Annotated in this window: 61 protein-coding genes, 1 tRNA gene and 1 riboswitch (1 of these 63 only partly in view); of the genes, 42 read left to right on the forward strand and 20 right to left on the reverse strand. The window is 77.5% G+C overall.

The window, feature by feature from the left end; translation table 11 throughout:
- The first annotated feature begins 190 nt into the window (after positions 1-190).
- Entirely contained in the window at positions 191-748 is a 558-nt protein-coding gene (locus tag Q0789_RS11765) for a GNAT family protein (RefSeq protein ID WP_298805369.1), read from the forward strand.
- Between the two features lie 67 nt (positions 749-815).
- Positions 816-2009 carry a hypothetical protein gene (locus tag Q0789_RS11770; RefSeq protein WP_298805371.1) on the forward strand — a complete coding sequence of 398 codons (1194 nt, stop codon included), beginning with the start codon at positions 816-818 and terminating at the stop codon, positions 2007-2009.
- Between the two features lie 85 nt (positions 2010-2094).
- Here Q0789_RS11770 and Q0789_RS11775 read toward each other — a convergent pair whose 3' ends face one another.
- The 3 genes from Q0789_RS11775 to Q0789_RS11780 form a co-directional block, all read right to left on the reverse strand.
- Positions 2095-2424: a DUF5615 family PIN-like protein gene (locus Q0789_RS11775; protein WP_298805373.1), complete on the reverse strand. Its 330-nt coding sequence runs from the start codon at positions 2422-2424 to the stop codon at positions 2095-2097.
- Between the two features lie 62 nt (positions 2425-2486).
- A complete protein-coding gene (locus Q0789_RS16745; RefSeq protein WP_366917728.1) occupies positions 2487-2588 on the reverse strand; it encodes a DUF433 domain-containing protein in 102 nt (33 codons plus the stop codon).
- Between the two features lie 28 nt (positions 2589-2616).
- Positions 2617-3009 carry a hypothetical protein gene (locus tag Q0789_RS11780; RefSeq protein WP_298805375.1) on the reverse strand — a complete coding sequence of 131 codons (393 nt, stop codon included), beginning with the start codon at positions 3007-3009 and terminating at the stop codon, positions 2617-2619.
- Positions 3010-3280: 271 nt separating this feature from the next.
- Here Q0789_RS11780 and Q0789_RS11785 point away from each other — a divergent pair, with 271 nt between their 5' ends.
- The 3 genes from Q0789_RS11785 (at position 3281) to Q0789_RS11795 (ending at position 5869) form a co-directional block, all read left to right on the forward strand.
- Positions 3281-4123: a hypothetical protein gene (locus tag Q0789_RS11785; RefSeq protein WP_298805377.1), complete on the forward strand. Its 843-nt coding sequence runs from the start codon at positions 3281-3283 to the stop codon at positions 4121-4123.
- A gap of 374 nt (positions 4124-4497) precedes the next feature.
- Complete coding sequence (locus Q0789_RS11790; RefSeq protein ID WP_298805379.1) at positions 4498-5007, forward strand: hypothetical protein; 510 nt, start codon at positions 4498-4500, stop codon at positions 5005-5007.
- A 208-nt stretch (positions 5008-5215) separates the two neighbouring features.
- Complete coding sequence (locus tag Q0789_RS11795) at positions 5216-5869, forward strand: hypothetical protein (protein ID WP_298805381.1); 654 nt, start codon at positions 5216-5218, stop codon at positions 5867-5869.
- 28 nt (positions 5870-5897) lie between these two features.
- Here the strand turns inward: Q0789_RS11795 and Q0789_RS11800 are convergent, their stop codons facing one another.
- Positions 5898-6122 (reverse strand): hypothetical protein, encoded by a 225-nt coding sequence (locus Q0789_RS11800; RefSeq protein ID WP_298805382.1) that lies wholly within the window; start codon positions 6120-6122, stop codon positions 5898-5900.
- 160 nt (positions 6123-6282) lie between these two features.
- Positions 6283-7278, reverse strand: a complete 996-nt coding sequence (locus tag Q0789_RS11805) for a hypothetical protein (protein WP_298805384.1) — start codon at positions 7276-7278, stop codon at positions 6283-6285.
- Positions 7279-7407: 129 nt separating this feature from the next.
- Here Q0789_RS11805 and Q0789_RS11810 point away from each other — a divergent pair, with 129 nt between their 5' ends.
- Entirely contained in the window at positions 7408-8061 is a 654-nt protein-coding gene (locus Q0789_RS11810) for a helix-turn-helix domain-containing protein (protein ID WP_298805386.1), read from the forward strand.
- Positions 8058-9293: an MFS transporter gene (locus Q0789_RS11815; RefSeq protein WP_298805388.1), complete on the forward strand. Its 1236-nt coding sequence runs from the start codon at positions 8058-8060 to the stop codon at positions 9291-9293. The genes Q0789_RS11810 and Q0789_RS11815 overlap by 4 nt, the downstream gene beginning before the upstream one ends.
- A gap of 208 nt (positions 9294-9501) precedes the next feature.
- On the opposite strand, the gene Q0789_RS11820 is transcribed toward Q0789_RS11815, so the two are convergent.
- Together Q0789_RS11820 and Q0789_RS11825 are read right to left on the reverse strand one after the other, a co-directional pair.
- Complete coding sequence (locus Q0789_RS11820; RefSeq protein WP_298805390.1) at positions 9502-9750, reverse strand: hypothetical protein; 249 nt, start codon at positions 9748-9750, stop codon at positions 9502-9504.
- 262 nt (positions 9751-10012) lie between these two features.
- Complete coding sequence (locus Q0789_RS11825; protein ID WP_298805392.1) at positions 10013-10195, reverse strand: hypothetical protein; 183 nt, start codon at positions 10193-10195, stop codon at positions 10013-10015.
- A 1-nt stretch (position 10196) separates the two neighbouring features.
- Here Q0789_RS11825 and Q0789_RS11830 point away from each other — a divergent pair, with 1 nt between their 5' ends.
- The 3 genes from Q0789_RS11830 to Q0789_RS11840 all read left to right on the forward strand — a co-directional run bounded on the left by Q0789_RS11830 (position 10197) and on the right by Q0789_RS11840 (position 11780).
- On the forward strand, positions 10197-10598 hold the full coding sequence (locus tag Q0789_RS11830) for a VOC family protein (protein WP_298805394.1): 402 nt from the start codon (positions 10197-10199) through the stop codon (positions 10596-10598).
- A gap of 37 nt (positions 10599-10635) precedes the next feature.
- Positions 10636-11274, forward strand: coding sequence for a hypothetical protein (locus Q0789_RS11835; protein WP_298805396.1), 639 nt, complete (start codon positions 10636-10638; stop codon positions 11272-11274).
- 137 nt (positions 11275-11411) lie between these two features.
- Positions 11412-11780 carry a VOC family protein gene (locus tag Q0789_RS11840; protein ID WP_298805398.1) on the forward strand — a complete coding sequence of 123 codons (369 nt, stop codon included), beginning with the start codon at positions 11412-11414 and terminating at the stop codon, positions 11778-11780.
- Between the two features lie 93 nt (positions 11781-11873).
- Here Q0789_RS11840 and Q0789_RS11845 read toward each other — a convergent pair whose 3' ends face one another.
- Entirely contained in the window at positions 11874-12884 is a 1011-nt protein-coding gene (locus Q0789_RS11845; RefSeq protein ID WP_298805400.1) for an HD domain-containing protein, read from the reverse strand.
- 82 nt (positions 12885-12966) lie between these two features.
- Here Q0789_RS11845 and Q0789_RS11850 point away from each other — a divergent pair, with 82 nt between their 5' ends.
- Positions 12967-13590: an alpha/beta fold hydrolase gene (locus Q0789_RS11850; RefSeq protein WP_298805402.1), complete on the forward strand. Its 624-nt coding sequence runs from the start codon at positions 12967-12969 to the stop codon at positions 13588-13590.
- Positions 13591-13795: 205 nt separating this feature from the next.
- Positions 13796-14206 carry an ester cyclase gene (locus Q0789_RS11855; protein ID WP_298805404.1) on the forward strand — a complete coding sequence of 137 codons (411 nt, stop codon included), beginning with the start codon at positions 13796-13798 and terminating at the stop codon, positions 14204-14206.
- A 7-nt stretch (positions 14207-14213) separates the two neighbouring features.
- On the opposite strand, the gene Q0789_RS11860 is transcribed toward Q0789_RS11855, so the two are convergent.
- A complete protein-coding gene (locus Q0789_RS11860) occupies positions 14214-14510 on the reverse strand; it encodes an antibiotic biosynthesis monooxygenase (protein WP_298805406.1) in 297 nt (98 codons plus the stop codon).
- A gap of 519 nt (positions 14511-15029) precedes the next feature.
- Here Q0789_RS11860 and Q0789_RS11865 point away from each other — a divergent pair.
- From Q0789_RS11865 to Q0789_RS11875, 3 genes are read left to right on the forward strand one after another with little or no spacing between them, the layout of a single operon-like run.
- Complete coding sequence (locus Q0789_RS11865) at positions 15030-15500, forward strand: DUF2975 domain-containing protein (protein WP_298805408.1); 471 nt, start codon at positions 15030-15032, stop codon at positions 15498-15500.
- Positions 15500-15763, forward strand: coding sequence for a helix-turn-helix transcriptional regulator (locus tag Q0789_RS11870; RefSeq protein ID WP_298805410.1), 264 nt, complete (start codon positions 15500-15502; stop codon positions 15761-15763). Before Q0789_RS11865 ends, Q0789_RS11870 begins: the two co-directional genes overlap by 1 nt.
- A complete protein-coding gene (locus Q0789_RS11875) occupies positions 15763-16233 on the forward strand; it encodes a DUF2975 domain-containing protein (RefSeq protein WP_298805413.1) in 471 nt (156 codons plus the stop codon). Before Q0789_RS11870 ends, Q0789_RS11875 begins: the two co-directional genes overlap by 1 nt.
- Before the next feature lie 54 nt (positions 16234-16287).
- Here Q0789_RS11875 and Q0789_RS11880 read toward each other — a convergent pair whose 3' ends face one another.
- The gene (locus Q0789_RS11880) at positions 16288-16815 is read right to left on the reverse strand and encodes a GNAT family N-acetyltransferase (protein ID WP_298805415.1); all 528 of its coding nucleotides are present in this window, start codon (positions 16813-16815) and stop codon (positions 16288-16290) included.
- 23 nt (positions 16816-16838) lie between these two features.
- Between Q0789_RS11880 and Q0789_RS11885 the strand changes: the two genes are divergently transcribed.
- On the forward strand, positions 16839-17237 hold the full coding sequence (locus Q0789_RS11885) for a VOC family protein (RefSeq protein ID WP_298805417.1): 399 nt from the start codon (positions 16839-16841) through the stop codon (positions 17235-17237).
- Positions 17238-17382: 145 nt separating this feature from the next.
- Here Q0789_RS11885 and Q0789_RS11890 read toward each other — a convergent pair whose 3' ends face one another.
- The 5 genes from Q0789_RS11890 to fabG all read right to left on the reverse strand — a co-directional run bounded on the left by Q0789_RS11890 (position 17383) and on the right by fabG (position 21113).
- A complete protein-coding gene (locus Q0789_RS11890) occupies positions 17383-18336 on the reverse strand; it encodes a hypothetical protein (protein WP_298805419.1) in 954 nt (317 codons plus the stop codon).
- Positions 18333-18878, reverse strand: a complete 546-nt coding sequence (locus Q0789_RS11895; protein ID WP_298805421.1) for a hypothetical protein — start codon at positions 18876-18878, stop codon at positions 18333-18335. Before Q0789_RS11895 ends, Q0789_RS11890 begins: the two co-directional genes overlap by 4 nt.
- A 182-nt stretch (positions 18879-19060) precedes the next feature.
- Positions 19061-19612 (reverse strand): GNAT family N-acetyltransferase, encoded by a 552-nt coding sequence (locus Q0789_RS11900; RefSeq protein ID WP_298805423.1) that lies wholly within the window; start codon positions 19610-19612, stop codon positions 19061-19063.
- Entirely contained in the window at positions 19609-20355 is a 747-nt protein-coding gene (locus Q0789_RS11905; RefSeq protein ID WP_298805425.1) for a TIGR03086 family metal-binding protein, read from the reverse strand. Before Q0789_RS11905 ends, Q0789_RS11900 begins: the two co-directional genes overlap by 4 nt.
- Entirely contained in the window at positions 20352-21113 is a 762-nt protein-coding gene (gene fabG, locus Q0789_RS11910; RefSeq protein ID WP_298805427.1) for a 3-oxoacyl-ACP reductase FabG, read from the reverse strand. The genes Q0789_RS11905 and fabG overlap by 4 nt, the downstream gene beginning before the upstream one ends.
- Positions 21114-21474: 361 nt before the next feature.
- On the opposite strand from fabG, the gene Q0789_RS11915 reads away from it, so the two are divergent.
- The gene (locus tag Q0789_RS11915; protein ID WP_298805429.1) at positions 21475-22569 is read left to right on the forward strand and encodes an NAD-dependent epimerase/dehydratase family protein; all 1095 of its coding nucleotides are present in this window, start codon (positions 21475-21477) and stop codon (positions 22567-22569) included.
- A 75-nt stretch (positions 22570-22644) separates the two neighbouring features.
- Here Q0789_RS11915 and Q0789_RS11920 read toward each other — a convergent pair whose 3' ends face one another.
- Positions 22645-24819: a DEAD/DEAH box helicase gene (locus tag Q0789_RS11920; protein ID WP_298805431.1), complete on the reverse strand. Its 2175-nt coding sequence runs from the start codon at positions 24817-24819 to the stop codon at positions 22645-22647.
- A gap of 106 nt (positions 24820-24925) precedes the next feature.
- Between Q0789_RS11920 and Q0789_RS11925 the strand changes: the two genes are divergently transcribed.
- Positions 24926-26050, forward strand: a complete 1125-nt coding sequence (locus Q0789_RS11925; protein WP_298805433.1) for an alcohol dehydrogenase catalytic domain-containing protein — start codon at positions 24926-24928, stop codon at positions 26048-26050.
- Positions 26051-26107: 57 nt separating this feature from the next.
- Here the strand turns inward: Q0789_RS11925 and Q0789_RS11930 are convergent, their stop codons facing one another.
- Positions 26108-27007 carry a spermidine synthase gene (locus tag Q0789_RS11930; protein WP_298805434.1) on the reverse strand — a complete coding sequence of 300 codons (900 nt, stop codon included), beginning with the start codon at positions 27005-27007 and terminating at the stop codon, positions 26108-26110.
- A gap of 140 nt (positions 27008-27147) precedes the next feature.
- Between Q0789_RS11930 and Q0789_RS11935 the strand changes: the two genes are divergently transcribed.
- Positions 27148-28719: an ATP-binding protein gene (locus Q0789_RS11935; RefSeq protein WP_298805435.1), complete on the forward strand. Its 1572-nt coding sequence runs from the start codon at positions 27148-27150 to the stop codon at positions 28717-28719.
- Positions 28720-28753: 34 nt separating this feature from the next.
- Here Q0789_RS11935 and arfB read toward each other — a convergent pair whose 3' ends face one another.
- On the reverse strand, positions 28754-29230 hold the full coding sequence (arfB, locus tag Q0789_RS11940; protein WP_298805436.1) for an alternative ribosome rescue aminoacyl-tRNA hydrolase ArfB: 477 nt from the start codon (positions 29228-29230) through the stop codon (positions 28754-28756).
- Between the two features lie 210 nt (positions 29231-29440).
- Between arfB and Q0789_RS11945 the strand changes: the two genes are divergently transcribed.
- The 21 genes from Q0789_RS11945 (at position 29441) to gcvP (ending at position 49258) form a co-directional block, all read left to right on the forward strand.
- On the forward strand, positions 29441-30472 hold the full coding sequence (locus tag Q0789_RS11945) for a site-specific tyrosine recombinase XerD (RefSeq protein ID WP_366917729.1): 1032 nt from the start codon (positions 29441-29443) through the stop codon (positions 30470-30472).
- Positions 30473-30744: 272 nt separating this feature from the next.
- A complete protein-coding gene (locus tag Q0789_RS11950) occupies positions 30745-31560 on the forward strand; it encodes an AAA family ATPase (protein WP_363325994.1) in 816 nt (271 codons plus the stop codon).
- A gap of 77 nt (positions 31561-31637) precedes the next feature.
- Complete coding sequence (locus Q0789_RS11955) at positions 31638-32591, forward strand: ScpA family protein (RefSeq protein WP_298805442.1); 954 nt, start codon at positions 31638-31640, stop codon at positions 32589-32591.
- Positions 32588-33232: an SMC-Scp complex subunit ScpB gene (scpB, locus tag Q0789_RS11960; RefSeq protein WP_298805444.1), complete on the forward strand. Its 645-nt coding sequence runs from the start codon at positions 32588-32590 to the stop codon at positions 33230-33232. The genes Q0789_RS11955 and scpB overlap by 4 nt, the downstream gene beginning before the upstream one ends.
- A gap of 641 nt (positions 33233-33873) precedes the next feature.
- A complete protein-coding gene (locus Q0789_RS11965; RefSeq protein WP_298805446.1) occupies positions 33874-34629 on the forward strand; it encodes a pseudouridine synthase in 756 nt (251 codons plus the stop codon).
- A gap of 198 nt (positions 34630-34827) precedes the next feature.
- Complete coding sequence (gene aroH / locus Q0789_RS11970; RefSeq protein ID WP_298805448.1) at positions 34828-35190, forward strand: chorismate mutase; 363 nt, start codon at positions 34828-34830, stop codon at positions 35188-35190.
- 5 nt (positions 35191-35195) lie between these two features.
- The gene (locus Q0789_RS11975; protein ID WP_298805577.1) at positions 35196-36416 is read left to right on the forward strand and encodes a prephenate dehydrogenase; all 1221 of its coding nucleotides are present in this window, start codon (positions 35196-35198) and stop codon (positions 36414-36416) included.
- A 152-nt stretch (positions 36417-36568) separates the two neighbouring features.
- The gene (gene cmk / locus Q0789_RS11980; RefSeq protein WP_298805450.1) at positions 36569-37336 is read left to right on the forward strand and encodes a (d)CMP kinase; all 768 of its coding nucleotides are present in this window, start codon (positions 36569-36571) and stop codon (positions 37334-37336) included.
- Positions 37333-38085, forward strand: coding sequence for a 1-acyl-sn-glycerol-3-phosphate acyltransferase (locus Q0789_RS11985; RefSeq protein WP_298805452.1), 753 nt, complete (start codon positions 37333-37335; stop codon positions 38083-38085). Before cmk ends, Q0789_RS11985 begins: the two co-directional genes overlap by 4 nt.
- A 55-nt stretch (positions 38086-38140) precedes the next feature.
- Positions 38141-39643: a ribosome biogenesis GTPase Der gene (gene der, locus Q0789_RS11990; RefSeq protein WP_363325992.1), complete on the forward strand. Its 1503-nt coding sequence runs from the start codon at positions 38141-38143 to the stop codon at positions 39641-39643.
- 105 nt (positions 39644-39748) lie between these two features.
- A tRNA-Pro gene (locus Q0789_RS11995) sits at positions 39749-39822 on the forward strand.
- A 175-nt stretch (positions 39823-39997) separates the two neighbouring features.
- Entirely contained in the window at positions 39998-40678 is a 681-nt protein-coding gene (locus tag Q0789_RS12000) for a CDP-alcohol phosphatidyltransferase family protein (RefSeq protein ID WP_298805478.1), read from the forward strand.
- Positions 40675-41550, forward strand: coding sequence for a DUF881 domain-containing protein (locus tag Q0789_RS12005; RefSeq protein ID WP_298805480.1), 876 nt, complete (start codon positions 40675-40677; stop codon positions 41548-41550). Before Q0789_RS12000 ends, Q0789_RS12005 begins: the two co-directional genes overlap by 4 nt.
- Positions 41547-41879, forward strand: coding sequence for a small basic family protein (locus Q0789_RS12010; RefSeq protein ID WP_298805482.1), 333 nt, complete (start codon positions 41547-41549; stop codon positions 41877-41879). Before Q0789_RS12005 ends, Q0789_RS12010 begins: the two co-directional genes overlap by 4 nt.
- The gene (locus Q0789_RS12015) at positions 41876-42769 is read left to right on the forward strand and encodes a DUF881 domain-containing protein (RefSeq protein ID WP_298805484.1); all 894 of its coding nucleotides are present in this window, start codon (positions 41876-41878) and stop codon (positions 42767-42769) included. The genes Q0789_RS12010 and Q0789_RS12015 overlap by 4 nt, the downstream gene beginning before the upstream one ends.
- A 101-nt stretch (positions 42770-42870) precedes the next feature.
- Positions 42871-43272 (forward strand): glycine cleavage system protein GcvH, encoded by a 402-nt coding sequence (gene gcvH, locus Q0789_RS12020; protein ID WP_298805486.1) that lies wholly within the window; start codon positions 42871-42873, stop codon positions 43270-43272.
- Positions 43273-43412: 140 nt separating this feature from the next.
- Positions 43413-43946 carry an FHA domain-containing protein gene (locus Q0789_RS12025; protein ID WP_298805488.1) on the forward strand — a complete coding sequence of 178 codons (534 nt, stop codon included), beginning with the start codon at positions 43413-43415 and terminating at the stop codon, positions 43944-43946.
- A 74-nt stretch (positions 43947-44020) separates the two neighbouring features.
- Positions 44021-44704, forward strand: a complete 684-nt coding sequence (locus Q0789_RS12030; protein ID WP_171202405.1) for a MerR family transcriptional regulator — start codon at positions 44021-44023, stop codon at positions 44702-44704.
- Positions 44705-44835: 131 nt separating this feature from the next.
- Positions 44836-45357, forward strand: a complete 522-nt coding sequence (locus Q0789_RS12035) for a bifunctional nuclease family protein (protein WP_298805492.1) — start codon at positions 44836-44838, stop codon at positions 45355-45357.
- Between the two features lie 121 nt (positions 45358-45478).
- Positions 45479-46078 (forward strand): MerR family transcriptional regulator, encoded by a 600-nt coding sequence (locus Q0789_RS12040; RefSeq protein ID WP_298805495.1) that lies wholly within the window; start codon positions 45479-45481, stop codon positions 46076-46078.
- A gap of 27 nt (positions 46079-46105) precedes the next feature.
- A riboswitch (glycine riboswitch) is annotated at positions 46106-46227 on the forward strand.
- A gap of 88 nt (positions 46228-46315) precedes the next feature.
- Positions 46316-49258 (forward strand): aminomethyl-transferring glycine dehydrogenase, encoded by a 2943-nt coding sequence (gene gcvP, locus Q0789_RS12045; RefSeq protein ID WP_298805497.1) that lies wholly within the window; start codon positions 46316-46318, stop codon positions 49256-49258.
- A gap of 103 nt (positions 49259-49361) precedes the next feature.
- On the opposite strand, the gene Q0789_RS12050 is transcribed toward gcvP, so the two are convergent.
- Together Q0789_RS12050 and sigK are read right to left on the reverse strand one after the other, a co-directional pair.
- The gene (locus tag Q0789_RS12050) at positions 49362-50069 is read right to left on the reverse strand and encodes an anti-sigma factor (protein ID WP_298805499.1); all 708 of its coding nucleotides are present in this window, start codon (positions 50067-50069) and stop codon (positions 49362-49364) included.
- Positions 50069-50680 (reverse strand): ECF RNA polymerase sigma factor SigK, encoded by a 612-nt coding sequence (gene sigK / locus Q0789_RS12055; RefSeq protein WP_298805501.1) that lies wholly within the window; start codon positions 50678-50680, stop codon positions 50069-50071. The genes Q0789_RS12050 and sigK overlap by 1 nt, the downstream gene beginning before the upstream one ends.
- A gap of 359 nt (positions 50681-51039) precedes the next feature.
- Between sigK and Q0789_RS12060 the strand changes: the two genes are divergently transcribed.
- Together Q0789_RS12060 and Q0789_RS12065 are read left to right on the forward strand one after the other, a co-directional pair.
- A complete protein-coding gene (locus tag Q0789_RS12060; RefSeq protein WP_298805503.1) occupies positions 51040-52236 on the forward strand; it encodes a DNA repair exonuclease in 1197 nt (398 codons plus the stop codon).
- Positions 52233-54444: the 5' portion of an AAA family ATPase gene (locus tag Q0789_RS12065; RefSeq protein WP_298805505.1), read on the forward strand. The gene runs 446 nt beyond the window's last position; only the first 2212 of its 2658 coding nucleotides appear in the window; its start codon is at positions 52233-52235; its stop codon lies off the right edge, out of view. The genes Q0789_RS12060 and Q0789_RS12065 overlap by 4 nt, the downstream gene beginning before the upstream one ends.

Genomic DNA, 54444 nt, shown 5'->3' on the forward strand with positions numbered 1-54444 from the left:
CCGGGGAGGCCTGCTGCAGCTGCTCGTCGAGGAAGCGGGCAGGGTCCATCATGGGCAGGGCGGTCATCGCGTCGAGCAGCCCCCACCCTTCCCAGCGTCACGCTCGGCCGGACGGTCATCGGCCAGCGCTTCCGCCTGCGAGGTCGTCGGTCGTTCGTCCGGCGGCCGCGTGCGGCGGGACCCTGGCGAGGTGAGCCCCGCGCCGCTGGACATGCCTCGCCTCGTGCACCCGCCCGTGCTGCTCCGCGCGTTCACCGCTGCGGACGCGCCCCTGGTGGTCGAGGCCAGCCGGGACCCGTACATCCTGGCCACCACCACCGTCCCCCGGGTGCCGAGCCCGGACGCCGTGAAGGCCTTCCTCGAGCGCCAGCACGAACGCGCCCGCAGCGGGACGGGGTGGTCGCTGGCCGTCTGCGGAGCCCGCACCGGAGCTGGGCGAGGGCAGATCGGGTTGTGGCCCCTGGGGCAGGGCCGCGCCAGCGTGGGCTACTGGGTTACGCCGTCGTCGCGACGCCGCGGCGTCGCCACGGCTGCCCTGGAGTGCCTGTCCCGCTGGGCGCTCGATAACCTCGGCCTGGCCCGCCTCGAGCTCTACGTCGAGCCCTGGAACACCGGATCGCTGCGCGCAGCCGTCACGGCCGGCTACGAGCGGGAGGGGCTGATGCGCAGCTTCCGAGAGGTCGACGGCGGGCGCCGGGACATGCTCCTGCTCGCACGCCTGCGTGCCCCCGGCGTGCCGGCCGGGTAGGGCGGACCAGGGGGAGCGGCCCGCCGAGACGGAGCCGTGCAGGGCGCCTGGCTCCTAGCGTGGGCGGGTGCCTGGTGACGAGGTCGTCGTGGACGAGCTGCTGGCTGGTCCGCGTGGTCGTCGGTTCCTGGCCGAGCTCGCCGAGTGGCGGCTCGCGCCGGAGGAGAGGTGGTCCCTGCAGGCGTGGGCGGGGCCGGCGATGGGTCGTCACAGCGGTGACGACCTGCCGTGCGACCTGCGCAGGGCCTGCCTGGAGCAGCTGCAGCAGCTCGTCGACCGGGTCGACCTCCACGCCCTGGTCGGCGTGCGCTGGCCCGAGGAGCTGCTCGAGCCGCTGGCAGCCTCGGTCGACTCCGCGCGCTACTGGCAGGACGTGGACGCGATCGACGGCGTCCTGGCCGATCCGCGCGCGGTCGAGGTCCTGCGGCCCCTGGTGGCCCCGGTCCTGGCCGCACCGGCCACGACCTGGTGGCGCGACGACGTCGACCGCAGTCTCCAGCAGCACGTCGACTGGCTGTGGGGCTCGCGAGCCGGGCGGCAGGCTCCGGTGCTGACCGGTGGCCGGAGGGCGCTGCGGGATCAGCGTGAGGAGGAGACCGTCCGGGAGGCGCAGGAGCGCCGGGAGCACCCCGGTCTGGCGCGGGCGCCGTGGTCGGGCGCGTGGTGGTCCTCGCCGTCCCACGTCGACGGGGTGGTCGCCACGAGCCCGGTGCTCGAGCCTCCCAGGAGCAGGGAGGTGCTGCCGATCGGGCTGGCGCTGGTCGAGGACGCCTCCGACGACGGTCGTGCGGTCCTCCGCCCGTTGCGGGCTCGGCCTGACGCGCGGGTCCTGGAGATCCACAGCGCTCGGGCCTGGTGCGACCTCGTCGAGGCCCACCCGCGGGAGGTGACCTGGTCTCGCGGACTCGACTGGCAGCTGTCCACCGGCTGGGCCGGCTCCTGGGCGCTGCCGGACTGGGCGACGGTGGCCCGCGAGTGGGACGGCGTGCACCTGTCCGTCCTGGGCCACCTCGCGGTCTCCGGACGCCTGCTCACCACGACGGTCACCGGCGAGCAGCACGACGCCCTCACGCCGGGACCCTCGAGGACCCTCGTCGCGGGATGGAGCCCCGGACAGACGTTCTGGTTGAACGACGCCCTCGAGGCCGCGGGCGACGCCCAGCGCTGGAGGAGGGACGAGCAGTGGCGAGGCGACCTCGGTTGGTCCCTCGCCGAGGAGGGCGGTCCAGCTGAGGGACACCGCCCACGCCTCTCCCAGTAGGCGATCGGCTGTGGGACCGACGGCGCCGTCACCGACGCGCCGTCGCCCTCGGGAGGCTGTCGGGAGCGCGGTGGCAGCGCCCGGCTCAAGGCCGCGGGTGGTGCACCAGCGCCTCGGGACCGACCTCGACGAAGTCCGACACCTCCGACGCTGCTCCCATGGCAGTCGCGCTGGTCTCGAACAGCGCAAGGAGGGTGGCGTTCGACGTGCCGCCCGTCACCACGAGCAGCAGCCGCTTCGGCGTCCCTCGCAGCAGGTGGCCGTCGCGGACGTCGCGGTCCTCGGTGACCACGACGCGGTCCTGCTGATCGGCGGCCTCGCGGACCTCACGATCGGTGTTGGCGTCGCCGCGAGGCAGATCGCTGGTGCGCACCACGTCAGGCCCGGCGCTGGTCAGCGCCCGCGCCAGGCGCACCGGCAGCTGGGTCCAGCAGCAGCCTCACGCCGCGCCGAGGGTGACGCGCTGCCCTCCTACGGTCAGCGCGGCGAGCTCGAGCACCGCGGGCAGTCCTCCCGCTCGAGATCCGGGTAGTCGGCGAGGACGTCCTCGCAGGTCATCCCCGAAGCGAGCAGCTCCAGCGCGAGTCGACTGCCGGGCGCACCGACGTCAGTAGCTGGCCGAGGCGGCGACGGTGACGAGCACCGTCCACGCGAGGGAGACCGGCAGGCCCACCACGCCGGCGTGCAGGACGAGCAGCCTCCGCGACGGTCGTCGGACGGCGACGACCGAGGCGACGACTGCGGCCACGACGAGCGCTCCCTGTCCCACGGGCCCGGCCCTCAGCCACCGCTCAGCAGGCAGGCAGTAGGCGTCGACGTCGGGCACGGGCTCGCTCGTGCACCCCGTCATGACGCCGAAGGCGGGGAACCAGTACCCGATGGTGCTCATGATCAGCGCCACCAGGACCAGCGTCGTCAGGACCAGCAGCGGCGGCCACCACGACATCGAGGTCGTCCGGCGGTCTCGAGCGGCAGCCACCGGCTCGGTCGGTGACGTCATCGTGGTCTCCCCCGTCCAGAGCTGGCCTGTGGGGATGCTGCCGCACGCCCGGGCTCAGCGGGTGCAGGACCGGCCGGACGGTCGCGGTCCTGCCGAGGTCCAGGCGCACGCCGGGGGTGGAGCTCCGGACGCCGTCGGACTCACGGGCGCCCTCGACCCGCTCCGTCCGGGCGACGAGCCAGCACGGCCCGTCGCGGACGCTCGGGGCGTGCGTCGCCCCCATCCCTCGAATGGCGAGGAACCTGGGGCGCATGAGCGGCGTCGGAGTGCCATGACTGCGCGTGCCCGTGCCGTGGTGGCGGCCCTCGTCGTGGTGGTCGGCCTGGGCGGGTGCGGGGCGCTGCCCGGCGGCGGTCCGCCGTCGGTCGTCGTGCGTGGCGAGGGGGACGCGGTGGCGCTGGCGCCGTGGACGTGGTGCTGGACCAGCGGTTGCGCCGACGGGCTCCCACCGCAGGACCCGACCGACCTCGGGAGCGCCGAGGAGCTGCTGGTGGGCTTCCCGGCGGACGGGTGGGACTTCGAGGCGGTCCTCCGTCCGGCCGGGCAGCCGTGCGGTCCGGCGCAGACGGTGCCGCTCGAGCGGACCGCAGCGGGGGAGCACCGCGTCCTGCCGGCGGGCCCGGCTGGGACCTACGACGTGGACCTCCTCGGCCGCGGCCCGCAGGGCGACGTGGTCGTCACCGTGCGGTGGACGACGGAGGCCGACGGACCTCTCCCGAGCCCGGTCGCGTCACTGGGCGTCCTGTCCCAGGACGACGGGACCGTGGACAGCTACGGCGTGGAGCTCCTCCTCGACGACCTCGCTGCCACACCTGGGCGTGCAGAGGTGGACATCACCGTGACCTCCTCGGAAGGGCGGTCGACCACCCTCGAACCGACCAGGCTCGAGGGCGAGTGCCAGGAGGAGGGCAGGGTGGACTTCACCGGGCCGGCGGAGCAGGGGCAGCGGGCCGCCGCACTGGGCACGGCTCCCTTCACCTACGACGTCGCGCTGCTCCTGGACGGTCAGCGGCACACGGCCACGGCGACCTGGCCGGACGACGCCCGTGATGAGGACGGCCCGGTCGCGCTGGTCTTCACGCCGGCGCTGCCGGCGCTGACCTACGACCCCTGACCGTCGGCAGCGCACCGGGCCGACCGGACCGAGGAGCGCGCCGTCCAGCGGTCCCGGCGCGACGACCGTCGTCGGTCCTCGACGTACCCCGTGCGGCCCCTGACCGGAGTGGACGTCATCGGGCGACCGGCGCGGCGCCGGCGGATCGGCTCGGGAACCGGCAGTGCGCCGCTCGAAGGAGGAGGAGGTCCACGCGACCGAGCAGGCTGGCGGTCGGCTGCTGCGGAGGCTGGCAGATCGCCGAGGGCCGGCCCGTCCCGCTCCGCCCCCGCGGTCTCCACCTCTGCGGCGCCGACCGTCTCGAGGTGGTCCGACGACGACCCGCCGTCGGGGGGCTCTTGGCCTGGCCCGGACTCTCCGCGCATGCTCGGGTGATGAGCCACTCGACCGAGCCCGTCAGGACATCTGCACGGCGGCAGCGGGGACTGCTGGCCCTCGTGGCCCTGCCCGCCGTCGCCGTGCTGGTCGTCCTCGGCTGGTCGAGCGGGTGGGGCGGCGGTGGCGACGCCACGGGCCTCGTCTTCCTCCTCGCCTTCGCGGTCGCCAACCTCGTGCCCTTCGTCCTCATGGCCGTCGTGGTCGTCGTCGGCGGCCGCGCACACCCGCTGGGCATGCCAGCGGCCGCGGCGGGCGTCGTGGGGGTGGCAGCTCTCACGGCCGTGCTCCTGACCTCCTTCGTCAGGAGCGAGTCCTCGACGGCGCCTCTGCTCTTCCTCTTCATGCCGTTCTACCTGGGGCTCGCTGTCGGAGTCGTCGCCCTGCTCACCGGCGGTCTGCACTCGATCCGTCAGCGGCGCGGACATCCCGGCGGCGCAGTCGACGCCGGCGTCGACCGCACGGCACGATCGACGACTCCGCACCGTCGGCCGGAACGGCGCGGCTGACCGGCACGGTGACCGGCGACCGATCGGCGCACCGGGCGCGCACGGGCGGACGTCGGACTCTGGCGTCGTCCCGAGGACACGGCTCCCGCCCGGCCAGCCGCGAGTGAACGGGCGGAGACGCGAGGGACGAGCGCGTCGAGCGACATCTCCCTCGGCTGCCCCGCCGGTCGCGTGCGGGCACCCTGCGCTGGGGTCGTCCGCTGTGGCGATGCGAGCCGCTACCCCGTCGACCTCCGCGGCGTTGCTGACGGCGACGCTCGGCGGTCTCCCCGATGATCAGTCGATGCGCTCGAAGAGCACCGAGATGCCGGCACCTGCGAGTCAGGGGCACATGGCGGCCACGATCGCCGTCGGTCTGGCCCTCTTCCTCGGCGGCAGCCGCGTGGTGGACCTGGCGGGCGCCACGGACGAGGACCGGTACCTGCTGGCGGTCGCGGCCAGCCTGGTCAGCCGCTACGCCGGGGCCTTCGCGGTCGCGCTCTGCTCCTTCGCGCTCGTGCGTCGCGTCCTGGCGCGCCGGAGTGCTCGCGAGGACGCGGAGACGAGCCCGCCCTCGGAGCCTCGGCGGCGCGACGTGGCCCTCGTCCTGCTCGTCGTCGGCCTGGTCCTCATGGCGGTCTGGGAGGTCCGGGTGCCCGTCCTCCTGTACCAGGTCCGTGCCGGCAGCTACTCCGGCTCCGTCGTCGACGGGACCTCGGACGTCGTGCTCCAGGTCCTCCTGATCGTGAGCGGTTACCTCGGCCCCGTGATGACGGCGGTGGGGGCCTACCTCCTGCTGCGGCGGCTGGAGGTCGGAGCCGCGGGCGAGCCGCTGGGCACGGCTCCGGCCTCAGGAGAGGTGGTGACGGATCTCGACGACTGACGGGTGCGCCGCTGCGGGTCGACGCGCCTCAGCGCCGGCCGGGCGTGCGGCGTCGGCCGTGCGCACGGCCGACGGCGACGCCGGCAGTGACGCCCAGGGCCAGCGGCAGGACGGCGACGACGCCGTCGAGCGGCACCAGGGCGTCGAGGACGTAGGTCGCGACCGTGGCGACGACAGCCGCCGTCGCCACGGCGATCGCGGCGCTCGTCGCGCCCCAGCCGGAGGGCTGGTCGTCGTCCCGCCTCGTGCTCATGTCGTGACGGTAGGCGGCGTGTGACCGGTTCGTCCTCAGGGGACCGCGGCGGCGGGCCCGTCGCGGTGGGTGTCGACGAGACTCGCGTGCCGTCGCCGAAGGGCACGAGATGGTCTGCAGCGCAGCGACGCAGCGCTGGCGGATGTCGCCGGGCGGACTCTCAGAGCTCGGCGGGTATGCCGGGGTGGCCACGAGGGGCGACCCACAGCAGCGAGGACGTCGTCGTGCGCCCGATGGAGAGGGCGTTGCGCAGGGACGGTCGGTTGCCGGGGTGGACGGTGCCCCAGAGCACGTCGCCGGGGCGCGCGGGCAGCTCGTCGACCAGGCGCTGCAGGACGCCGCCGGCGAGCCGGCGCCCGCGGTGCCGGGCGTCCAGGCACAGCTCCCTGATGGTGGACCCGACGAGGCCGTGGTCGTCGTCACGGGCGGCGGCGACGACTCCCGCCACCAGCCCGTCGACGACGACCTCGAAGAGCAGTCCTTCCTCGGCGCACTCCGACAGCGATGCGACGCTCTCGGCGGCGGCCCACGCCCGGCTCTGCGGTCGTGCGACGGCCAGCTCGGCGTAGGCGGTCTCTGCTCGCTCCGCGGCCTCTCCGGGGTCAGCCGGGCGCAGGCGGACGGAGGGGTAGGAGCTGGCTCGCGGGCGACGGAGGAGGTCCTCGACGCGGCCGGCCACCACGTGGAGGGCCGGGCCGCAGCGGCCGAACCGCTCGTCCGAGCCGAGAGCGGCGAGCAGGCCCGCCCCGTCGGGCACCTCGAGCCGCAGCGACACCGGCCCGAAGGGCGCGTAGGCGGGCAGGACGGTGTCGGTGACCAGCGCGAGGCCGTCCGGGGTCGGTGGGGCCGTGGCCGCGACGACGTCGACGAAGGGTCGGGTGACGTCGCCGAGACGGAAGCGCAGGTGCGTCACGGCCCACCCGCCGCCTGGCAGCTCGACGACGCGGTTCGCCCGGTCCAGCGGGTCAGGGACGTCCAGAAGAGCGACGGCGTCGCGGAAGTCGCGACCGAAGTCGGCGTCACCCACCCGCCGTGCCTCGTCCGCCAGCGCCACGCGGAGGTGCCGGCGCAGGTCCTGCTCGGAGTACCAGCCCCGCACCGTGCTCGACGTCCACGCCCATCGTGCCCTCACCATCGCGTCGAGCAGGTCTCCCACGGGCGGACCCTCGCAGGTCTGTCGAGGAGCAGAGCGGCCTCCCGACCGAGCGGTGGTCGGCGGGCGGCCTCCGATGACCACCAAAGAACCGCTTGACGGTCGCGGAGGGAGGTCGCAGACTCCGCCCTCGTGGACGAGGGAGAGGCCAGACCGGCGCCCGAGGAGCTCTCGGGCCTGCGGGTGGTCGCGCACCCGCTGCGCCTGCAGCTGCTGTCGCTGCTGACCGGGTCGGCGATGAGCGCGGCGGAGGCGGCCCGGCACCTCGACCAGTCCCAGGCCAACGTGAGCTACCACCTGCGGCGGCTGCACGCGGCGGGGCTGCTGGAGGTGGCCGGCCACGAGGTGGTGCGCGGCGGTCGTGCGGTGCGCTACCGGCACGTGCCCTCCAGCGGGCAGCGGCTGTCGCGGCGAGACCCGTCCGACGAGCGGGCGCTGGTCGCGGCCCTGGGTGCGGAGCTGTCGCGGCGCACCGCCCAGCGGGACCCCGACGGCGAGGGCGCCTTCTCCGACGCCGAGGTCTGGGTCGAGGAGGCGACGTGGACCGAGGTGCTCGAGCTGGTGCGGCGCGCGGGGGCGCTGCTGCACGAGGGCGCCCGGGCTCCGCACGCGGACGGCGCCCGCCGCGTCAGCGCCCTGCTCTACGTCTTCGAGATGCTCGCCGAGCCGGATCCGGCCGACGACGGTGATCCGGCCGACGACGGTGATCCGGCCGACGACGGCGAGGGCGGTCCAGGTGCCGTCGGGGGCCGCCCGGCGGCCGAGACCCCGCAGGCCCCGGCGTGAGCACCACGGCCGCCGGGTGGCGCGCCGACGCCGCCGTGCTGGGCGTGCAGCCCTTCCGACGGCTGTTCGCCTCCCGGCTGGCGGCGGTGCTCGGCAACGCGATGGTCGCCGTCGCGCTCGCCTTCGGGCTGTTGGACGCCGACGGGTCCGGCGCCGGGCGGGTGGGCCTCGTCCTGGGCGCCCGGGTGGTCGCGCAGATGGTCTTCCTGCTCGCCGGGGGAGTGCTCGCCGACCGCTGGCCCCGCCGGTCGCTCATGGCGGCCGCCGAGCTCGTGGCGGGGCTGTCCCTCGCCGGTGTGGCCGTGCAACTGCTGGTCGGGGACCCGCCCCTGGGGTGGGTCCTGGCGCTGATGGCCGTCAACGGTGCCGCGTCGGCGCTCTACATGCCCGCCGCGGCCGGCATCGTCCCGACCCTGGTGCGCGCCGGCCAGCTGCACGGGGCCAACTCGCTGCTGCGGCTGTCGGAGAACGTGGGCGCCGTCGTCGGCGCCGCCCTCGCCGGGGTCCTCGTCGCCGCGGCCGGCGCCGGGTGGGCGCTGGTCGTCACCGCCGTCCTGTACCTCGTCTCCGCCGTCCTCCTGGCCGGGATGCGGGCGAGGCACGTCCCACGGGCGGAGCCGCCGACCCTGCTGGGCGACCTGGCGGGCGGGTGGCGCGAGACCGTCTCGCGCCAGTGGGTGTGGGTCGTCGTCGTCCAGTTCTCCGTCGTCAACGCCTGCTTCTCCGGCCTGACCCGGGTCCTCGGCCCGGTCGTGGCCCTGCAGGAGTACGCCGGGCCCGCGTCGTGGTCGCTCGTGCTCACGGCCGAGGCGGTCGGGCTGCTCGTCGGCGGAGCCGTCGCCCTGCGGGTGCGGCCCCGAGGCCCGGTGCGCGCCGGGGTGCTGGCCGTGCTGCTCCTCGTCCCGCCCCTGGTGCTCCTGGCCCTGCAGGCGCCGGTCCTCCTGGTGGCTGCGGCGATGGCCCTCGGCGGCGTCGCCGTCACCGTCTTCGACGTCCTGTGGGCCACCGCCCTGCAGCAGCACGTTCCCGGAGAAGCCCTGTCGCGCGTCTCCTCCTACGACGCCCTCGGCTCCTTCGCCCTGGCGGCCGTGGGTCTCGCCCTGGTCGGGCCCGTCTCCGCCGTCCTCGGCACCCGGGCCACCCTGCTCGCCGGCGCCGGACTCGTCGCCGCGGCCACGCTGGCGGCTGCCGCCGCCCCCGGCGTCCGCCGCCTCACCGCCGTGGACCGCTGACGACCAAGGAGCCCGCCGTCCGGGCCGTGGGACGGGCCCCGGAGGCCGCGGACGCCGCCCCCTACGGGCGAGGCGCGCCCGCGCTGCGGAGCGCCCGACGGCTGCGGAGAAGCTGCGCCAGCATCAGGGCGGCCGTCACGAGCAGCAGGACGGCGATGCCGTAGAAGGTCCCGCGGGGGAGGCCCGGGTCGCCCTCGGCGAGCGCGACCTACAGCAGGGCCAAGCCCACGAGCATGACGACGGTCCAGTGCGAGGACGCGCGCGACCGCGCCATGCGCAGGGCCGCGGGGCGGTCCTCCTCCGCCACCGGCAGCTGGCCGCGGTCCAGCGACCGGGCGACCCTCCTGGCCGTGGCCCTGTCCAGCCGAGGCATCCGGTGCCTCGTCACGGTCACCAGGCTCGCGACGGCGGACGCCACGGTCACCAGCGTGAGGACGACCAGAGCCCACGGCGTCATCGCGCCAGTCTCCCGCGGGCGGTCTCGCAGTGGGGGAGGAGCGGCGCCGCAGCGGTGCTCATGCCGGGGCGTTCGGGTCTCGGCCCTGGAGGCGGACGAGCCCGGGGCCGGGTCCCTGCGAGCTCGTGGCGACCTCGAGGTGGACGACGACGTCGCGGTCGCCGGCACGGCTCGCCGCCTATCCGAAGACCTCGGAGACGTCCTCGGCGCCGACGACACGCGTCTCCTCGCACGTCAGCATCCGGTCGCCAGCCGGCCGGTCCTAGAAGTGGGCGCGGCAGGCGTGGGCGTCCATCTCCCACCGAACGTCCCGCGGCGGGTCGATGGCGCTGAACTCCACGGCGGCAGCAGTCTCGTCCTCGTCGCCGGAGGTCGCCCACGCCGAGGAGCGACCACCTACTCTCTCGACGGCAAGCATCTCGACGTCGAGACACCCGGGGGCCATCGTGATCCACCACGTCCAGCTCGCCTGCCCGCCCGGCTCGGAGGACGCCTCCCGCGCCTTCTACACCGGCGTCCTCGGGTTCGCGGAGATCGAAAAGCCTCCCGCGCTGGCGGCGCGCGGCGGCTGCTGGTTCCGCGGCCACGGCATCGAGGTCCACCTCGGCGTCGAGGAGGACTTCCGCCCCGCCCGCAAGGCCCATCCCGGTCTGCTCGTCACCGACCTCGACACCTGGGCGAGGCGCCTCGTGGCGGCCGGTCACCCAGCCGACCGTGACGACGACTTCCCCGGCATGCGGCGCTTCCACAGCCGTGACTGCCACGGCAACCGGCTGGAGCTGCTCGAGCCGGACGGTGAGGTGCCGCGCGCGCCCTCGGGAGCGTCGTCGGAAGAGCCGCCGCACTGAGCGCGTGTGCTCGGCGAGCGGTGCCGGACGGCGCCCCGTGCTGATCGACGAGCTGGCGGCCGAGGTGGACGCCCTGCAGCCGGACCCCTTCGTGCGGGTCGCGGTCGACGAGGTGGACGGTGCCGGCAAGACCACCTTCGCCGCCCAGCTGGCGCGTTCGCTGCGAGACCGGGGGCGCGCGGTGGTGCACGCCTCCGTCGACGGCTTCCACCAGCCGCGCGCCCTGCGCCACGCGCGAGGACGCGACGACCCGGAGGGCTTCTACCGCGACTCCTACGACCTCGCCGCCCTCGAGCGCGAGCTGCTCGACCCCTTCGGGCCGGGCGGGCACGGGGTGCACCGCACCCACGTCTTCGACGCGCGGGCCGACCGGCCCGACGTCGCGGCGCAGGTACGGGCGGCTGCCGGGAGCGTCCTCGTCCTGGACGGCATCTTCCTGCACCGGCCCGAGCTGAGAGGTCGGTGGTCGTGGTCGCTGTGGCTCGAGGTCGACCGCGCCACGAGCCTGCGGCGGTGCGTCACGCGCGACGGCACCGGATCCCCCGACCCGACCGACCCCGCCAACCGCCGCTACGTGGAGGGTCAACGGATGTACGTGCGCGACGCGCGCCCCCAGGAGGCCGCCACGCACGTGGTGGACAACGAGGACCTGGACGTGCCGACCCTGCTGCGCTGACGCACCGGAGCGGCTCGACCGAGGCCCGTGAGCGACGACCTGGACCGCTCGCGGCCCGAGGACGAGGGCTGACATCGGGGCTCGCTCGGTCCCTGACAGGCGCCACGGCTCACCGTGCGTGGTGACAGGGTGGGGAGATGGCGGCGCTGCGCTGCGAGCTGTTCCCGGCCGACCTCGACGAGGCGGTGCGCTTCTACGTCGACGTCCTCGACTTCATCCTCGACCGCGACGAGCGGTCGTCGACGTCCCCCTACGTCGCGCTGCGACGCGGGAGCGTGCGCATCGGACTGGCGCGTCGCGACGACGCGGCGGCCGCGAGGGCCAGCCGACGCCCGCCGACCGGGGTCGAGCTCGTCCTGGAGGTCGCCGACCTCAGGGCCGCCCACGAGCGGGTCGTCGCCGCCGGGTGGCCGGTGGACGAGCCCCTCACGCAGCGGCCATGGGGGCTCGTGGACTTCCGGGTCCTCGACCCGGCGGGCTACTACTGGAGGATCACGACCGCCTGAGGAGGGCGGCGCCGGACGGCGGCGTCCTCGCCGGTCCGCAGCCCGAGGACCGCGCGGGGCTGGGACCTCCTCCCGCGCAACGGTGCAGCCTCGTCAGGGTCGCGCCGCGCGCCGGGGGACGACGGCGTAGGTCCAGGGGACCGCCGGCAGGTCGGCGTGCGCCGGGTGCGGTGAGCGAGGGGCGGCGCCGTCGACGAGGGGCACGTCGAGGTAGAGGCGCCGCAGCGTGGAGACGACGCCTCCCGGCGTGCTCGCCGGGTCGTCGACGTCGACGACGCGCCAGGCGCCGGGGTCCCGCCGCAGGGCCCGGGCGACCTCGGCGGTGGTGGGCGAGGCGAGCAGCAGCGCCCAGAGCTCGTCGTCGGTCATCGCGGCGACGTCCGCGCTCGTGCCCGCGGGAGCGTCCTCGAGCAGGAGCGTGACCAGTCGGCGCACCACGGTCGTCGTCACGAGGTTGAGCTCGGAGCAGTGCAGCCGGGCCTCGTCGGCGACCATCGCGGCCAGGCCGTCGGCCGTGGCGACGTCGCAGCTGACGCAGCCCTCCACGACCTCGAGCCGGGCCAGCGTCGCCGGTGGGGCCTCGCGCGTGCGTCCGTGCGCCGACGCGCTGCGGACGAGCCCGTCGAGGTGGTCGAGCCCCATCGCGCCCGGTGCACCGGTCAGGACGGACGCACGGGTCCCGCTCTCCACGTCGAGGACGTCCTGGACGTCGATGCCGTGCTGGGCCAGCAGGGGCGCGAGCAGGCGGGTGCGCTGCGCCCCCAGCTCGTGGTGGTCCCAGCCGGCGAGCCCCTCCAGGGTGTGGCTCAGCGGGAGGTGCCCGACGTCGTGCAGCAGGGCGGCCACCCGCGCCACCTCGTCGTCGGGGGCGAAGCGGGCGGTGAGGGCGAGCACCCCGAGGCTGTGCTCGAGCCGCGACGTGCTCTGGGTGCTCGCGACCGCGGAGGCCCCGGCGTGGGCGACGAAGGCCAGCCGGCGCACCGGCCAGGACCGCAGGAGCGCGCGCTCGACGTCGGTGAGCCGGACGTCGATGCGCCACAGCGGGTCCCAATGGGAGCCGGCCTTCCCCGTCGTGTCCGCCATGGGCGGCCCCGTGCGGCTCATCCGCCCAGCCTGCCCCAGGGCACGCCCCGACCGGCGTCACGCCCGCTCCTGCGCGCGCGACGTGCCGAGGATGCTGGTGCGCATGGTCGAGACGTCCGAGGACCGGGTCCTGGGAGGCCGCCGCATCTCCGTCGTGGTGCACGACGCGGGTGGCGAGGACGTCGTGCTCTTCTGCCACGGCTTCCTCGGCTCCTCGACGGGGCCCCAGCGCGCCTTCGTCCGCGCCGCCCGACGCCTGGCCGAGCACGGCGTCTCCTCGGTGCGCTTCGACCAGTACGGCAGCGGCGGCTCCGCGGGGGAGCACGAGGAGTCCTCCTTCACGGACTGGTGCGCCACGACCGCGGCGCTCCTCGACGCCGAGCTCGAGCGCGGCCGCCGCGTGGTCCTCTTCGGGCAGAGCATGGGCGCCTCGGCCGCCATCGTCGTCGCGTCCTGGCAGCGGGCGCTGCAGGGCCTCGTCGCCTGGGTGCCGGACCCGAACACCGACCCCCTCGACGTCGGGCCGGACGACGTCCTCGAGGAAGCCGGCCAGCTGGTCCGCGGTCGGTACTGGCTCGAGGCCCGCGAGGCGGACGTGGCCGCCTGCCTGCGCCGGGTCGCGTGCCCGGCCTACATCGTGCAGGGCACGGGGGACGCCCTCGTCGACGAGGCCAACCGGCACGCCATCGCGACGGCCGCCCGCGACCACCACGTCGTCGACACCTAGGCGGGGCTGCCGCACAGCGCGTGGACCCACCAGCAGACGGAGGAGATCGTCGGGCGCAGCGTCGCCTTCGTGCTCGCGGCGTTCGGGCGCCCCCTCGCCGAGGGCTCGGGCATGCAGCCGCCCCAGCAGGGGTAGGCCGAGCTGGTGCACCGAGGTCGGGCCGTCCTCGGTGCGGACGCGGTGTCGACGGTGCCAGGGTGCCCGGGTGGACGAGAGAGGGCTGCGCGCGGCCTACGAGCGGTACCTGGCGTGCCTGAACGGCAGGGAGCTCGACCGGTTGCACGAGCACGTGGGCGAGGACGTGCAGCACAACGGCCGGCGCCTGGGCCTGCCCGGCTACCGGCGCATGCTGGAGGGGGACTTCGCGCGCATCCCCGACCTGACCTTCGGACTCGACCTCCTGGTCGCGGAGCGGGACCGGGTGGCGGCCCGCCTCGTCTTCGACTGCACCCCCGGCGGGGAGCTCTTCGGCGTGCCGGTCGACGGCGTGCGGGTCACCTTCTGCGAGCACGTCTTCTACCGCTACGTCGACGGCAGGATCGCCGAGGTGCACTCCCTGCTCGACGCCGACGCGGTGAGGGCGCAGTTGCCTGCCGCCGGGCGTGGTGCGACCTGAGTGTGGTTCAGGCGATGAGCACCTGCTCGAAGTGCTCGACGACCGGGAAGTGCTCGTAGAAGCGGTGGAGCAGCCGGCGCCAGCGCTGGTACTCGGGCGAGCCGCGGAAGCCGACGGTGTGGTCCTCCAGCCGGTCCCACTCGACGAGCAGGAGGTAGGTGCCGGGGCGCTCCAGGCACCGGGAGAGCGTCAGCCGCCCGAAGCCGGGCATGCCCGCGATGATGGCGCTCGCCTCGTCGAAGGAGGCCTCGAAGTCCTCCTCCTGCCCCGTCACGACCGACAGGAGGGCGTGCTCGAGCACCATGCCCGCGATCGTGGCAGACGCCGCCCGCGAGCCGGTGCGGCGCCTCGGGACCCGTCCTCTCAGAGCTGGTTCGAGGGCGCCAGGAGGTTGTCGGCGACCACCGCCCAGTCCACGTCCGCGCCGGGGTCCTCCACGGTGAAGCCTCGGGGGACGAGGTAGCCGGTGGCGGTCGTCGTGCTCGACGTGGTCCGCGCCCGGATCCCGCCGTCCGCGAAGGCCCGCGGGGACGTGCACGTCGATCCGAGGGGTCCAGCGTCCGTCGCTCAGCGCGAGCACGCCTACGACGGCGACGGGCGCGGGGCGCAGGCGTCGTACGGGAGGCACGTCTTGCATCGTGCCCCCTGCGGACGTCGAAGGCTTGCGCCGGTCAGGGCTCGCCGCCCCGGACCGGCCACGTCCGGGACGTCCCGCGCACCCGAGGCGACCTGACGACAGGCGCTTGACCCTGGCCCGGGAACCATCGACTATCGGTGTGTCGTCACCGATCGTCCGTGGACGTGGTCGTCGGGGAGTGGTCACGTGTCTCGTCCTGCCGGAGCGGCACTGCAGGTGGTGCTCGCCGTCGTGGTCCTGCTGGTGCTGGCCGTCCAGGTGGTCGTGCTGCCGGACCTCGCCGCGGACGCCGCACGGCGGTACCCGGAGGCGGCGTCCGCGCAGGCGCCCGTGCTCGTGCTGGCCGTCGCGACGCTCGCGTGCGTGCAGGTGGCGGCCGTCTGCGTCATGGCCCTCCTGCGGCTCGTCGCCCAGAGCAGGATCTTCGACCCGGCCGCCTACCGGTACGTCGACGTCTTCATCGGCGCCGCCGCGACCGCGAGCGCGCTGGTGCTCGGCACCAGCCTCTGCGTCTCGGCGACGGTCGGGTCCCCGGCGTGGGTCTCGGGCGTCCTGCTGGCGCTGGTCGGTGCGGGGGCGGCCCTGCTCATGGTCGTGATGCGGGCTCTCCTGCACCAGGCCACCGACCAGCACGCCGAGCTGGCCGAGGTCGTCTGATGGCCATCGTGGTCGACCTCGACGTGGTGATGGCCCGGCGCAAGGTGCGGCTCGGCGAGCTGGCGGAGCGCACGGGCATCACGGTCAACAACCTCTCGGTGCTGAAGAACGGGCGGGCCCGCGCGGTGCGCTTCACCACCCTCGAGGCCGTCTGCGCGGCCCTCGACTGCCAGCCCGGCGACCTCCTGCGGTGGGAGCCCGACGACGGCGAGGACCCCGACCGGGGAGCGGTGCCGCTCGCCGGACGGCGGGTGGACGCGTGATGACGCGGGAGCACCTCGGCGTCCTCCGCGCAGGCCTCGCCACCGCCGCCGTCGCCGTCCTGGTGCTGCAGGTCGTCGTGCTGCCGCGCACGGCGGCGGACTCCGCCGCCCGCTTCCCCGAGGTGGCGCACCTCGAACGCCCGTACCTGCTGGTCGCCGTCCTCGCGCTCGGAGCCGTGGAGCTGGCTCTCCTGGCTACGTGGCGGCTGGTCGCCGCGGCGGAAGGGCGAAGGGGTGCCACGACGGGAGCGCGCCGCTGGGCGGACGTGATGGCGGCCGCGCTCGTCGTCGCGGTGGCGCTCGTCGCCGGCGTGGGCGCGCACGCCGGCGGGGTCGAGCACGTCGGAGGGCCCCCCGCCGGGCTCGCGGTCGTCGCGTCCCCGGGCCTCCTGGTCGGGGTGGTCGTCCTGCGGAGGTGGGTGCTCGGGGTCCTGCGGGACGAGCGCAGCGACCACCGGACGATGCGCTGAGCCGGTCGAGCGGGACGCGGGGACGTCGTCGGCAGCGCGCCAGGGTCTCGGTGGTCAGGAGAGCTCGCTGGTCAGGAGCTCGGTGGTCATGAGCGTCTCGTGCAGCGGACTCCCGTCGAGGACGTCGACGCGGGTGCGCCCGTCGACGGACCACCCGCAGCGCTCGTAGAAGCGGCGCGCCCCCTGGTTGCTCGTCAGCACCCACAGCGAGGCGCGGACGAAGCCCGCCGCGCCCAGCAGCTCCTGCGTCCGCGCCAGCAGCACCGTGCCGACGCCGGCGCGGGCGTGCTGGGGGTGCACGTACAGGGAGTACAGCTCCGCTGCTCTCGAGGGCTGGTCCTCACGGTGGGGCCCGGCCAGGGCGAAGCCCGTCGGGAGGTCCTGCGGGTCCACGGCCACGAGGCACGTCTCCGGCGGTGCGCAGGGCAGGTGCTCCCTCCAGCGCGCGGCCGAGCGCTCGGGCGACAACCCGTCCAGGTGCCCCTGAGGAATGAGACCCGCGTAGGCGCTCCGCCAGGTCGTCACGTGGATGGCGCCGAGGGCGTCGGCGTCCTCGCGACGTGCCGGCCTGGTCGTGACCACGACCGGCAGCGTAGGAAGGCGGTGTGGACGGAGCGACGGGGGGCGAGGAGGAGCGCCTGCACCTGACCGGCGTGCGCGCCGTCATGGTCTTCTGCGACGACCCGGAGGCCTCCTGCGCCTGGTGGGCCCGACTCGTCGACGTCCGCCCGCGACGCAGCGGCGCCTTCGCCTGGGTGGACCTGCCCGGCGGGGTCGAGCTCGGCTTCCACCCCGCCGACGCGGAGAAGAACCCCTCCGGCGCCAGCACGGTGCCCTACTGGTCGGTCCCCGACCTCGACGCCGCTCTCCGGGTGCTCGTCTCGGCGGGGGCGCACCGCCTGCGGGGGCCGCTCGAGGTGGAGCCCGGCCGTCGCATCGCCCAGGTGCGCGACCCCCACGGCGCCGTCATGGGCCTCGACGAGGGAGGCGCGGCGCCCGGGTAAGCGACCGGGAGGGGACGCCGCCACGCGCCAGCACCGGCGGAGAAGGCCTGCCTGTCGTCCCTCGCGGGTGGCCCCTGCGCCATGGCCCTCCGGGAGCCCCCCGCCGCCCGACCTCTCGGTGACGTCGCGAGGACGGCTCGCCCGCTCAGCCGTCGCGGCCCGGCGCGACGAGGGGCGCGCGGTCGGCGCGGTCGACGTCGCGGCCCCGGACGCGGTCCCAGCCCCGGCGAGCTGCGGGCAGGGCCCGCTCGAGGGGCAGGAAGGCCAGCATCATCACGAGGTGGGGCCAGAAGGCGATGGTGATGGCCGCGTACGTCGCCAGGTGGAAGAGGTACCAGGCCCCGACGACCCGCCGCTGCCACCGCAGCGCCAGCACGAAGATCAAGGGGGAGAGCAGCTCGGCGCCCAGCAGCCCCCACTGGAAGGCCTGCAGGAGCCACGGCCAGTCGAGCATCCACTCCGACACCACGGTGCCGCGGCGGACGACGGCGCGGGCGATGGTCGCGCTCTGCACCCACTCCCAGCCGCCGAAGCGGATCTTGGCGACGGCGGCGAGGAAGTAGGTGGCGATCGCCATGAGCTGCACCGCGCGCAGGGCGAAGCCGGCGGCCTCGGACCGCCGGCGGTCCGAGAGGTGGGCCAGGCCGACGGTCGGGAGCAGGAGGAGGGCGACGAGGAAGTCCGCCCGGTCGTGGTCGACCTTGCCGTAGGCAAAGGCGATGTACTGGAACCAGATCCAGCACAGGGCGGTCGCCCACCCGAGCAGGCGGGGCGCGCGCCCGGTCATCGCGGCGACCGCGAAGGCGACCGAGCCCCACCGGGTCGCCTCGGCGAGGCGCACCGTCGCGGCGGGGACGCCGAGCCAGTCGCCGAGGACGAGGGGCTGGTACCAGACCGGGTCCGCCGCGCCGTGGTAGCGGCCGGTCGAGTGCAGCCAGAGGACGTCGACGACGACGAAGGCGTAGACGGCGAGGCGCAGCCACGCCACGCGGGCCAGGGGGGCGTCCCAGAACAGCCACGCCGACAGCCGTCCGCGCGCGGGCCCGCCGACCGGGGTGGGGGATGCGTCGTCGGGCCGGCGGTCCGTCGCGCTGCTCACGAGCCCAGCACCTGAGCGCCGCCGTCAGCTGTCCAGACGGCGAGCGGCTGGTCGGTGGTCGCCTCCCGGTCGGGGACCCCGCCCGCCATGGGGGTGGACCGGCGCACGAGGCGGACGCCGTCCCAGCGCTCCTGCTCGGGCTCGAGGCGCGCGTGGGCGTCGGCCAGCGTCGCGAGCACCTCGGGCCGCTCCTGCACGAGCGGCCAGCGGCCCTCGAGCTCGGCGCGGTTGAGCCCGACCACCCAGAGGTTGATGGGCACCTCGCGCCAGCCCGGCTCGCTCGGGGTCGTCACCTCGAGGACGAAGACGCGCACGGCCCCGTCCGGGGAGCTCGACGTCGAGAACATCCGCCAGGGGGAGAAGGGCCACCAGTGGTCGTCGCCCACGAGGCTGCCGGCGACGAAGCCGACCGCGAGGACCGCGACGACGCCGGCGCGCCAGGCGCGCCCCACCCCGCTCAGCCGCACCGTGGTCCTCGTCGTCGCGGGCGCGCGACCGCCGTCCCCGTCGGCTGCGCGCACCCCCACGTCGGTCTGCGTCACCGCGTCCCCCCTCGGACCGCCCCGTCGCACCGCCCCGCTCGTCCCGTCATGACGAGCAGCGCCGGACGGTGCCGAGCGGGCAGCCTGCCACGCGCAGCGGTGCCCGAGGGCCGTGCCCGCCCTGCTCCGCCGGCCTCGGGCGTGTCGGCAGGTCGTCGTCGTCCGAGCGCGCCGGTGCGTGCTCAGCCGTCGTCGGCGAGGCGCTGGTGCAGCACGTGGTCCTGCCAGCGGCCGGCGATGCGCAGGTAGCGCGGCGCGTACCCGATCTCCTCGAAGCCGTTGCGCCGCAGCACGGCGCGCGAGTGCTCGTTCGAGGGGAGCGTGGCCGCCTGCAGGCGGTGCAGGCCCATGGGCCCGAGCGCGAGGGCGACGGCCTGCGCCACGGCGGCCGTGCCGACGCCGCGACCGCCGACGTGCTCGGACACCCAGTAGCCCAGGTGGCCGCTGAGGAAGGGGCCGCGCACGACGTCGCTGACGGTCAGCCGCCCGACGACGGCGCCGTCGAGCAGGACGACGGCGGGCCAGTGCGTGCCCGCGGCGTGCTGGGCGAGGGCCACCTCGACGAGGCGTCGCTGCCCCTCCTCGGTGGCGTGGTCCGGACCGCGCTCGGGCTCCCAGGGCGCGAGGAAGGCGGCGTCCGCGACGACCAGCTCGGTGAGGCGCGGGACGTCGCCCTCGGCGACGAGGCGCAGCGCGACGTCGACGCCCCCGCCGGTCGCTGCCCCCGGGTTCACGGACGGCGGCCGACGAGGGCCAGCAGCTGGTCCAGGGGGTCCGCCGAGCGGGGCTCGGTCGGGGTGCCGAAGCGCCCCGAGTCGGCGAGCAGGCGCTGGTGCGCGCGCACCCAGGCCAGGCAGTGCTCCACGCAGGCGCCGGACCCGCCGACGTCCCCGCTGCCCCCACGCCCGGCGGCGGCCAGCGCCGCACGCACGTCCCAGGCGTGGACGACGAGGTCGAGCAGCAGCCGCTCGGCCAGCTCGGAGGCGGGCGCGTCCTCGCCGGCGAGGGTGACGCGGGCGTCCTCGGGCGCCGTCGCCCAGGCGACGGTCGAGGCCGCGGCCAGGGCGCGCCACGTCGGCCGCGGGTCCGGGCCGAGCAGGGCGGCGCCCGCCGGGGCGGGGCGCGCCGTGCCCAGCCCCAGCAGCTGCGGCACCCGGGCGTGCTGCGCCGCCACGTGGTCGACGACGCCCCGCACGTCCCAGCCCGACGACGGCGTGGGCAGCCGCCAGCCGTCGGCGCGGGCGGCGGCGTCGACGGCGGCGGTGAAGGCGCGCAGGCCGTCCGGCAGCAGCGCCCGGGCGGGGGAGGAGCCGTCGGAGCGCTCGGCGGTGGCCGACAGCGGCGCAGCCGCCGGGTCGACGGCGCCGCGGACGGTGCGCGCCGTCGCGGACAGGGGAGCGGCGGGGTCGGCCGGGTCGGCGTCCCCGCCGTCGGGTGAGGCGTCCCCGCGCCCGGACGCCCCGGCGTCGGTCGTCACAGCGTCTGGCCGCCGTCGACGTAGAGCGTCTGGCCGGTGACGTAGGAGGCCGTGTCGGAGGCCAGGAAGGCCACCGCCTCGGCGATGTCCTCGGGCTGGCCGATGCGCCCGACCGGCGTGCGCTCGGCGACGGCCTCGCGGTAGGCCTCCGGCGTCATCCCGAGGCGGGCGGCGGTCGCGTCGGTCATGTCGCTCTGGACGAAGCCGGGCGCCACGGCGTTCGCGGTGATCCCGAACCGGCCCAGCTCGACGGCGAGGGTCCGGGTGAAGCCCTGCAGCCCCATCTTTGCCGCCGAGTAGTTGGCCTGGCCGCGGCTGCCGAGGGCACTGACGCTCGAGAGGCTGATGATCCGGCCCCTCTTCTGCGCGACCATCGGGCCCTGCACGGCGCGCGAGACGAGGAAGGCGCCGCGCAGGTGCACCGCCATGACGGTGTCCCAGTCCTCCTCGCTCATCTTGAAGAGCAGGTTGTCCCGGGTGACGCCCGCGTTGTTGACGGCCACGTCGAGGCCGCCCAGCTCGTCCACGACCCGCTCGACCCCGCGGGCGACCGCGTCGGCGTCGGTCACGTCGACGGCCAGCCCGAGGGTCCGCGCGCCCGTGGCCGCGAGGTCGGCGGCGGCCCGCTCGGCGCGCTCGCCGTCGAGGTCGAGCAGCGCCACCGCGGCGCCCCCGGCGGCGAGGCGCCGCCCGATCGCCGCGCCGATGCCCCGGCCGCCCCCGGTGACGAGCGCCACCCTGCCCTGCACGCCTGCCATGGCTTCCCCCTGCTCCGTCGCGGGTCTGCGCCGTCGCCCCGGGCGGGGCGACCGCGGGCACGGTAGCCGGGACCGCGCCGACGGCCGGGGCGGGGCGCGGTCCCACGGGTCGTGCGGGTGGGCCGGCCCTCGGTGGTGGACCCCGTGGGACCGAGCCTTCGCGGGTGGGCCTCATGGGGCGGCGCGCCGCCTCGAGCCCCCCGAGGTCGACCACGGCTGCGGTGGTGGACCTCGTGGGGCACCGGCCTGCGGGCTGACGGTCGGGTGTCTCGCGCCGGGCGACCCCCTGGCGTCGTCCGCGCGCCGGTGGCCGCGCGTGTCCTGGTGGTCGCGGGCCACCCGGGGCGCCAGGGTGGCCCCCATGAAGGTCCTCGTCACGGGAGCCAGCGGCAACCTCGGCACCGCGCTGCGCCGGCGCCTCGCCCGCGAGGACGACGTCGAGGTCGTCGGCCTCGTGCGGCGCCCGCCCGAGCCCTCCGGCGGGCGCGTCCGCTGGGTCGGCGCCGACCTCGCCTCCCCCGCGTCGGTGCCGGTGCTCGAGCGGGAGATGGCGGACGCCGACTCCGTCGTCCACCTCGCGTGGCTGCTGCAGCCGAGCCGCGACGAGGCCGCGCTGCGCGCCGCGAACGTCGACGGCACCCGCCGGGTGGCCACGGCGGCCGCCGCGGCGGGGGTCCACCTCGTGCACGCCTCGTCGGTGGGCGCCTACGCCCCGCGGGCGACGCCCGTCCCCGACGGCGCCGCGGGCCCCGACGGGCAGCCGCGCGACGCCGTCGGCGAGGACTGGCCGACGACCGGCGTCCCGACGTCGCTCTACAGCCGCCAGAAGGTGGCCGCCGAGCGGGTGCTCGACGAGGTCCAGCGGGCCGTGCCCGGCGCGCGCGTCGCGCGGTTGCGGCCCGGGCTCGTGCTGCAGGGCGACGCCGGCTCCGAGATCGGCCGCTACTTCCTCGGCGGGCTGCTGCCGCTGTCCCTCGTGGGGCGCGTCACCCTGCCGGTGCTGCCGCTGCCGGAGGAGGTCGTCTTCCAGGTCGTCCACGCCGACGACGTCGCCGAGGCGGTGCTGCGGGTCCTGCGGACCGGGGCGCAGGGGCCGTTCAACCTCGTCGCCCCGCCCGTCGTCGACCGGATGGACGTCGCCGCCGCCGTGCGGGCCCAGCGCGTGCCCCGGCTGCCGGCCCGGGCGCTGCGCGCCCTCGCGACCGCCACCTGGCGCGCCCGGCTGCAGCCGACCGAGGCCGGGTGGGTGGACCTGCTCACGCAGGTGCCGCTGCTGTCCTCCGCGCTCGCGCGGGCCGAGCTGGGGTGGGAGCCGGCCGTCCGGGCCCAGGACGCGCTCACCGAGCTCGTCGACGGGCTCGGCCGCGGCCGGGGTGCGAGCACCCCGCCGCTGCGCCCGCGCGGCGCCCTCCGCGACCGCCGCCCGCCCAGCGCCGGCCCGGCCGACCAGGGCTGAGGGCCCAGCAGGGCCGAGCGCGCGGCGGGCTCCCCGCGCCCCGAGCAGGCGCGGCGGCCCCGCGCCCGCTCCGGCCTAGCCGACCACCGCGAGGGCGAAGGGCAGCACCTGCACGCCCGCGCGCCGGAGCTGACGACCGGCGACGGTGAGGGTCCACCGGGTGTCGACGACGTCGTCGACGAGCAGGACGGGGCCGTCCGACCCCGGCGGCAGCTGCGCGACGAGGGCGTCGGCGTCGCCGAATGCCCCCCACACGCCGGCCAGGCGGAAGGCGCTGTTGCCCGAGCCCGCCCGCGCCGGCGGGTGGTCGGGCGCCAGCGGAAGGGCTCCGAGGTAGGGCAGGCGCCCGAGCTCGGCGATGCCCGTGGCGAGGCTCTCCACCAGCGTCGGGCGCCCCCGGGAGGGCACCGACGCGACGGCGACGGGCCGGCGCTCCCAGTCCCACGCGGCCAGGACCGGGACGACGGCCCGCAGGACGTCGGAGGGCACCGGGACGTCGCGCACCCGCTCGCGGTCGCCCGAGACGTCGCCGAGGAGGTCGCGCAGGCGCGGGCCCCAGCCGAGGTCGCTCGTGCGGGCCAGCGCGCGCCCGGTGCCGAGCTGCTCGTCGGCGGAGATGCGGCCCTTGACGGTGACCCCGAGGCGGTCGGCACCCGTGGGCCACTGCGCGCGCGGCTCCAGCACCGTGCCCGCCCGGCGCAGGGCGGCCGAGGCCGCCTCGCGCGCGTCGTCGGGGAGGTCGGTCGGGTACCAGGGCCCGGCGCAGCGGTCGCACCGCCCGCACGGGGCGGCGGTGGCGTCGTCGAGGGCCTCCTGGAGGAAGGCCATGCGGCAGCCGTCGGTGCGCTCGTAGGCGACCATCGCCTGCTGCTCGGCGGTGCGGGTGGCCGCGACCTGGTCGTAGCGCTCGGCGTCGTAGACCCACGGGCGCCCCGTCGCCGTCCACCCGCCGCGCACCCGCTCGACGGCGCCGTCGACGGCCAGCACCTTGAGCAGCAGCTCGAGGCGCGTGCGGCGGACGTCGGCCACGGACTCGAGCGCCGCGGCGCTCATCGGCCGCTGCGCGCCGGCCAGGGCGTCGAGGACGGCGGCGGCATCCTCCTCGCGGGGCATGCTCGCCGTCGCGAAGTAGGACCAGACGGCGCGGTCCTCGCGCCCGGGGAGCAGGAGGACGTCGGCCCGGTCGACCGCGCGGCCCGCGCGCCCGACCTGCTGGTAGTAGCTGACGGGGGAGGACGGCGCGCCGAGGTGCACGACGAAGCCGAGGTCCGGCTTGTCGAAGCCCATGCCGAGCGCCGAGGTGGCCACGAGCGCCTTGACCCGGTTCTCCCGCAGCGCCGTCTCGGCCTCGCGGCGGTCGGCGTCGTCGGTGCGGCCGGTGTAGGCGAGCACCTCGTGACCGGAGGCCCGCAGCGCCGCGGCGGTGTCCTCCGCGGCGGCCACGGTGAGCGTGTAGACGATGCCGGAGCCGGGCAGGTCGGGCAGGTGCGCCGACAGCCAGGCGAGCCGCGCCGCGTCGTCGGGCAGGTCGAGGACGCCGAGGCGCAGCGAGTCGCGCGCGAGCGGGCCGCGCACGGTGAGCACCTCCACCGGCGCCGCCGAGCCCGGCGCGGGGGCGGACAGCTGCTCGGCGACGTCGGCGACGACCCGCTCGTTGGCCGTGGCCGTGGTCGCCAGCACGGGCGTGCCGGAGGGCAGCCGCCCCAGCAGATCGCGGATGCGGCGGTAGTCGGGGCGGAAGTCGTGGCCCCAGTCGGAGATGCAGTGCGCCTCGTCGACGACGAGGAGGCCGGTGCGCGACAGCAGGTCGGGCAGCACCTGCTCGGCGAAGGCGGGGTTGACGAGGCGCTCGGGGGAGATGAGGAGGACGTCGACCTCGTCGGCCGCCAGCGCGCGCAGCGCCTCGTCGTTCTCGTGGGCCGTGGCCGAGGAGATCTCGACCGCCCGCACCCCGGCGCGGGCGGCGGCGGCCACCTGGTCGCGCATGAGGGCCAGCAGCGGGGAGACGAGCAGCGTGGGCCCCGCCCCGCGCGCCCGCAGCAGCGCCGTGGAGACGAAGTAGACGGCGGACTTGCCCCAGCCCGTGCGCTGGACGACGAGCGCCCGCGCGCGCCGGTCGACGAGCGCCTCGACCGCCTCGCCCTGGCCGTCGCGCAGGACGGCGTCGTCGCGCCCGACGAGGCGGCGCAGGACGGCCCCGGCCTCCGCGGCCGTGCCGGTGGGGTGGCTCTCGACGGTCTCGGTGCTCACGGGCGACGACGCTACGGGCCGCCGCCGACGGCGGGGCGCGCCGTCCACAGCGCCGGTGGGCGGACCGCCGCCCCGACCGCCCGTCGCTCGTCCTAGCGTGCGCGGCGTGAGAGCCCTGGTGCTGCGCGCGTTCGGCGTCGAGCCCCTCGTGGAGGAGGTGCCCGACCCGGAGCCGCCGGCGGACGGCGTCGTCCTGCGCGTCGCCGCGAGCGGCCTGTGCCGCAGCGACTGGCACGCCTACGCCGGCCACGACGGGGACGTCGTCCCCCCGCAGGTGCTGGGCCACGAGCTGGCCGGCGTCGTCGAGCGGGTCGGGCCCGAGGTCGCGCGGTGGCGCCCGGGCGACCGGGTGACGACGCCGTTCGTCTGCGGGTGCGGGCGGTGCGCGACGTGCCGGGGCGGGGACCCGCAGGTCTGCCCGCACCAGCGCCAGCCCGGCTTCACCGACGACGGGTCGCTCGCCGAGCGGGTGGCGCTCCACCACGCCGACGCCAACCTCGTGGCCCTGCCGGCCGTGGAGGACGGAGGGCCCACGGACGTCGCCGCGGCCGCGCTCGGCTGCCGCACGGCGACGGCGTACCGGGCCCTGGGCGGCCGGGCGCGCCTGCGGCCGGGGGAGAGCGTCGTGGTGCTGGGCTGCGGGGGCGTGGGCCTGTCGGCCGTCGTGCTCGCCCGTGCGATGGGCGCCGGGACGGTCGTGGCGGTCGACGTCTCGCCGGCGGCGCTGGCCCGCGCCCGAGAGCTCGGCGCCGACGTCGTCGTGGACGCCTCCGCCGCAGCCGGTCCCGGCGTGGACGGAGGTGACCGGTCGTCGAGGGGCGGGCTCGGCGGGGACGGCCCGGTCGCCGCCGCGGTGCGGGACGCCACGGGCGGCGGGGCCGCGGTCGCCGTCGAGGCGCTCGGGTCGGAAGCCACGCTGGCGCAGGGCCTCTGGTCGCTCAGGCGCCGGGGACGGCTCGTCCAGGTCGGCCTCCTGCCGCCGGGGCCCGACGGCGCGGGCCGCCCGCGCGTCGCCCTCGACCGGGCCATCAGCCACGAGCTGGACCTCCTCGGCAGCCACGGCATGGCCGCGGCCGACTACCCCGGGCTGCTCGCGCTCGTCGCCTCCGGCGCCCTCGACCCGGGCGCCCTCGTCGGCGAGGTGCTGCCCCTGGCCCACGCCGGACGCGCCCTCGTCGAGCTGCCGCGCCGCACCGCGGCGGGCGTCGTCGTCGTCGAGCCCTGGCGCTGACGACGCCGGCGGAGCCGTCCACGAGCGTGACCGAGCACGGTCACGCTGGTGGACGGCTCAGCCCGTGCCGCGCTCGCCGACGTCCGGGCCTGTGACCGGCTCGGACGGCGCCACCGGGTCGTGCTCGGACCTCGCGCCGGCCACGAGCTCGACGAGGTCGTCACCGTCGACCCACCGCGTGGGCACGGGCGCCCGCGCAGCCCGGCGCACGAGCCGGTCGGCGGGCAGCGGCGACGGCGAGGCGACCACGACGGCGTTGGCGTAGCGGCGGCCCCGGAGCAGGCCCGTCTCCGCCAGGACGCCCACGTGCTCGAAGAACTCCGCCACCGTGGCGACCTCGCGACGAAGCTTCTTCAGCGGCGGCCGGTCGGCGACGTTGGCGAGGTAGGTGCCGTCCGGGCGCAGCACCCGGGCGACGTCCCGGGTGAACTCGAGGGTCCGCACGTGCCGGGGCGTCGTGTCCCCGGCGAAGACGTCGCGGACGACGGCGTCGGCGCTCGCGTCGCGGCGGGTCGCCAGGCGCTCGCGGGCGTCGCCGACCTGCAGGCGCAGGGCGGGGGAGCGGGGGAGGTCGAACCACTCGCGGACCAGGCGCGCGAGGTCCTCGTCGATCTCGACGGCGACCTGCCGCGAGCCCGGACGGGTCGCGTCGACGTAGCGGGCGAGGGCGCACCCCGCGGCGCCCAGGTGGACGACCTCGAGCGGCCCTCCGGCCGGCTCGCGCTCGTCGAGGACGTCGGCCATCCACCGCAGGTACTCGAACTCCAGGACGGTCGGGTCGCCCGTGTGGACCGAGGAGCTGGCGACGCCGTTGACGAAGACGGTCCAGGCCTGCTCGTCGCTGCCGCTGCGGGCGAGCTCGACGACGCCGCTCGCCGTCGACCACGTGCCGGGCTGCGGCTGGGGGCGGGAGCCGCGGTCGGCGGACGCGCGGGAGGGGCGGTGGCGGTCGGGCACCGGCCCACCCTGGCCGAGGCTCCGGCGGCGCGCGCGGGAGGGCCCTCGCAGCCGTGCGAGCGCCGCGCGGACGCCGGGCCGAGGTCGACGGGCCGGGGAAAGCCGGGGACAGCCCGTCGGCCGCCCCCTAGCGTCGCTGCGTGACCACCCCCGCCGCGAGCGACGAGCACGACGGCCGCGCCGAGCCCCCGCGCGCCGACCTGTCCCCCGAGGAGCGCGCGGAGGTGCGGTCCCTGGCCCGCGCCCTCGACCGGCTCGCCGACTGGGCGGGTGCCCAGGCGCAGCAGGCGCGCCGGAGCCCCGTCACCGAGCGGCTGCAGGCGCACGTGCCGGCGGAGGGGCGCGCCCGCTCGGTCGTCACGCGCCAGCTGCCCGTCTTCCAGCACGTCAACGTGCAGGTCGCGCTCGACGCCTGGTGCGCCGAGGCCGGGCGCGAGGTCGCCGTCGAGGGAGTCGCGATGCCGCCGCACTACGGCGGCGTGGTGCTGCACCAGCTGCTGCACGGCGAGGACCTGCCGCCGCTGCGGCTGGCCGCGCCCGACCTCGTGGACCTGCCGTCGGGTCCCGGCGGGCGCACGCGCGCCTGCTGGCGCAGCGCGCTGCTGCTCGTCTCGGACGCCCGCGGGCGGTGGGTGCTGCGCGTGCGCGGCCCGGAGCAGCACGAGCCGCCGTCGCTGCAGCTCGAGGTCGGCGGCCTCGAGACCGCCGACGCGCAGGCGGTCCTCGACGAGGTCGAGGCCCTGCGCTCCCGTCTGGACGTCTACCGCGGTCAGGTCGTGGAGCTCGCCCCCGGCGACATGGGCGGCGCGCAGCTGCGCTTCGCCGACCTGCCGCCGACGCGGCGCGAGGACGTCGTGCTCCCTGAGGAGGTCCTGCGGCGCGTCGAGCGCCACAGCATCGAGGTGGCGCGCCACCGCACCGCGCTGCGGGAGGCGGGCCAGCACCTCAAGCGGGGCCTGCTCCTGCACGGCCCGCCCGGCACGGGCAAGACGCACACCACGCGCTACGTCGTCCAGCACGTGCCCGACGCCACCGTGCTGCTGCTCGCCGGTCGGGCCCTCGCGCTCGTCGGCGAGGTGGCCGCCCTGGCGCGGTCTCTGGCGCCGTCCGTCGTCGTGCTGGAGGACGTGGACCTCGTCGCCGAGGACCGCGGCTTCGGCTCGGGCGCCAGCCCGGTGCTCTTCGAGCTGCTCGACGCCATGGACGGGGCGGCGTCCGACGCCGACCTGCTCTTCCTGCTGACGACGAACCGCGCCGATCTCCTCGAGCCCGCGCTGGCCGCCCGGCCGGGCCGCGTCGACGTGGCCGTCGAGATCGGCCTGCCCGACGCGGACGGACGACGCCGTCTGCTCGACCTCTACGCCGCGGGAGTGCCGACGGCCCTCACCGAGGAGGACCTCGCGGCGGCGGTCGAGCGCACCGAGGGCGTCACCGCCTCCTTCGTCAAGGAGCTCCTGCGCCGCGCGGTGCTGGAGTCGCTCGAGGACTCGCCGGGCGCGCTGCGGGAGGTCCGCGGCGAGCACCTGCAGCGCGCGCTCGACGACCTGCTCGACAGCACCCAGTCGGTGACGCGGGCGCTGCTCGGCGTTCCCGCGGACCAGAGCGGACCGCCGCTCGTCGAGCCCGTCGGGGAGGAGGGGGCGTCCTTCGGGTGGGTCGCCGGTCCGGGGGTCGTGCCGCACCGGTACGTCGACCGCCCCGGCGACGACTGACCACGGCTCAGCACCGGCCCGCTCGGTCGGCGCGTCACCCGTCGTCGGGACGGCGCCGCAGCGCCTTCGTCCGCCCGCGCGCCGTCTTGGCGTCGGTGCGGCGGGCGCGGGCCCGCCGTGAGGGCGCCGTCGCGCGCCGCGAGGCGGGCGGGGGGCGCAGGCCCTCGGCGACGAGGGCGGCGAGGCGCTCGCGGGCGCTCGCGCGGTTGCGGAGCTGCTCGCGGTGCTCGGAGGCCCGGACGACGAGCGCGCCGTCGACGAGCCGGGGGCCGAGGCGCTCCAGCAGCCGCTCGCGCTGCGGCGCCGACAGCGCCCGGGATCGCGCGGGGACCCAGCGCAGCTCCGCCGCGGAGTCGGTGGTGTTGACGCCCTGCCCGCCCGGGCCGCCGGCCCGGCTGAAGCGCCACGCGAGCTCCGCCGACGGCAGGAGCACCCCGCGGGTGACGCGCAGGTCGCCCGCGGGGTCACCGCCGGACGCCCCTGCGGGGGCCGGCGCCGAGGATCCGCTCACCCGCCCAGGGTGCCCGACCGCGGCGGCGCCCCGCCGCTCCCCGCCCCCGGCCGGTCCGCGCGCCCCTCCGGTGGCGCCCCGGTCGACGACCGGGGAGCCACGGCCGCGGGCCGTACCGTGGACGCCGTGGTGGCGGGCGACGACGGCGCGAGCGGTGCCGCCGCCCTGCCCGCCGAGGCCGTGGCCGCCGAGGCCCTGCTCGCCGAGGCCGTGGCGGCCCCGGCCGAGCGGGGGCGGGCGCAGGACGTCCCGCGCGCGCCGTCCGCGGTCGACGCGGCGGTCGGCACCTACCTGGGCCACCTGCGCGTGGAGCGGGGGCTGTCGGACAACACGCTGGCGGCCTACCGCCGCGACCTCGTCCGCTACGCCGACTTCCTCGCCGCGCGGGGTCGGGCCGCCCCGGCGGACGTCGAGCCCGCGGACGTCAGCGCCTTCGCCGTGGCCCTCGGCACGGGGGGCGACGGGCGCGCCGTCCTCACGGCCAGCTCGAGCAAGCGGGCCGTCGTCGCCGTGCGGGGCTTCCACCGCTTCCTCGCCGAGGAGGGGCTGACGACGACCGACCCCTCGCACGACGTCCGGCCGCCCGCGGAGCCGCGCCGCCTGCCGAAGGCGATCGGCGTCGCCGAGGTGGGGCGCCTGCTCGACGCCGCAGCGGTCGGCGACGGTCCCGGCGCGCTGCGCGACCGCGCGCTGCTCGAGCTGCTGTACGGCTCCGGCGCGCGCATCTCCGAGGCGGTGGCGCTCGACGTCGACGACCTCGTCGACGTCCTCGGCGGCCCGCGCCCGCAGGGCTCCGCCGGCGCCCCGGGCGAGGACGACGGGCCGCCGCCGGAGGGGCTGCTGCGGCTGCGGGGCAAGGGGGACAAGGAGCGGGTGGTGCCGCTCGGGCGCTACGCGCGGGCCGCGCTGGACGCCTACCTCGTCCGCGGCCGCCCCGCGCTCGCGGCGGCGGGCCGCGGCGGGCCGGCGCTGTTCCTCAACACGCGCGGGGGGCGGCTCTCGCGCCAGAGCGCCTGGGCCGTCCTGCACGCCGCCGGCGAGCGGGCGCGCCTGTCCGGCAGCGTCTCCCCGCACACCCTCCGGCACTCCTTCGCGACCCACCTCCTCGAGGGCGGCGCGGACGTGCGCGTCGTCCAGGAGCTCCTCGGCCACGCGTCGGTGACGACGACGCAGGCGTACACGCTGGTCACCGCCGACGCGCTGCGCGAGGTCTTCGCCGCCGCCCACCCCCGGGCGCGCTGAGCCGGCGCCACGGCCGCCCGGCCGCCGCCCGCGTCCGCCGCCCGGAGCCGTGGCCGACGAGCACGCCGCCTCGACGGTGCCTCCGAGGCGCGGCTAGGGTCGAGCCGCCCTGGGCGGGCCGCCGCCGGGCGGCCGACGCCGCCGACCCGAGCACGGGAGTGACCGCCGTGAGCACCGACCAGAGCGCCCCGCCCACCGCTGACGCGGACGGGGCGCCCGGTCAGACGGCGCTCGACGTCACCGGCCTGGGCCTCGGCCCGACGGGGCGCCCGATGCCGGACTTCCCGGTCCCGCCGCCGCTGTCCTCCCACGGCCCGGCCCGGGTCATCGCCCTGTGCAACCAGAAGGGCGGGGTCGGCAAGACGACGACCACCATCAACCTCGGGGCCGCGCTGGCCGAGCTCGGCCGCCGGGTGCTGCTCGTCGACTTCGACCCCCAGGGCGCCCTGTCCGCCGGGGTCGGCGTCTCGGCCCACGACCGGGAGACCACGGTCTACACGCTCATGGTCGACCGCCACGCGGACACCCGCGACGCGGTCGTCCGCACGCGCGTCGAGGGCATGGACGTCATCCCCGCCAACATCGACCTGTCGGCCGCCGAGGTGCAGCTCGTCTCCGAGGTCGCGCGCGAGAACCTCCTGGCCCGCGCCCTGCGCCCCGTCCTCGACGACTACGACGTCGTCCTCATCGACTGCCAGCCCTCCCTGGGGCTCCTCACGGTCAACGCGCTCACCGCGGCGCACGGCGTCGTCATCCCGCTGGAGTGCGAGTACTTCGCCCTGCGCGGGGTCGCCCTGCTCGTCGAGACCATCGAGAAGGTGCAGGACCGCCTCAACCCTCGGCTCGAGGTCGACGGCATCCTCGCGACGATGTACGACTCGCGGACCCTCCACAGCCGCGAGGTGGTCGCCCGGGTCGTCGACGCCTTCGGCGACGACGTCTTCCACACCGTCGTGGCCCGCACGGTGAAGTTCCCCGACGCGACCGTCGCCGCCGAGCCCATCACCAGCTACGCGAGCAGCCACCCGGCGGCCGCGGCCTACCGCCAGCTCGCGCGCGAGCTCATCGCCCGGGGCGACGCGGCCTGAGCCCCGACGCGCCGCCCGCGCCCTCGGACCGGCGGGACCCCGTGGACCCCGGCGTGGACCCTGTCGTGGACTCCCGCGTGGACCCCACCGTGGGCGGGGCACCGGCGGACGACGCGGCGCCCGCGGGGGCCGCGCCCGCCGCGCGCGCCCGCCCCGCCGGCCGGCGGGCGCCCTTCGAGGTCCACCTCGAGGTCTTCACCGGGCCGTTCGACCTGCTCCTGCAGCTCATCTCCAAGCACCGGCTCGACGTCACCGAGGTGGCGCTGGCCGCCGTCACCGACGAGTTCGTCGCGCACCTGCGCGCCCGGTCGGGCGAGGCGGCGGGGGGCGGGGAGGCGCAGGGCCCCGACGGGGCGGAGGAGGACTGGGACCTCGGCCAGGCGAGCGAGTTCCTCGTCGTCGCCGCCACCCTCCTGGACCTCAAGGCGGCCCGGCTACTGCCGAGCGGCGAGGTCGAGGACGCCGAGGACCTCGCCCTCCTGGAGGCCCGCGACCTGCTCTTCGCCCGCCTGCTGCAGTACCGGGCCTACAAGGACGTCTCGGCGGTCCTCGCCGACCGGCTCGCCCGCTTCGGCCGCTCCGTGCCGCGCTCCGCGCCCCTGGAGCCCGCGCTCGCCGGCCTCCTGCCCGAGCTCGTCCTGTCGACGACGCCGGAGCAGCTCGCCGAGCTGGCGGCCGCGGCGTCGCGCCCGCGCCCGGCCCCGCCCGGGGTGGGCCTCGCGCACCTGCACGGGTCCGCCGTGAGCGTCCGCGAGGAGGCCCTGGCCGTGGCCCGCCACCTGCGGCGCGAGGGCAGCGCGACCTTCCGCGAGCTCGTCCGCGACGCCGGGTCGGTGCTCGTCGTCGTCGCGCGCTTCCTCGCCCTGCTCGAGCTCTTCCGCGACGGCGCCGTGGCCCTCGAGCAGGCGGACGCCCTCGCCGAGCTGTCGGTCCGCTGGACCCGGCCCGCCGGGGACGGGGAGGACGAGGATGAGGCGCTCGAGGGCGTGGTGCGCGGCGTGGTCGAGCCGGGGGAGGATGCGCCGTCGTGAGCGAGCAGGGGCCGGCGGCGGGCGGCGACGGACGACCGCCCGCGGGGGAGCAGGAGCCCGACGCCGAGCGGGTGCCGGACGTCGAGGACCTGCCCGGCGGCGCGCGGGCCGCGCTGGAGGCGGTGCTCATGGTCGTCGACGAGCCCGTCGACGAGGCGTCGCTGGCCGCGGCCGTGCGCCTGCCGGTGGACCGCGTGCACGCGCTGCTCGTCGCGCTCGAGGACGAGTACGCCCGGGACGCCCGGGGCTTCGAGCTGCGCCGCTCCGCCGGCGGCTGGCGCGTCTACAGCCGCGCCGACCTGGCCGACGTCGTCGCGCGCTTCGTGCGCGACGGCCAGACGGCGCGCCTCACGCAGGCGGCGCTCGAGACGCTGGCGATCATCGCCTACCGCCAGCCGGTGAGCCGGGCCCGCGTCTCCGCGGTGCGGGGCGTCGACGTCGACGGCGTCGTGCGGACCCTCGTGGCGCGGGGCCTCGTGGTCGAGCAGTCCAAGGACCCCGCCACGGGTGCGATGCTCTACGGGACGACGCCCTCCTTCCTCGAGCGGATGGGGCTGGCCAGCCTCGACGAGCTGCCGCCCCTGGCCCCGTTCCTGCCCGAGGGCGCGGACCTCGAGGACCTGACGGAAGGACAGCTGTGAGCGACGACGGACGCGGGCGCGGAGCCGGGGGCCGAGGAGGCCGCCCCGGAGGTGCCCGAGGAGCGGGCGGTGGGCGCCCCGCGTCCGGCGGCTCGCGCAGCACGGGAGCGAGCCGGGGGAGCCGCCCGCCCCAGGGCGGTCGCGGTGGCGCGCCCACGGGCGGTCGCGGCGGCCGCCCGGCGCCGGGAGCCGACCGGCGCGACGCGCGCCGTGACGACGAGCGCCGTCCGCGCCGTGATGACGAGCGCGGCCCGCGCCGTGACGACGCGCGGACCGGGGAGAGGCCGACGGACGGTCGCCGCGGACGACCCGACGGGCCTCGCCCCGGCGGCGGGCGCCCCGACGACCGCCGCGGCGGCCGACCCGACGGCGGCCGACCGGAGCGGGGACGACCGGCAGGCGGTCGCCCGTCGACGCGCCCGGGGGGCGCGGGGACGGGCGAGGGCCAGCGGTCGTCGTCGCCCGACCGCCGCCGCACGCCCGAGGAGATCGCCGAGGAGCGCCGTCGCAACCACAAGGCGAACCGCTGGGGCTCGGGCATCGGGCGCGGTCAGCAGGGCACGAGCGGTCGTGGTGCCTCCGCGCGCGGCGCGTCCCGCCGCCCGGCCGGCACCCAGCGCGGCGAGCGCGGCGAGCGCCCGGTGGGTCAGCCGGCGGTCGACGTCCACGTCGCCGACGGCGTGCGCCTGCAGAAGGTGCTGGCGCAGGCCGGCGTGGGCTCGCGCCGCACGTGCGAGGACCTCATCGCCGCGGGCCGGGTGCGCGTGGACGACGTGGTCGTCACCGAGCTGGGCCTGCGGGTCGACCCCTCCCGCCAGGCCGTCCACGTCGACGGGCTGCGCGTCGTCCTGGACGAGACGAAGGTCTACCTGGCGCTGAACAAGCCGCTCGGCGTCGTCTCGACGATGTCGGACCCCCAGGGGCGCCCCTGCATCGGCGACCTGCTCGAGCAGCACGCCCACCGGCTCTACCACGTCGGCCGCCTCGACGTCGACACCGAGGGCCTCATCCTCGTGACGAACGACGGCGAGCTCGCCAACCGGCTCCAGCACCCCTCGTGGGAGGTGCCGAAGACCTACCTGGCGCAGGTGCCCGGGCCGATCCCGCGCGACCTCGGGCGCCGGCTGCGCGAGGGCGTCGAGCTGGAGGACGGCCCCGTGAAGGTCGACTCCTTCCGGCTCGTCGACTCCCAGCCCGGGCGCGCGCTCGTCGAGCTCGTGCTCCACGAGGGGCGGAACCACATCGTCCGCCGCCTGCTCGCCGAGGTGGGGCACCCCGTCGAGCAGCTCGTGCGCACGCGCATCGGGCCGGTGCTCCTCGGGGACATGCTCCCCGGCCGCTCGCGGGCGCTGGCCGGCCCCGAGCTCGGTCGCCTCATGGCGGACGTCGGGCTCTGACGCCCCGCCCCCGGCGGCCCGCCGGGGGCCGGCGTCCGCCCACCGGGCGCCGCCCGCCCCGCCCGGCGCGCCGCCGCTAGCCTCGCGACGGCGCCGCTCGGACGCCGGCGACGGGCCGCCGGGCACGACGACGCGGAGGCCCGACGCGGGCCGGGCGACCGGAGGCGTCGGCAGGGCGGAAGACGGAAGGGGTGCGCGGTGGCGGTGCGAGCGGTGCGCGGGGCGACCCAGCTGGACGTCGACGAGCGCGAGCACCTGCTCGCCTCGACCCGCGAGCTCGTCACCGCCGTCCTCGAGGCCAACCCCATGGGGCCCGAGGACCTCATCTCCGTCGTCTTCACCGTGACCCCGGACCTGCGCTCGGAGTTCCCCGCCGTCGCGGCCCGCGAGCTGGGCCTCGGCGACGTCCCGCTGCTGTGCTGCACCGAGATCGACGTCCCGGGCGCCATGCCGCGGGTCGTGCGGCTCATGGCCCACGCCGAGCTCGACGTCCCGCGCTCCGACGTGCGCCACGTCTACCTGCGGGGGGCCGTCGCGCTGCGCCGCGACATCGCCCAGTGAGCGCGGTGACAGACGGACCGGCCGCGCCCCGGGCGGCCGGCCCGGGGGCGGAGGGCAGGCCCGCCCGCACCCGCGGCACCGTCCTCGTCGTGGGCACGGGGCTTCTCGGCGCCAGCGCCGGGCTGGCCCTGCGGGCGCGCGGCGTCGACGTCGCCCTCGACGACCCCTCGCCGACCGCCCGCGCCCTGGCGCGCGACGTCGGCGCCGGCCGCCCCGCCGGCCCGGCCGAGGACCCGTCCGTCGTGCTCGTGGCCGCCCCGCCGGACGTCACGGCCGACGTCGTCGCCGCGCGCCTGCGGGCGCACCCCCGTGCCGTCGTCACCGACGTCGCCAGCGTGAAGGGCGCCGTGCTCGACGGCGTCGCGGCGGCGCTCGCCCGCGACGGCGCCGACCCCTCGGCCGTGCGGCGCTACGTCGGCGGCCACCCCATGGCCGGCCGCGAGCGCTCGGGCGCCACGAGCGCGCGGGCCGACCTCTTCACGGGCCGCCCGTGGGTGCTCGTGCCCCCGGAGGGCGCCCCGGGCGGTGCCGCGGCGCCGCCCGGAGGTGTCGCCGGGGACCCGGGAGGTGCCGCCGCGGGGGCCCTCGAGCGGGTCCTCGACGTCGTCGCCGACTGCCGTGGCGTGCCCGTCGTCATGGGGGCCGCCGCGCACGACGAGGCGGTGGCGCTGGTCTCGCACGTGCCGCAGGTGGCGGCGAGCCTCGTGGCCGCGCGGCTGCTCGAGGCCCCCTCCGGGGCCGTCGCGCTCGCCGGCCAGGGGCTGCGGGACGTCACCCGCATCGCCGCCAGCGACCCGGGGCTGTGGGTGCAGATCCTCGGGGCGAACGCGGCGCCGGTGGCGCGGGCGCTGCACGCGCTGCGCTCGGACCTCGACGCCGTGCTGGGCGCCCTCGACGCGCTGGCCGCCGACGGCGCGGCGCTCGGGGCCCGCGCCCGGGTCGCGCGCGCCATCGACGAGGGCGGCGCCGGCGTCGCGCGCGTGCCGGGCAAGCACGGGGCCGACCCCGTGCCCGTCGAGGTCGTCGCCGTCCTCGTGCCCGACGAGCCCGGCAGCCTGGCGCGCCTGTTCGCCGACGTGGCCGACCTCGGGGTCAGCGTCGAGGACGTCAAGCTCGAGCACGCGCCCGGGCGCCTCCTGGGGCTCGCCGAGCTCTCCGTCCTGCCCGCGGGACGGCCGCGCCTCGAGGCCGAGCTGCCGCCGCGCGGCTGGCGCGTCGCCGGCTGAGGGCGGCGGCGGAGGGCGGCGGCTGAGCCCTGCGCGCTGCGGGCGACCGGCCCCGCGGGCGCCAGCGACTACCCTGGGCGCGACCTGAGCCGCTCCGCGCCCGCCCGCGGAGGAGGCCGGTCCTCCCCGACCGCACCGACGTCAGGACCCGCATGTCCGCTCCTCGCCCAGCCGCCGCCCCGGTCGTCGTCGCCGTGGACGGGCCGTCGGGCTCCGGCAAGTCCAGCGTGAGCCGCGCCGTCGCGGCCCGGCTCGGCACGGCGTACCTCGACACCGGGGCCACGTACCGGGCCGTCTGCTGGTGGTGCCTGGAGAACGACGTCGACCTCTCCGACCGCGGGGCCGTCGCCGAGGTGGCGCGCCAGATCGAGCTCGAGCTCGGCACCGACCCGTCGGCGCCGTCGGTGCGCGTCGGCGGGCGCGTCGTCACCGACGACCTGCGGGCGAGCCGCGTGTCCGCCGCCGTCAGCGCCGTCGCGACCAACCTCGACGTGCGCGCCGAGCTCCGCCGCCGCCAGCGCGCGGTCGTCGACCTCGCCCGCCGCGAGCGCGGCGTCGTCGCCGAGGGCCGCGACACCACCACCGTCGTCGTCCCCGACGCCGACGTGCGGGTGCTCCTCGTCGCCGACGAGGAGGCCCGGCTGCGGCGCCGCTCCCTCGACGTCCACGGCAGCGACGACGCCTCCTCCCGCGAGGCCACCCGCGACGAGGTGCTGCGCCGGGACCGCGACGACGCGACCGTCTCGGAGTTCTCCGTGGCGGCCGACGGCGTCGTCACCGTCGACTCCTCGGCCCTGACCCTCGAGGAGACCGTCGAGGCCGTCCTCGCGCTCGTCGCGCGGGCCGTCCCCGCGGCCCTGCCGACGGAGCAGGTCAGCGCGAGCGCCCTCGAGCGCGCCGACCGGGCGGGCGCCCGATGAGCGCGGGCGGGAAGGGCGGCGGCGAGAAGGGTGGGGCGCCGGCCCGTCGCCCGGCCTCGGGCGGCCGCGAGGTGCCCGGCACCTTCGGCCCGAAGTGGGGCAAGCCGGTGGGCTGGGTGCTCTCCCGCACCCTGTGGAGCGTCACGCGCCACGGCCTCGACAACGTGCCCGCCGACGGGCCGGTGCTCCTCGCGAGCAACCACCTCGGCTTCCTCGACGGGCCGCTGCTCATGGGCATGGCGCCCCGCGGCACGCACTTCCTCGTCAAGAAGGAGATGTTCACCGGCCCGCTGGGCGTCGTCCTGCGCGGCTGCGGGCAGATCCCCGTCGACCGCACCGGCGACCGCGGCGCGCTCGTCACCGCCGTCGGCGTGCTGCGCCGCGGCGGCTCCGTCGGCGTCTTCCCCGAGGGCACCCGCGGGCGCGGCGACGTCGCCGCCATGCAGTCCGGCGTCACGTGGCTCGCGCTGCAGACCGGTGCGCCCGTCGTGCCCGTCGCGCTGCTCGGCACGAAGCGGGCGGGCGGGTCGCGCACCGACCTGCCGCGCCCGCGCCAGCCCGTGCACGTCGTCTTCGGCGAGCCGGTGTCGCTGACCCCCCGCGCCGGCGTGCCGCGGCGGGACGCGCTCCAGCAGGCCACCGAGGACCTGCGCGGGGCGATGACGGCCCACGTGCACGCGGCGGTGGACCTGACCGGCATGCCGCTGCCGGACGACGTCGAGCGGCCCGCCGGGCCGGGGAGGTCCTGACGTGGACGCCGACGGGACCGGCCCGGGGCCGGAGGACGAGATGGTGGACCAGCAGATGGACGACGAGCAGACCAGCGAGACCGAGGTCGAGGTCGCCGGAGCGGTCGACGACGTCGAGGACGGCGCCGTGGGCCCCGACCGGACCACCGCGCTGCGGGCCGGCCTGGAGGACTACGAGCTCTCCGACGAGGACTACGCCCTCCTGCTCGCCGAGGAGACGGGCGCGGCCGCGGAGCCGCTCGAGGTGCTGCCCGTCGTCGCCGTCGTCGGGCGCCCCAACGTCGGCAAGTCGAGCCTCGTCAACCGCATCCTGGGCCGCCGCGAGGCGGTCGTGCAGGACCTGCCCGGCATCACCCGCGACCGCGTCAGCTACCCCGCGGAGTGGTCGGGGCAGCGCTTCACGCTCGTCGACACCGGCGGGTGGGAGCAGGACGTCGCCGGGCTGGAGGCGCGCGTCGCCGCCCAGGCCGAGGTCGCCGTCGAGGCGGCCGACGTCGTCGTGCTCGTCGTCGACGCGACGGTCGGCGCCACCGGCACCGACGAGGCCGTCGTCCGGCTCCTGCGGCGCTCGGGCAAGCCCGTCGTCCTCGCGGCCAACAAGGTCGACGACCAGCGCGGCGAGGCCGACGCGGCGACGCTGTGGTCCCTCGGGCTGGGGGAGCCGTACCCGGTCTCCTCCGTCCACGGCCGGGGGTCGGGCGACCTCCTCGACGCCGTCCTCGCGGCGGTCCCCGAGGAGCTGCAGGCCGCCCGCGAGCGCCCGTCCGGGATGCGGCGCGTGGCCCTCCTGGGCCGCCCGAACGTCGGCAAGTCGAGCATGCTCAACAAGCTCACGGGCAGCGACCGGGTCGTCGTCGACGCCACCGCCGGGACGACCCGCGACCCGGTGGACGAGGTCGTCGAGCTCGCCGGTCGCGAGTGGGTCTTCGTCGACACGGCCGGCATCCGCCGCCGGGTGCACCAGTCGAGCGGGGCGGACTTCTACGCGTCGCTGCGCACCCAGGCCGCGCTGGAGAAGGCGGAGGTCGCCGTCGTCCTCGTCGACGGCTCGGAGACCCTCACCGAGCAGGACACCCGCATCATCTCCACGGTCGTCGAGGCGGGGCGGGCCCTCGTGCTCGCCGTGAACAAGTGGGACCTCGTCGACGAGGAGCGCCGCTACTACCTGGAGCGGGAGCTCGAGCGCGACCTCGTGCAGGTCCGCTGGGCGCCGCGGGTCAACGTGTCCGCCCGCACGGGCCGCCACCTCGAGCGCCTCGTGCCCGCCCTCGACGTCGCCCTGGACTCGTGGGGGACGCGCGTCCCGACGGGGCGCCTCAACAGCTTCCTCGGCCAGGTCGTCGCCGAGCACCCGCACCCCGTCCGCGGCGGCAAGCAGCCGCGGATCCTCTTCGGCACGCAGCCGTCGACCCAGCCGCCCCGCTTCGTCGTCTTCGCCTCCGGCTTCCTCGAGGCGGGCTACCGGCGCTTCCTCGAGCGGCGCCTGCGCGAGGAGTTCGGCTTCGAGGGCTCGCCCGTCGAGCTCAGCGTCCGGGTGCGCGAGCGGCGCCGTCGCTGAGCACCGACGGGCGTCGAGCGGCCCCGCCGGTGCGGTAGTGTCTGCGGCGCCGCGGCGGTCCGCCGGCCGCCCTCCGGGGCGGGCGCGAGCCGGTGCGCGGCAGCTCGGGATGTGGCGCAGCTTGGTAGCGCACTTGACTGGGGGTCAAGGGGTCGCAGGTTCAAATCCTGTCATCCCGACGCACGGCCCTGGTGGGAGCACCGCTCCTGCCAGGGCCTTCGTCGTCTCCGGCCCCGCCGGCGCCCCCGTTCCTGGCGGCGCCGCCGGGTGGGCCGCCCTCGTCGTCACCCGTGCCCCGTAGGCTCCTGCCCGGCGTCGGGCACGACCGGTGCCGGACGGGCAGGGGAGGTGCGCGTGGAGGGCTCGAGCGCCCCGCAGCGGGGCAGCGGCAGCTCGCCCGCCCCGCGGGGGTCCACGGCGGCGGAGATGGACACCGACGACGTCCTCACCGTCCCCAACGCCATCAGCGCCGCGCGGCTGCTCCTCGTCCCCGTCTTCGCCGTCCTCATCGCGACCGAGCGCGACGGCTGGGCGCTCCTCGTCCTCATGGTCTCGGGCGCCTCGGACTGGGTGGACGGGTACCTCGCCCGGCGCTGGCACCAGACGTCGCGGCTCGGGCGGGTCCTCGACCCGGCCGCCGACCGCCTCTACATCGCGGTGACGCTCGTCGGCCTGGCCTGGCGGGACGTCGTCCCGTGGTGGCTGGTCGCGCTCATCGCGCTGCGCGACGTCGTCCTGGCGCTCACGGTCCCCGTCCTCTCGCGGCACGGGTACGGCACGCTCGAGGTGCACTACCTCGGGAAGGCCGCGACCTTCTGCCTGCTCTACGCCTTCCCGCTCATCCTCCTCGCCCAGGTCGGCGGCGCCCTGAGCCCGCTCGGGCCGGCGGCCGAGTCGCTCGGCTGGGCCTTCGCCTGGTGGGGCACCGGCCTCTACTGGTGGGCCGGCCTGCTCTACGTCCACCAGGTCCGCCTCCTCGTGCGCGCCGACGCCGGGCCGACGGGCGAGCGGGCCGTCGCGGGGGCCGGCACGTGAGCCCCGCCGCCGGCGCGACGCGCCGCCGCCCCGACGCGTCGATGACGCTGCTGCGGGAGGTCATGGAGCGACCGCTCGACCCCGGGTACGCGTCCGCCGCCGCGGCCCGCCGCACCGGGACGGCACCCCCGGCGACCCGCCCCCGCAGGGCGGTGACGGCCGGGCTCGGCCTGCTCGCCGGGCTCCTCGCCGTCGTCGGCGTCGTCCAGCTGCGCGCCCCCGGCGCCGAGGGCACGACCGCCGCCCTGCGGGCCGAGGTCGAGCAGCGCCAGGGCGAGGTGGACGCGCTCGCCTCCGCGGTCGAGGGCGCGCGCGCCGACGTCGTCGGCGCGCAGGACGCCGTCCTCGGGCCCGAGGCATCCGAGGGCGGCGAGCGCGCGCAGCAGCTCGGCGCGGCGACCGGGGCCGTCGCCGTCACGGGCCCGGGCCTGCGCGTCGTCGTCGACGACGCCCCCGACGCGCGCGCCGACGCCTCCGGCTCCCCGCGCACCGACGCCCAGGCCGACCTCGGCCGGGTCCGCGACCGGGACCTGCAGGTGGTCGTCAACGGGCTGTGGTCGGCCGGCGCCGAGGCCGTGGCCGTCGGCGGGCAGCGCCTCACCGCCCGCACGGCCGTGCGCGGGGCCGGGGAGGCCGTCCTCGTCGGCTACCAGCCCCTCGCGCCGCCCTACGAGGTCGAGGCCGTCGGGGACCCGGACGCGCTCGCCACCGGCTTCGCCCGCTCGGCGGGCGGCCGGTACGCCGCCGGCCTCGCCGACTACGGCATCACCGTGAGCGTGGACGAGGTCGACGAGCTGCACCTGCCCGCCGCCGCCGGTCTGCGCCCCGAGGCCGCGCGCGTCCTCGACGCCGACGGGGGGAGCCCGCCGTGATCGCCGTCCTCGGCCTCGTCGTGGGGGTCGTCCTGGGGCTCGTGCTGCAGCCGACCGTCCCCCCGCTCGTCCAGCCCTACCTGCCCATCGCCGTCGTCGCGGCCCTCGACGCCGTCTTCGGCGGCCTGCGGGCGGTGCTCGACGGCGTCTTCGACGACCGGGTCTTCGTCGTCTCGTTCCTCTCCAACGTCGTCGTCGCCGCTCTCGTGGTCTACCTCGGCGACCAGCTCGGCGTCGGCGCGCAGCTGTCGACGGGCGTCGTCGTCGTCCTCGGCATCCGGATCTTCTCCAACGCGGCCGCGATCCGTCGGCACCTCTTCCGGGCATGAGCACGCCCGAGGAGGAGCCCGGGCCGCGCCCCGAGCAGGAACGGCACGAGCACGGACGGCACGCGGGCCCGGGTCCGGGGGAGGACCCGGCCGCGGAGGGGGAGCAGGGCCCGCCGGCGCCGCCCTCGGCCCGCCTCGTGCGCCGGCGCCTGGTGTCCGCGCTGCGCCCGCGGGCCGCACGGGGCCAGCTGCTCGCCGGGCTCCTGTGCGCCGCGCTGGGGTTCGCCCTGGTCGTGCAGCTGCAGGCGACGCAGGAGAGCGGCCTGGCCCAGCTGCGCGAGGCGGACCTCGTCCGCGCCGTGGACGACCTGGGGGAGCAGCGGCAGCGGCTGCAGGGCGAGCTCACCGAGCTGCGCGACACCCAGCGGGCGCTGCAGGCGGAGGGCGACCAGCGCGCCGAGGCCCTGCGCTCCCAGCAGGACGCGGAGGACGCGCAGCGGCTCCTGGCCGGCACAGCGCCCGCGGTGGGCCCGGGCGTCACCGTCAGCGTCGTCGACCCGGACGGCGGCGTCAGCGCCGTGCGGCTGCTCGGCACGGTGCAGGAGCTGCGCGACGCCGGCGCCGAGGTCCTCTCGGTGGGGGACGCCCGCGTCGGCGCGCGGACCGCCTTCACGGACACCGCCCTCGGCGTCGAGGTGGGCGGGACGCTCGTCACCTCGCCCTTCACCATCCGCGCCATCGGCGACCCGGTCCGCCTCGAGGCGACCATCGGCATCCCCGGCGGGGTGCTCGACCTCCTCGAGAGCGAGGGCGCCACCGTGCTCGTGCAGCGCCGCGACGAGGTCCGCATCACGGCGACCGCGCCCGAGCCCGCGCCCGGGCTGGCCCGCCCCGACGACGCGGCCGGCGAGGGGACCGGGGGCGACGGAGGGGACGCCGGCGACGACTGACGGGCCGCCCGCCGGGTCGACGCCGGCCCGTGCCGCGAGGGCGCCGGGGCTGGCATGATCAGCCCCGCCGACCGTCCGACCCAGGAACCACCAGGAGCACCGTGGCCGACGACAGCACCGCCGGGACGCCCGAGGGGCTCCGCTACACCGCCGAGCACGAGTGGGTGACCGCTCCGGGACCCGACGGGGCGGTGCGCATCGGCATCACGGCCTTCGCGCAGGAGGCGCTGGGCGACGTCGTCTTCGTCCAGCTGCCCGACGAGGGGGCCGCCGTCGAGGCCGGCGACAGCATCGGCGAGGTCGAGTCGACGAAGAGCGTCAGCGAGGTCTACGCGCCCCTGTCCGGGGTCGTGCGCGCGGTCAACCCCGCCCTCGAGGTCACCCCGGAGTTCGTCAACAGCGACCCGTACGGCGAGGGCTGGATGTTCGAGCTCGAGGGGGTCGACCCGGCCGCCGTGGACGCCCTCCTCGACGCCGACGGCTACCGGGCGACCACCTCCTAGGGCACCCGCACGACGAGGCCGGGCGGCGCCCGTGAGGAGGGCCGCCGTCGAGCACCCGACTGGGCGACCCCAGTAATCTTCCCCCGACCGGAGCGGGTCGGGAGGCGCGACGGACGACCCGTCGAGGGAGGGCGGCACCGATGAGCACGCAGGACGAGGGCGCGCGCGACGCGCGCGAGGAGGCCCCCCGCGGGGGCGGGCCGGCCGATACGACGTCGAGCCACGCGCTCCCCGACGTCGAGGCGGCCGCCCGCGACGCGGGGCGGGACGACGAGGCGCAGGCCGAGGACGGCGCCTCGCCGCTGTCCACCGACGAGCAGAGCGCCGTCGCGGCGCTGCCGCCGGGGTCGGCGCTGCTCGTGGTGCAGCGCGGGCCCAACCAGGGCGCCCGCTTCCTCCTCGACGCCGTCCGCACGACCGCCGGGCGCAACCCGCAGAGCGACATCTTCCTCGACGACGTCACGGTCTCCCGCCGTCACGCCGAGCTGCTCCGGGACGGCACGGGCGCCGGCGCCCGCTTCCGGGTGCGCGACGCCGGCAGCCTCAACGGCACCTACGTCAACCGCGTGCGGGTCGACGAGGTCGAGCTCTCCGCGGGCGACGAGGTCCAGGTGGGCAAGTACCGGCTCGTCTTCCACCCCTCCGCGACGGGCTCCGAGGGGGAGGGCGCGTGAGCGCACCGGCCCCCCGGGCGGGCGGGCCCACCCCCGGGGCGCGACCGGACCCCGCGGTGCGGGCGGGCCGCCTCATGAGCATCGGCGAGGTCCTCGGCGAGCTCGTCGGCGACTTCCCGGAGATCTCGCACTCCAAGATCCGCTTCCTCGAGGAGCGGGGCCTCGTCGAGCCGCAGCGCACCGCGGCGGGGTACCGCAAGTTCCGGGCCGCCGACGTCGAGCGGCTCCGGCTCGTCCTCGAGCTCCAGCGCGACCGGTACATGCCCCTCAAGGCCATCGCCGAGCACCTCGACGCGCTCGACCGCGGCCTGCAGCCCCCCTCGCCCGCCGGGCCGCCCCCGCTCGCGCCGCGCGCGGTCGCCGACCCCGAGCCGGCCCGGCTCGAGGCGTCGCCGCGCCTGCGCCTGCGGCGCTCGGAGCTGCGGGAGGCCGCGGGCGTCGACGAGCAGCTGCTGGCCGACCTCGAGGGGTACGGCCTGGTGGCGGCCGAGGACGGGCACTTCGGCGCCGACGACCTCGAGGTCGCGACGGCGGCGGGCGAGCTCGCCGCCTTCGGCATCGAGGCGCGCCACCTGCGCGCCTTCCGCACCGCCGCCGAGCGCGAGCTCGGCCTCGTGGAGCAGGTCGTGGTGCCGCTGCGCCGCCACCCCGGCCCCGGGGCGTCGGCGCGCGCGGCGGACGCCGCCTCCGAGCTCGCCGCGCTGTGCCTGCGGCTGCACACGGCCCTCGTGCGCGGGGGCCTCGGCCGCCTCACCTGAGGACGCCGGGCGCCCGCGCCCAGGTCGTGCCCGCCCAGCCGGTGCGCCCGGATGGTGCCGCCCGCCGCGGGTGGCCCGGTCGCGCCGGTCCCACCCCGCCGCGGGCCCGGCGGCGGGCTACCGTGGCTCTCGTGCGCGAGCTCGAGGTCGTCGGAGTCCGGGTCGAGATGCCGTCCAACCAGCCGATCGTCCTGCTGCGGGAGACGGGCGGGGAGCGGTACCTGCCCATCTGGATCGGGGCTCCCGAGGCGAGCGCCATCGCCTTCGCCCAGCAGGGCGTCGTGCCGCCCCGGCCCCTCACGCACGACCTGCTCAAGGACGTCATCGGCGCCCTGGGCCGCGAGCTCGAGCAGGTCCGCATCGTCGCCGTGCGCGACAACGTCTTCTTCGCCGAGCTCGTGCTCTCCGGCGGCGTCGTCGTCAGCGCCCGCTCGTCCGACGCCATCGCGCTGGCGCTGCGCGCCGGGTGCTCCATCCTCGGCGCCGACGAGGTGCTCGAGACGAGCGCCGTCGGGGTCCCCGAGGAGGAGGGGGAGGCGGAGGACGAGGTCGAGCGCTTCCGCGAGTTCCTCGACCAGGTGAGCGCCGAGGACTTCGAGCAGCCCGAGGAGGGGCCGGGCGACACGCCGGGCCCGACGGGCCCCGGTCGTTGACCCGGCCCGAGGGCCTGCGTACGTTCCCCACCGAGAGGACGTCCGCGGCGGGCCACGCGCCCCGGTGCTCGAGCCCCGAGCATCCGGCCCCGCGCCGCAGGACCCCGCGATGGAGGCCGGTGTGAGCACCACGGGTGATGCGAGCGGAGCGGCTCCGCGCCGTCCCGCACCCCGGGCGGCGCAGGGCGTCCTGTTCTCCGAGGACCTGCCCGTGCTCGACGAGGAGGTCGGGTACCGCGGGGTCACGGCCTGCCGCGCCGCCGGCATCACCTACCGCCAGCTCGACTACTGGGCGCGCACCGGCCTCGTCGAGCCGGGCGTGCGGCCCGCCACCGGCTCCGGGACCCAGCGCCTGTACGGCTTCCGCGACATCCTCGTGCTCAAGGTCGTCAAGCGGCTGCTCGACACCGGCGTCTCGCTGCAGCAGATCCGGGCCGCGGTGGCGACCCTGCGCGAGCGGGGCGTCGAGGACCTCGCGCAGATCACCCTCATGAGCGACGGCGCCAGCGTCTACGAGTGCACGTCGGCCGACGAGGTCATCGACCTCGTCCAGGGCGGGCAGGGCGTCTTCGGCATCGCGGTCGGCCGCGTGTGGCGCGAGGTCGAGGGCACGCTCGCCGCGCTGCCGGGCGAGCGGGCCGACGACGCCAAGCCCGGCACCCCGGGCGCCGAGCCGCAGGACGAGCTCTCCGCCCGCCGCGCCGCGCGCCGCACCGGCTGAGCCCCGGGGTAGCCTGGACGGGCTGATCGACCCCGCGCGGGAGAGTCCCCGCACGCGGCCCCGCGCGCCCGCTGCGCCGGCGCCGGGCACGGGGCGCCGAAGGGGCAACCTCCCCGGAACCTCTCAGGCGCCAGGACCGCGCGGGCAGGCATCTCTGGAGCCGAGGGCGACAGAGGGGGACCCCGCCTCGGCGGGGACGTCGCCCGCGCTCCCGCGCCGACCCCTCGGAGCCCGTCCATGACCCTGCCCGTGGACCCCCAGCTCACGGACCGCCCGCTCGACGACCAGCCGCTCGACGACCTCGGGTCGGGCACGTCCGGCGCGGTGCCCTTCGCCGACCGCCACGTCGGCCCCTCGGCCGACGACCTGCGCCGCATGCTGGCGCTCGTGGGGCAGCCGAGCCTCGAGGCGCTCGTCGAGGCCGCCGTCCCCGCCGGCATCCGCACGGACCGCCCGCTCGACCTGCCGGCCGCCGGCAGCGAGCGCGAGGTCACCGAGCGGCTGCGGGCCCTCGCCGACCGGAACACGGTGCGGCGCTCGATGATCGGCCTCGGGTACTCGGGCACGGTGCTGCCGCCCGTCATCCGCCGCAACGTCCTCGAGGACCCGTCCTGGTACACGGCCTACACGCCGTACCAGCCGGAGATCAGCCAGGGCCGGCTCGAGGCGCTGCTCAACTTCCAGACGGTCGTGGCCGACCTCACGGGCCTGGCCCTGGCCAACGCCTCGATGCTCGACGAGGCGACCGCCGCCGCCGAGGCGATGACGCTCGTGCGGCGCGCGAGCAGGGCGCCGCGCGACGCCGCCTTCGTCGTCGACGCCGACGTGCTCCCGCAGACGCTCGCCGTCCTGCGCACGCGCGCCGAGGCGATCGGGATGCGCGTCGTCGTCCACGACACGCGGGAGGGCCTGCCCGAGGGCGACCTCTTCGGCCTGCTCCTCCAGCAGCCCGGTGCGTCCGGCCTCGTCCGCGACGACGAGGCGCTCGTCCGGGAGGCCCACGACCGCGGGGCGCTCGTCGTCGTGGCCGCCGACCTGCTGGCCCTGACCCTGCTGCGGCCCCCGGGCGAGGTCGGCGCCGACGTGGCCGTCGGCACGAGCCAGCGCTTCGGCGTGCCGATGGGCGGCGGCGGGCCCCACGCGGGGTACATCGCCGTCCGCGAGGGCCTGCAGCGCACGCTGCCGGGGCGCCTCGTCGGCGTGAGCCGGGACGCCGACGGCCACCCGGCGTACCGCCTGGCGCTGCAGACCCGCGAGCAGCACATCCGCCGCGAGAAGGCGACGAGCAACATCTGCACCGCGCAGGTGCTCCTCGCCGTCATCGCCTCGATGTACGCCGTCCACCACGGCCCCGACGGGCTCCGGCGGATCGCGCGGACCGTCCACGAGCGCACCCTCGCCCTCGGCGGCGCGCTGCGGGCCCGCGGGCTCGAGCTCGTCCACGCGGACGTCTTCGACACCGTCCTCGTGCGCGTCCCCGGGCGCGCCGACGAGGTCGTCGCCGCCGCCCGCGAGGCGGGGTACTGGCTGCGCCGCGTGGACGACGACGTCGTGGGCCTGTCCTGCGACGAGACGACGACGCCGGCGGACGTCGACGCCGTCGTGGCCTGCTTCCCCGCGGGCCCGGTGCCGGTGGCCGGTCCGGAGCTCGGCCTGCCGGCGGCGCTGCACCGCACGAGCGACTACCTCACGCACCCCGTCTTCGCCGTGCACCGCAGCGAGACGGCGATGCTGCGCTACCTCAAGCGCCTCTCGGACGCCGACTACGCGCTCGACCGCGGCATGATCCCGCTGGGCTCCTGCACGATGAAGCTCAACGCGACGGCCGAGATGGAGCCGATCAGCTGGCCCGCCTTCGCCGACGTCCACCCCTTCGCACCGGCCGAGGACCTCGCCGGCACGCGGGCGCTGGCCGCCGAGCTCGAGGCCCAGCTCGCCGAGGTCACGGGCTACGACGCCGTGAGCCTGCAGCCCAACGCGGGCAGCCAGGGCGAGCTCGCCGGCCTGCTCGCCATCCGCGCCTACCACCGCAGCCGCGGCGACGAGGCCCGCGACGTCTGCCTCATCCCCACGTCCGCGCACGGCACCAACGCGGCCAGCGCCGTCATGGCCGGGCTGCGCGTCGTCACCGTCGCGACGACGGGGACCGGTGACGTCGACCTCGAGGACCTCGACGCGAAGATCGCCCAGCACGGGGAGCGGCTGGCGGCCGTCATGGTCACCTACCCCTCGACCCACGGGGTCTTCGAGGCGGGCATCACCCGCCTCTGCGAGGCGGTCCACGCGGCCGGCGGGCAGGTGTACGTCGACGGCGCCAACCTCAACGCGCTCGTCGGCGTCGCCCAGCCCGGCGAGTTCGGCGCGGACGTCTCGCACCTCAACCTCCACAAGACCTTCTGCATCCCCCACGGGGGCGGCGGTCCCGGCGTCGGCCCCGTGGCGGCGCGCGCGCACCTCGCGCCCTTCCTCCCGGCGGCCGACGTCACCGGCGGCGCGAGCGCGGGCGCGAGCGACGCGGGCGGCACGGGCCCGGACGGCGTCGGCCCGGTGTCGGGCGCGCCGCTCGGGTCGGCGGGGATCCTGCCGATCTCCTGGACCTACCTCGCCCTCATGGGCCCCGACGGCCTCCTGCGGGCCACGCAGGCGGCGCTGCTCACGGCCAACTACGTCGCGGCGCGGCTGCGGGAGCACTACCCGGTGCTCTACACCGGCGAGGGCGGGCTCGTGGCCCACGAGTGCATCCTCGACCTGCGGCCGCTCACCGCCGCCACGGGAGTCACCGTCGACGACGTCGCCAAGCGGCTCGTGGACTTCGGCTTCCACGCGCCCACGATGTCCTTCCCCGTCGCGGGCACGCTCATGGTCGAGCCGACCGAGAGCGAGGACCTCGCCGAGCTCGACCGCTTCTGCGACGCGATGGTCGCCATCCGGGCCGAGGTCGCCGAGGTCGAGGAGGGCCGCTGGCCGGTCGAGGACTCGCCGCTGCGGGGCGCGCCGCACACCGCGGTGATGCTCGTGGGGGAGTGGGACCGGCCCTACGACCGCTCCCGCGCCGTGTACCCGGCCGGCGTGAGCCCGCAGCGCAAGTACTGGCCGCCGGTGCGGCGCATCGACGGCGCCTACGGCGACCGCAACCTCGTGTGCTCCTGCCCGCCGGTGGAGGAGCTCGCCGGTCTCTGAGGCACCGGACGCCGAGACGGCAGCGCCCCCGTCCCCCTCGCGAGGGGCGGGGGCGCTGCCGTGCTCGGCGCACGACCGCGGCCGCCGGGCCGACCGGAGCGGCTCAGGTCGGGACCGTGGCCAGGATGTCGCTCGTCGGCTGCTCGGACCCGCCGGCGGGCTCCTCGGTGATGGCGAGCACCGCGCCGTCCCGCCAGTCGTCCAGCTGCCCGACGAACCCGCCGTCCTCCGGCTCGAGGAAGCCCTCGGGCACCGGGACGCCGTCGTCGCCGAGCGACCACAGCTGGTAGACGCGGCCGGCGGGGGGCGCCGCGACGCCCTGGCCGAGGACGACGTAGTCGCCGTCGACCTCGAGCAGGGCCGCCGTGCCGTCGGCGAAGCCGCCGGCGGCCACGAGGGACGGCGCGCCGTCGTCCTGGCCGAGCACGACGGCGCCGAGCCCCACGCAGCCGGCGAGGAGCACCCCGCACGCGGCGGCGAGCAGGCGGACGGCGCCGCGGCCGCCGCGCCCGGCGCGGTGGTCGGCGGGGGCCTCCCGACGGGTCGGGGACGCGGGGGCGACCTGCCGGGTGCGGGCCACCTCGGCGAGCACCGCGGCGCGCAGGCGCGGGGGAGGGGACGCCGCGACGGCGACGGCCATCCGCGAGGCGGCCTCGGCGTAGCCGGCGGCCTCGCCCGCCGCCTCGGGATCCTCGCGCAGCAGCCGCTCGACGCGGGCGCGCTCGACGTCGTCCACGGCGTCGAGCGCGTGGGCGGCGAGGAGGTCGCGCACGTCCTCGCGGTCGCCGGTGCGGTGGTCCGTCGCGGCCATCACGCCACCACCCCCATCTCGTCGCGCAGGCGGATGAGCCCGTCGCGCAGGCGCGTCTTCACGGTGCCGAGCGGGATCCCGAGGATCTCCGCGACCTGGCGGTGCGTGTAGCCGCCGTAGTAGGCGAGCTCCACCGACTCCCGCTGGAGGGCGGTGAGCACGTCGAGCGAGCGCCGCACCTGCTCGGCCTCGAGCCGGTGCTCGACCTCCTCGGTGACGACGTCGAAGGCGCGGTCGGCGTCGCGTGCGGCCACCTTGTCCTCGCGGTCGGTGCTCGCCTGCGCCGAGCGCACGCGGTCCACGGCGCGGCGGTGCGCGATGGTCAGCACCCACCCGCGGGCGCTGCCGCGTGCGGCGTCGTACCTCGGGGCCTGCTTCCAGACCTCCACCATGACCTCCTGCGTGACCTCCTCGGACTGCGCCGGGTCCCTCAGGACCCGGAGCACGACGCCGTGGACGGGACCGGCGACGGCGTCGTACAGGCCCTCGAAGGCCCGCTCGTCGCCCCGCGCCACCCGGCGCAGGAGGTCCCCGACCGGGTCCTCCGGCCGCTCGTCCGCGGCCTCGGCGCCCGGTCGGGCACGGCGGCGCTCGGGACGGAGGAAGGACACCTCGCCCACTCTGCCACCCCTGTCGCCGCCAGGACCGGCGGACGCCGCCGGCGCCCGTCCGGTCTCTCCTCCCGACCTCGTGCTCGTCCGGTGTTCGCCCCCTCGGCGGCGCGGGATTGGCCGTCCGACCACCGCCACCCGACCGGGTGACGCCCGCAGGGGCGCAGGACACGGCCCACCGGGCCCCAGCAGGCCGCCCTCCTGCGCCGGGTACGGGCACGCCGGCCCGGCGGACCCGGCGTGGGAGGGGCGGGGCTGTCGGTGCCCGTGGCTAGCGTCGGCGGCGCCGGGCGAGGTGCACGGCACCCGGGGTCGTCACGGCGGTCGTGACGGCGCGGGGCGCGGAGGGAGGGTGCGGCGTGCGGTTCCTGCACACGGCGGACTGGCAGCTGGGGATGACGCGGCACTACCTCTCCCCGGAGGCGCAGGCGCGCTCCACCGAGGCCCGCTTCGAGGCGGTGCGCTCGCTCGGGCGGGTGGCGCACGAGCACGGCTGCGCCTTCGTCGTCGTGGCGGGCGACGTCTTCGAGACCAACCACGTGGGTCGCGACGTCGTGGCGCGCGCGTGCGAGGCCCTGGCCGAGGTGCCGGTGCCCATCCTGCTGCTGCCGGGCAACCACGACCCCCTCGACGCCGGGAGCGTGCTGCGCTCCGAGCTCTTCGCCCGCCTCGCGCCGTCGCACGTGCACGTCCTCGACGGCGAGCCCGTCGACGTCGCCGGCGTGCGGGTGCTGTCGGCGCCGTGGCGCAGCAAGCGGCCCGTCGAGGACCTGGCGGCGCGCGCCTGCGCCGGCCTCGACCGCGAGGAGGGGGTGCGGCGGGTCCTCGTCGCGCACGGAGCCGTGGAGGACTTCGGCGCCGCGACCGCGGCCGCGACGATCGACCTCGTCGCGCTCGAGCGGCTCGTGGCCGACGGCGTCCTCGAGGCCGTGTGCCTGGGGGACCGCCACTCGACGACCGACGTCGGGAGCACCGGCCGCGTCTGGTACGCCGGGGCGCCGGAGCCCACCGACCACGACGAGGTCGACCCGGGCAACGTGCTCGTCGTCGACCTCGGCGACGAGCAGCCGCCGCCCGGGGCGCCCGGCGCCGTCGTCACCCGCGTCCCGGTGGGGCGCTGGCGCTTCCGCCGCCACCGCCTCGACCTCAGCACCGACGAGGACGTCGACGCCCTCGAGGAGCTGCTGGCGGGACTGCCCGACAAGTCGCGCACCGCGCTGAAGCTCAGCGTCGTCGGCTCGCTGTCCGTGGCGCAGAAGGCCCGGGTGGACGCGCTGCTCGAGCACGCGGCCGACCTCCTCGGCGCCCTGCAGGTGTGGGAGCGGCGCAGCGACCTCGTCGTGCGCGCCGACGCCGAGGACCTCGACGCGCTGGGGCTGTCCGGCTTCGCCCGCGAGGCCGCCGAGCAGCTGGCCGTCCGGGCGGGGGCGGCCGTGGCCGCCGACCTCGCGGCGGGCGGGGCCGGCGGCGAGCGGGGGCGGGCCCCCAGCACGCCCGACGCCGTCGCCGCCCAGGACGCCCTCTCGCTCCTGCACCGGCTGGCGGCCGCCGGATGAGGCTGCTGCGCCTGCGCCTGCAGTCCTTCCGCGGCGTCGTCGACCACGAGGTGGCCCTGGCGCCGAGCGGCGTCACGGTCGTCGTCGGCGACAACGAGGTGGGCAAGACGAGCGTCGTCGACGCCCTCGACCTCCTGCTCGACGAGTACGACGACTCCCGCAAGCGCGCGGTGCGCCAGACCCAGCCCGTCGGGCAGGACGTGCCCACCGTCGTGGAGGCCGAGGTCCGGGCCGGCCGCTACCGGTTCACGTACCGCAAGCAGTGGCACCGCCAGCCCTCGACCCGCCTCGTCGTCCACGAGCCGGCGCCCGAGCAGGTGGCCGGGCGCGAGGCCCACGCCCGGGTCCTCGAGATCCTCGGCCAGGAGGTCGACCTGCCGCTGTGGCGGGCCCTGCGGCTGCAGCAGGGCGTGGGGCTGGAGCAGGCCGAGCTCGACGCCCGCTCCTCGCTGGCGCAGGCGCTCGACGTCGGCGTCGCCGAGCAGGTCGGCGGAGAGCGCGAGGAGACGCTCGTCGCTCGCGTCGAGGCCGAGCACCTGCGCTACTTCACGCCCACGGGCGTGCCGCGCCAGGAGGCGCGCCAGCTGCAGGCGGAGGTGGCGGACGCCGCCGCGCGGGCCTCCGGGCTCGAGGCCGCCGTCGCGGAGGTCGACCGGGTCGTGGAGCGGCTCGACCGGGCCCGCGACGACGCCGCGGCCGAGCGCGCCGCCCGGGCCCGCGACGCGCAGGCGCTGCGGGCGGCCGAGCAGCACCTCGGCGCGCTCGAGCAGGTGCGCCGCGCCGCCGAGGTGGCGCGCGGCGAGGCCGCCGGCGCACGGGCGCGGGCGGCGACGGCGGAGCAGCACGAGGCCGCCCGGGAGGCCCTCGTGGTGCGGGCGCGCGAGCTCGAGGACGCGGCGGGAGACCGCCGTGACGCCGCGGCGGAGGCCGAGGAGGCCCTGGGGACGGCCCTGCAGCGCCTCGAGGTCGCCGGCGAGGAGGCGGCGGGCGCGGCGGACGCCCTCGCCCGCCGCCGCGGCGAGCGCGACGCGGCGGCCGCCGCCCGGGCCCGACGGGTCGAGGAGCGCGAGGTCGCCCGGCTGCGCGCGGTCCTCGTCGCGCACGGGCGGGCGGAGGAGGCCGTCGGCGCCGCGGCCGCCCGGCTCGCCGGCCACCGGGTCGACGACGCGGCGCTGGCCGCGGTCGAGGACGCCCACCGCGCGGACGTCGAGGCGGCCGCGCGCGCGGGCGCCGCCGCCCCGACCGTCCTGCTCACGGGGCCCGGCCGCCGCGTCGTCACGGCGGACGGCGAGCAGCACCTCGGCGAGGAGGGCCTCGAGGTGCGCCTGGCGGGCGGCACCTGGGTCGAGGTCGACGGGGTGCGCGTGAGTGCCCGTCCCACGGGGGAGCAGGAGCGCGCCGAGGCGGCGGCGCAGCGGACGGGGCGCGCCCTGGCCGAGCGGTGCGCCGCGCTCGGCGTCGCCGACGTCGCCGCCGCGGTGGCGGCGGCCCACGCCCGCCGGTCCGCCGCGACGGCCCTGGAGGCGGCGCAGGAGGACGCCCGGCGCGTCGCGGCGGGCGAGGACCTCGCCGAGGCCCGGCGCCGCGTCGAGCGCTGGGACGCCGGGGCCGGCGACCGCGGGGCGCGGGCCGACGGCGACACGGAGGACCAGGAGGTCGACCCGGCGCCACGCGAGCCCGAGCAGGACGGCTCGGCCGCCGAGGAGCGCCTGGCGGCGGCCGAGGTCGCCCTGCGGGCGGCCGTCGAGGGCGACGCGCGCGCCGCGGCCCGCCGGGAGCAGGCGGTCGCCGGGGTGGAGGCCGCCCGCCGGCGCGCGGCGGAGGCCGTCGCCGCCGTCAAGGGCGCGGACGCCCGCGCGGCCGTGCTGGCCGCCGACCTGGCGGCGGCGCGGGGGGAGGCCGACGACGCCTCGCTCGCGGCGGCCCGGGCGGCCGCCGCCGACGCGCTGGTCGCCGCGGACGCGGCGCTCGCGGCCGCCGAGGCGGCCGTGGCCAGCGCGGGGGTCGAGGACGCCCAGGCGGAGGTGGCCCTGCGGGCGCAGCGGCTGCAGGACGCCGACGGACGCCTGCGCCGGCTCGAGGACGAGGTGGGCGCGCTCGCCGCGGTGCTCGAGGACCGCGGCGGCGCCGGTCTCGTCGAGCAGCTGGCCGAGGCGCGCGCGGAGCACGACCGGCTGCAGCGCGAGCAGGTCGCCCGCGACCGGCGCG

Source organism: uncultured Pseudokineococcus sp., from assembly GCF_947499845.1.
GTDB lineage: Bacteria > Actinomycetota > Actinomycetes > Actinomycetales > Quadrisphaeraceae > Pseudokineococcus.

What these genes read in the sequence shown, in the direction of transcription:
- Q0789_RS12015 (WP_298805484.1), top strand. Translation starts at nt 41,876, where the DNA reads ATGAGCACGCCCGAGGAGGAGCCCGGGCCGCGCCCCGAGCAGGAACGG.
- Q0789_RS11780 (WP_298805375.1), bottom strand. Translation starts at nt 3,009, where the DNA reads ATGACGTCACCGACCGAGCCGGTGGCTGCCGCTCGAGACCGCCGGACG.
- Q0789_RS11870 (WP_298805410.1), top strand. Translation starts at nt 15,500, where the DNA reads ATGGCCATCGTGGTCGACCTCGACGTGGTGATGGCCCGGCGCAAGGTG.
- Q0789_RS11795 (WP_298805381.1), top strand. Translation starts at nt 5,216, where the DNA reads ATGCGAGCCGCTACCCCGTCGACCTCCGCGGCGTTGCTGACGGCGACG.
- Q0789_RS11860 (WP_298805406.1), bottom strand. Translation starts at nt 14,510, where the DNA reads ATGGTGCTCGAGCACGCCCTCCTGTCGGTCGTGACGGGGCAGGAGGAG.
- Q0789_RS11845 (WP_298805400.1), bottom strand. Translation starts at nt 12,884, where the DNA reads ATGAGCCGCACGGGGCCGCCCATGGCGGACACGACGGGGAAGGCCGGC.
- Q0789_RS11785 (WP_298805377.1), top strand. Translation starts at nt 3,281, where the DNA reads ATGACTGCGCGTGCCCGTGCCGTGGTGGCGGCCCTCGTCGTGGTGGTC.
- Q0789_RS11850 (WP_298805402.1), top strand. Translation starts at nt 12,967, where the DNA reads ATGGTCGAGACGTCCGAGGACCGGGTCCTGGGAGGCCGCCGCATCTCC.
- Q0789_RS11840 (WP_298805398.1), top strand. Translation starts at nt 11,412, where the DNA reads ATGGCGGCGCTGCGCTGCGAGCTGTTCCCGGCCGACCTCGACGAGGCG.
- Q0789_RS11985 (WP_298805452.1), top strand. Translation starts at nt 37,333, where the DNA reads ATGAGCGCGGGCGGGAAGGGCGGCGGCGAGAAGGGTGGGGCGCCGGCC.
- der (WP_363325992.1), top strand. Translation starts at nt 38,141, where the DNA reads ATGGACGACGAGCAGACCAGCGAGACCGAGGTCGAGGTCGCCGGAGCG.
- gcvP (WP_298805497.1), top strand. Translation starts at nt 46,316, where the DNA reads ATGACCCTGCCCGTGGACCCCCAGCTCACGGACCGCCCGCTCGACGAC.
- Q0789_RS12030 (WP_171202405.1), top strand. Translation starts at nt 44,021, where the DNA reads ATGAGCATCGGCGAGGTCCTCGGCGAGCTCGTCGGCGACTTCCCGGAG.
- Q0789_RS11915 (WP_298805429.1), top strand. Translation starts at nt 21,475, where the DNA reads ATGAAGGTCCTCGTCACGGGAGCCAGCGGCAACCTCGGCACCGCGCTG.
- Q0789_RS11800 (WP_298805382.1), bottom strand. Translation starts at nt 6,122, where the DNA reads ATGAGCACGAGGCGGGACGACGACCAGCCCTCCGGCTGGGGCGCGACG.
- Q0789_RS12050 (WP_298805499.1), bottom strand. Translation starts at nt 50,069, where the DNA reads ATGGCCGCGACGGACCACCGCACCGGCGACCGCGAGGACGTGCGCGAC.
- Q0789_RS11875 (WP_298805413.1), top strand. Translation starts at nt 15,763, where the DNA reads ATGACGCGGGAGCACCTCGGCGTCCTCCGCGCAGGCCTCGCCACCGCC.
- fabG (WP_298805427.1), bottom strand. Translation starts at nt 21,113, where the DNA reads ATGGCAGGCGTGCAGGGCAGGGTGGCGCTCGTCACCGGGGGCGGCCGG.
- Q0789_RS12025 (WP_298805488.1), top strand. Translation starts at nt 43,413, where the DNA reads ATGAGCACGCAGGACGAGGGCGCGCGCGACGCGCGCGAGGAGGCCCCC.
- Q0789_RS11950 (WP_363325994.1), top strand. Translation starts at nt 30,745, where the DNA reads ATGCCGGACTTCCCGGTCCCGCCGCCGCTGTCCTCCCACGGCCCGGCC.
- Q0789_RS11790 (WP_298805379.1), top strand. Translation starts at nt 4,498, where the DNA reads ATGAGCCACTCGACCGAGCCCGTCAGGACATCTGCACGGCGGCAGCGG.
- Q0789_RS11820 (WP_298805390.1), bottom strand. Translation starts at nt 9,750, where the DNA reads ATGACGCCGTGGGCTCTGGTCGTCCTCACGCTGGTGACCGTGGCGTCC.
- cmk (WP_298805450.1), top strand. Translation starts at nt 36,569, where the DNA reads ATGTCCGCTCCTCGCCCAGCCGCCGCCCCGGTCGTCGTCGCCGTGGAC.
- Q0789_RS11825 (WP_298805392.1), bottom strand. Translation starts at nt 10,195, where the DNA reads ATGGCCCCCGGGTGTCTCGACGTCGAGATGCTTGCCGTCGAGAGAGTA.